Below are 55,222 nucleotides of genomic sequence, written 5' to 3'. Positions count from 1 at the left end.
GCCGGTGCTGCCGAGCCAGGAAGAGTTCCCGTACGCGATCCGTCAGGTGTCGGAGGCGCTCAGCTCCAACGGTTCCACCTCGATGGGTTCGGTCTGCGCCTCGACCCTGTCGCTGCTGAACGCCGGTGTGCCGCTCAAGGCTCCCGTCGCCGGCATCGCGATGGGACTCGTCTCCGACGAGGTCGACGGCGAGACCCGCTACGTCGCACTCACCGACATCCTCGGCGCCGAGGATGCCTTCGGCGACATGGACTTCAAGGTCGCGGGTACCAAGAACTTCGTCACGGCCCTGCAGCTCGACACGAAGCTCGACGGCATCCCGTCGCAGGTTCTGGCCGGTGCCCTGTCGCAGGCACACGATGCCCGCACCACGATCCTCGAGGTCATGGCCGAGGCCATCGACGCCCCGGACGAGATGAGCCCGTACGCGCCGCGGATCACCACCATCAAGGTCCCCGTGGACAAGATCGGCGAGGTCATCGGCCCCAAGGGCAAGATGATCAACTCGATCACCGAGGAGACCGGCGCCAACATCTCGATCGAGGATGACGGCACGGTGTACGTCGGTGCGGCGGACGGCCCGTCCGCGCAGGCGGCGATCGACAAGATCAACGCCATCGCCAACCCGCAGCTGCCCAAGGTGGGCGAGCGTTTCCTGGGCACGGTCGTCAAGACCACCGCCTTCGGTGCGTTCGTCTCGCTGCTCCCGGGCCGCGACGGACTGGTGCACATCTCCAAGCTGGGCAACGGCAAGCGGATCGCCAAGGTCGAGGACGTCGTCAACGTGGGCTCCAAGCTCCGCGTCGAGATCGCCGACATCGACAACCGCGGCAAGATCTCGCTGATCCCCGTCGAGGATGCTGCGGACGACTCCGCTGCGCCCGCCGAGGGTGACGCCGCCGCCGAGTAGGCCGCCACACGGCACTGCGCCTCGGCCCCGCACGGTTCGTCCGTGCGGGGCCGAGGTGTTTCACCCGCGGTGTATCGTGGATCGACGTTCACCACCCCTTCCGGCACCTGTCCGGACTGTCACAGACTCGCCCGCTGTCGCAGATGCTCCCGGCCTCGAGGAAACACGATTCGCCACATGGCTCAATCCCTTCGCGAGAAGCCCCGACGGGGCTCCGCACCGAAAAGTAGTCCGCAGACCGGCGTTCAGCGCACCGTCCTTCCCGGAGGTCTCCGGGTCGTCACCGAACACGTGCCGGGCGTCCGTTCCGCTTCCGTCGGTGTCTGGGTCGGAGTGGGGTCGCGCGACGAGCAGCCCACCGTCGCGGGCGCCGCGCACTTCCTCGAGCACCTGCTGTTCAAGTCCACCCCGACCCGCACGGCCCTCGACATCGCGCAGGTGATGGACGGCGTCGGCGGTGAACTCAACGCCTTCACGTCGAAGGAGCACACGTGCTTCTACGCACACGTGCTCGACGACGATCTCCCGCTCGCGGTGGACCTGGTGAGCGACGTGGTGCTGCGCGGCCGGTGCAGGTCGACCGATGTCGACGTCGAGCGCCAGGTGGTGCTCGAGGAGATCTCGATGCGCGACGACGACCCGGAGGACCTGCTCGGCGACGCTTTCCTGACCGCGCTGTTCGGCGACCATCCGGTGGGGCGACCGGTGATCGGCAGCGTCGACTCGATCGAGGCGATGACGCGGAGCCAGTTGCACTCGTTCCACGTGCGCCGCTACACCCCCGAGCGGATGGTCGTCGCGGTCGCCGGCAACGTCGAGCACGAGCACACGGTGGAACTGGTGCGGCGGGCGTTCGCGGGCCACCTCGACCGGGACGTCGATCCCGCGCCGAGGCGCGGCGGTGCGGTCCGGCTGCGGACGGCGCCCACGTTGAGCCTGACGAAGCGGGAGAGCGAGCAGGCCCATCTCGCGTTGGGCGTGCGGGCCTTCGGTCGGCACGAGGGCCATCGCTGGCCGCTGTCGGTCCTCAACGCCGCCGTCGGTGGTGGGCTGAGTTCCCGTCTGTTCCAGGAGATCCGGGAAGAACGAGGCCTCGCGTACTCCGTCTACTCGGGGGTCGACACGTTCGCCGACACCGGCGCGTTCTCCGTGTACGCGGGCTGTCAGCCCGAGAACCTCGGCGAGGTCGCGACACTGATCCGCGAGGTACTCGCGAACGTCGCATCCGAAGGCATCACCGACGCCGAGTGCGCCCGGGCCAAGGGATCGTTGCGCGGATCGCTGGTGCTCGGTCTCGAGGACTCGGGGTCGAGGATGACGCGGATCGGTCGCAGCGAACTGAATTACGGCAACCATCAGTCGGTGTCGGAGACCCTGGCGCGGATCGACGAGGTCACCACCGAGGAGGTGCGCGAGGTGGCTCGGGTACTGCTGCAGCGGCCGTTCGCGGCGGCCGTCGTCGGGCCGTACCGGCGCAAGCGGGACCTGCCGGCATCGGTGCGGGGGATCGTCGGGTAGCTCCGGCCGTCACTGCCGGAACAGCGCGACCCGCACGACGTCCGCGGGGTCGACGAGGTGGTCGTGGCCGTCCTCGCCGGCGTCGATCTGCACCCAGTCGATCCGGCCGGTGAATCCGTTGTCGCCGGCCGGGTACTCCGGGGTGACGGTGGACAGGCTGTCGCGCCCCACGTCGGTGTATTCGTAGCCGAAGCCGATCGGTTCGGTGCGCTCGATCCGTCCGGCCACGACCGGCGTGCCGTCGACGAACAGTGTCACGGTGGCGCCCTTGCCGAGTCCGCCGCCGTCGTAAGCGAACTCGCTGCGCACCTGGTGCACTCCAGCGGCGACCGGCGAGGGCGCGCGAATGTAGCTCCGCTCGATCCCGAAGAAGTTGTAGCAGAACGTCGGTCGGCCTTCCAGGAAGTAGAACGACCAACCGCCCGCATGGCCGCCCAGGTTGAGGACGACCCCGCTCGCCCCGCCGTCGGGCACGTCGACCTGCGCGGTCAGCGACCAGGATCGGTTGCGGCAGTTGACGATGTGCATCTCGAGCAGTGCCTGCATCCCGGGTAGCAGCACCTGACGGGTGCCGGGCACGAGCCGCGGTTTACCGGACAGCCCCGGCAGTACCCGTTCGTACGTCCGGTCGTCGAGCGGTAGCACGTTGTGACGGGTCGCCTCGATCAGGAACAGCCGCTGCAGCTCGTGCAGGCGATCGGGGTGCTCCCTCGCCACGTCGCGTGCCTGCGTCCAGTCGGCGGTGCCGTCGTAGAGCTCCCACACGTCGTCGTCGAACGCGACGGCCGGGCCGCCGAGGAACTGCCACGGCGTGCGGTGCTTGGTGACGGCGGACCAGCCGCAGTGGTAGATCCCGCGGTTGCCGAACATCTCGAAGTACTGCGTGACGTGGCGCTCCGGCGCCGAGGCGTCGTCGAAGCTGTACGTCATGTCGACCCCCTCGACGGGTGCCTGCCGGACGCCGTTCACCGTCGTCGGCGCCGGGATGCGCGCGGCCGCGAGCACGGTGGGAACGACGTCGACGACGTGATGGAACTGGTCCCGGATCTCGCCGCGCGCGGAGAAGCCGCGCGGCCAGTGCACCACGGTGCCGTTACGGGTGCCGCCCCAGTGCGACGCGACCTGCTTGGTCCACTGGTACGGGGTGTCCATCGCGTGCGCCCAGCCCACCGCATAGTGCGGTGACGAGTCGGGGCCACCGAGCTGGTCGAGCCGGCTCGCGAGGAACTCGGGCGTCTCGATCGCGGACAGGCCGTTGAGGCTGATCAGTTCGTTGAACGTGCCCTGCAGTGTGCCCTCGGCGGAGGCCCCGTTGTCGCCGATGATGTAGAACACCAACGTGTCGTCGAGGGCGCCGAGCTGTTCGATCGCGTCGACGACCCGGCCCACCTGATGGTCGGTGTGCTCGAGGAATCCGGCGTAGTTCTCCATCTGCCGGCGTAACACCGGCAGCAGCATCTCGTCCATGTCCTCCCACGCGGGAATCACGTCGTGGCGACGCGTGAGTTCGGCGTCCGGCGGCACCACACCGAGTTCCTTCTGGCGGGCGAACGTCCGCTCCCGCAGCGCGTCCCAGCCGTCGTCGAAGCGCCCCCGGTACCGGTCGGACCACTGCGGCGGAACCTGGTGTGGTGCGTGGGTGGCGCCCGGGGCGAAGTACAGGAAGAACGGCTTGTCGGGGGTGAGGACCTTCTGCTGCCGAACCCACGCGACGGCCTTGTCGGCCAGGTCCTCGGAGAGGTGGTACCCCTCCTCCGGGGTTCCCCACGGTTCCACCCGGGTGGTGCCCTCGCGCAGTGTGGGGTACCACTGATCGGTCTCTCCGCCCAGGAAGCCGTAGAAGTACTCGAAGCCGTTGCCGGGCGACGGCCAGCGGTCGAACGGACCCACCGGGCTGGTCTCCCAGATCGGCACCTCGTGGCACTTCCCGACCTGCGCGGTGGCGTAGCCGTTGAGTTTCAGCATCTCGGCGAGCGGCGCGCACGTGTCGGGGCGGACGGATGTGTAGCCTGGCGCGGCCGTCGCCATCTCGGTGATGCTGCCCATCCCCACGGTGTGATGGTTGCGGCCCGTGAGCAGTGCCGCCCGGGTGGGGGAGCACAGCGCGGTGGTGTGGAACCGGGTGTACCTCAGGCCGGTGTCGGCGAGGCGCTGCGCCGTAGGCGTCTGCGCCGGGCCGCCGAACGTGCTCGACGCCCCGAAGCCCACGTCGTCGAGCAGCACGATCAGCACGTTCGGCGCCCCGGCGGGTGGGCGCAGTTGCCGGAGCGGGATGTACCGCGCGTCCGGGTCCTTCGCGTCGTACAGGGCGGTGCCGGAGTACGTTTCGCGCGGTATGGGCAGGATCTGCCGGCCGATGTCGCCGGGATCGTGAGTTCCGCTCGTTGTGCCCATCGGGACGACCTCCCTGACGATTCGCGTGCCGTCGGCGCCCCCTCTCGACGGTACGGTCCGCTCGTGACGGTTCGCAGGGAAATCTCAGCCTCCGCAGCTGTCGACGGGGGTAGCCTCGAACTGCGTCGGTCGGTGGGATCGGACGCTCGTCCGATCCCGGTCGGTGCCGCTGTCGGCGCCCGAAACGGCTGTCCGGCATCGAATTCCGAGAATCGCAGCAACCGCAGGGACGAGGCTGGCGGGACAATGGACGAACTGGCGGAATGGGACATCGTCACCGGTGTCGGCATCACGGCGCTCGGGGTGGCGGCAGGCCGGGCGATGGAGACGCATCGGGACGGAGGCCTCGTCTCCGATCCGTACGCGGAGGCGTTCGTGGAGGCCGCGGCGCCACCGGCCCCGATGCCGACCCGACTCGAGGACACCGACGACCGCGAGGTGCCGTGGCGATCGATGTCCGACTACATGGGCGTGCGATCGCGCTACTTCGACGACTACCTCGGCGACACGAGCCGGGCGGGAATCGGGCAGGTGGTCCTGCTCGCCGCGGGACTGGACGTCCGCGCGTACCGCCTGGACTGGCCGGACGGCACCACGGTCTACGAACTGGACGCGCCCAAGGTGCTGTCCTTCAAGGACGACGTGCTGGCGGCTCAGGGTGCGCATCCTCGCGCGGATCGGCGGGTGGTCGCGGTCGATCTGCGGGAGGACTGGCCGAAGGTGCTGCAGGAGAGCGGCTTCGAACGATCGGTTCCGTCCGCGTGGCTGGCCGAGGGGTTGCTGCCGTTCCTCCCCAACGTCGCGAAGGAGAGGCTGTGCCGATTCGTCACCGACCTGTCGACGCCGGGTAGTCGCTTCGAGGTGGAGCACATCGACGACGTTCGCGGAATGATGCAGGAGGAGTCGTCGCAACGCGCCCGCGACCTCTTCGGCGTCGACATCGAGTCGCTGTGGCCCGACGACGGACCGTTCGACCCCGCGGCGTGGCTGGCGGACAATGGCTGGAACGTCGGCGTCGAGCGCTCGGCGGACGTCGCCGAGCGGTTCGGACGCACGCTCGAGAGCCCGAACGGGGATTCCGCGCGATCGAGCATGTTCATCACCGCCGTCCGCGTGTGATCGGCGAGCGTCGGGTGCGGGCGGCAGGCCCCCGCATCGTAGGCTTGTCTCGAACACATTCAGGGATTCAGGGATTTCGGGCGGAGCGTGTACGTGACTTCAGCAGCACCCATCAGGGTCGGTGTCCTCGGCGCCAAGGGCAAGGTCGGCCGCGCGATGTGCGACGCCGTCGAGCAGGCCGACGACCTCGAACTGGTGGCCGGCGTCGACCAGGGTGAGCGCATCGAGCATTTCGTCGATCAGCGCACGCAGGTCGTCATCGACTTCACCCATCCCGACGTCGTGATGGAAAATCTGCAGTTCCTGATCGCCAACGGCATCCACGCCGTCGTCGGCACCACCGGCTTCGACGACGCGCGCCTCGCGCAGGTGCAGTCGTGGCTCGACGACAACCCCGGTGTCGGCGTGCTGATCGCCCCCAACTTCGCGATCGGTGCGGTGCTGTCGATGCGTTTCGCGGCCGCGGCAGCGCGCTTCTTCGACTCCGTCGAGGTCATCGAACTGCACCACCCGAACAAGGCGGACGCGCCGTCGGGTACCGCCTACCGGACGGCCGCGCTCATCGCCGAGGCCCGCGACAAGGCCGGTCGCGGACCGAGCCCCGACGCCACCACGACAGAACTCGAGGGTGCACGCGGCGCCGACGTCAACGGTGTGCGGGTGCACTCGATCCGGCTCGCCGGGCTCGTCGCGCACCAGGAGGTGCTCCTCGGCACGCAGGGCGAGACGCTCACCATCCGGCACGACTCGATCGACCGGAACTCCTTCGCCCCCGGTGTGCTGCTGGGCGTGCGCGAGATCGGCACGCGCCCGGGCCTCACCGTCGGCATCGACCCCCTGCTGGACCTGTGAAGAACCAGTCGACGCGGGTCGTCGTCGCGATCGCGGCGATCGTCGTCGCGCTGTCGTTCTACTTCGTCCTGCTCGGCCAGCGCGGTATCGCGCTGATCCAGGACGGCCGCGCCGTCCCGGTCGTGTTGGGCATCGCCGTGCTGGTGCTGCCGTTCCTCGGCGTGTGGATGGTCGTCGCGACCATCCGGTCCGGGCTGGCGCACCAGCACCTCGCCCGGCGCATGCACGACGAGGGCCTCGAGCTCGACGTCGACGATCTGCCGCGGCGGCCGTCGGGCCGGATCGAGCGCGACGCCGCCGACGAGCTGTTCGCGCAGGTCAAGCAGGAGTGGGAGTCCGACCCCGACAACTGGCGCAACTCCTACCGGCTCGCACGAGCGTACGACTATGCCGGCGACCGCGGTCGGGCCCGCGAGACCATGCGCCGCGCCGTCGCGCTCGAGAAGCACGAGCGGGAGAACTGACCCATGGCTGACGGGTCGCCGGAGGACACGGACAAGGTGCTCCTCGTCGTGCACCACACGTCCTCCCCGGCGACCCGGGAACTGCTCGAGGCGGTGCTGGCCGGCGCCCACGACCCCGAGATCACCGGCGTCACGGTGCGGTCCGTCCCGGCGCTGCACGCGACGCCCGTCGACGTGCTGGGTGCCGACGGCTACGTGTTCGGGACGTCCGCGAACTTCGGCTACATGTCGGGCGCGCTCAAGCACTTCTTCGACACCGTCTACTACTCGTGCCTCGACGCGGTCGCCGGACGTCCGTTCGGGCTGTGGGTGCACGGCAACAACGACACCGCGGGCGCCGTGAAGTCCGTCCAGAAGATCGTCACCGGCCTCGAGTTGGTGCAGGCGGCGGGGATCGTCGAGATCACCGGACCGATCGACGCGGCCGTGCGTGAGAGCTGCTACGAACTGGGCGCAACCGTCGCGGTCACCGTCGCCGGCGACCTCTGAGATCAGTTCATCGGAACCGTGTTCGGATCGGACCGGTCCGGTGGACCTGCCTGGAAGGGCGGGGGATTGTCGACGTCGAAGACGTCGGGCAGCGCGGCGCACGTAGCCCCCGGCTCGGGGAAAGTGTTGCGGTTCAACCGGAGCGCGGCGACGAAGTGATCGATCCGGGTGTCCGACGGTCCGTCGACCACCAGTTGATGGCCCCACGACTGCAGCGAGATCGGCACGGACAGACCGGGATACGGCGACATCATGAGGTACGGCTGTCCCTCGACGCGGTCGACGAGTCCGTCGAGAGCGGCGCCGGTGACGAGGGTCGGGTCGTACGTGATCCACACCGCGCCGTGTTCGAGCGAGTGCACCGCGTTCTCGCTGCGGATCGGCTTGTCGTACACCGTGCCGGTGCACGCCGCCCACACCGCGTCGTGCGGGCCGCCGAACGGGGGAGTGCGGTCGTACGCCACCCGTTGGGTCGCGCGCACGTGCAGCCCGACCGGGTATTCGACGACGGTGATGCCCTCGATGCCGAGCGACGGATCGGGGTTGTCGTTCGACGGTGCGAACGGATCCGCGACGGCGGCACCCTCGACGGTGGTGCCGCAACCCGCGACGACGAGCACGAGGGCGCTCGCCGCCGCGGCCCGGAGGTAGGCCTGCACGGGCGTCGGCTCTACTTGCCGGCGAGGAACTTGGTGAGGCCCTGGCTGGCGGTCTCGAGAGCCATCTTCTGGGCCTTCTTCAGCAGGAATCCGGGCAGCGGGATCTTGGGATCGACGGTGAGAGCGAACTTGACCAGCGTGCCGTCACCCTTCGGGGTGAGCGTGTAGGAGCCGTCCTGGCTGTTCTGTTGCGTGCTCTCGACGAGCGTCCACGACATGCCCGAGTCGCCGTCCCACGTGTAGTCGACGACCTGTTCGTCGTTGATGCCCATGATCGAGACCGTCATCCGGACGCGATTCGCGCGGCCGTCCGGGTGGGTGCTCTCGACGATGACCTTCTTGTGAGCGGACGACCATTCGGGCAGGCGGTCGACAGCGGCGATCGCCGCCATCACGTCGGCCGGTGCGGCCTCGACCTGGAATTCCTTTGCCCCGGAAACAGCCATGCTCTCCACTCCTCAACGCTGTGAAAACAGTGAACGACGAGACGCAATTGAACCATTAGCGGCGCGGGGATTCCGGCAGGTCGCGATCGGAGGCGTCGGACGACCGCCGCGTCCTCACCGATCGTCGCCGGGGCGACTGCGCCGCATCTGATCACGCAGCGCGCCCTGAACGGCTTGCGAGACCCAGGAATTGAGCGACATCCCGTCCTGCAGGGCCGCTTCCTCCGCTCGGGACTTGATCTGGTCGACCAGTCGCAGCGTGACGCGGCTGATGTCGCCGGTGACATCCTCGAGCGTGCGGAAGGCGTCGGCGGGGTCACCTGTCCGCTCGCCGGGGTCGGTGTCCCGCTCGGGGCGGCGCCGCGAGGATTCGACCGTGGCCTCGGTGCCGTCGAACCGCACGTGCAGGGTGCGGTCGCCCATCTCCTCCGATGCCTCGCGAGCGAGATCGGACAGCGCTGAGACGAGCATGAGTTGGGCCGATCGCTCCGCCGCTCCCGCGAGGGCCTCGGCGATCCGCTGGGTGTCCGTGTCGCCGAGGGCTGCCGCGGCAGTCAGGTCGTCGCGCAGTCGGGCCGTGTACTCGGTGAGGTTCATGACGCCAGTGTGACGCCATCGTGGCGTCAGTTCAAGGTCTTGGTGACGTCATCGGTTGTTTCGCTGCGGCTCAGGGCAGGATCGAGTCCACGTAGCCGCCGTCGACGCGCACGGCGCCGCCGGTCGTGGCGGACGCGAACGGCGAGGCGAGATAGACGACCAGGTTGGCGATCTCCTCGGGCTCGATCAGCCTCTGTAGCAGGGACTGTGGGCGGTACTCGACCATGAACCGGTGCTGAGCCTCGTCCCACGGCAGCTCGCCGCCGACCAGTTCCCGGACGAACTGCTCGACTCCGCCGGTGTGCGTCGGACCGGCGATGACGGAATTGACGGTGACACCGCTGCCGGCCGCGTCCTTGGCGAATCCACGGCTCACGGCGAGCAGCGAGGTCTTCGTCATGCCGTAGTGGATCATCTCGGCGGGAATGGCCACCGCAGAGTCGCTGGCGAGGTTGAGGACACGTCCCCAGCCCCGCTCCTTCATCCCGGGCAGATAGGCGCGGATGAGCCGAACGGCGGAGAGCACGTTGACCTCGAAGTAGCGGCGCCACTCGGCGTCGTCGATCTCCAACGGGGGAGCGGACCCGAAGATGCCGAGGTTGTTGACGAGGATGTCGACGGTGGGCTCGGCATCGACCACAGCCGCGGTGCCGTCCTCCGTCGCCAGGTCGCCCACCGCCCCGACGACGGCGTCACTGCCGGATTCCGCGCGCGCCGTGCGGACCGCTGTGTCGACACGCTCCTCGCTGCGGCCGTTGACGACGACGCGTGCACCCGCGCGGGCGAGGCCGGTGGCGATGGCGTAGCCGATGCCCTGGGTGGAACCGGTGACCAGAGCCGTGCGATCGGACAGGTCGATCTGCATGAGAATTCCCCTCACCGAAGTTGTGGACCGCGGGGATGCGGGCTCGTCCCGTCCCGGCGGCCCGAGGAACATGGTCCCAGATTTCGGGTGCTGAGGTCGCGTGTTGTGTCGACGCGCCGCGCGCAACGTGCACGGCATAGGGTCGGGCAAAGGTGAAGGACGATCCCCGGAGGATGTGCAGTGCCCAACGCGGTGCCCCTGAAGGTCCAACTCGTCGCGAAGACGGAGTTCTTCCCGCCTGCCGACATCCCGTGGGAGACCGACGCCGACGGCGGTGAGGCCCTGGCGGAGTTCGCCGGACGGGCGTGCTACCAGAGCTGGTCCAAGCCGAACCCCCGCACCGCGACCAACGCCGGATACCTGCGGCATCTCCTCGAAGTAGGGCATCTCTCGGTGCTCGAGCACGGCAGCGTCAGCTTCTACATCAGCGGCATCTCACGCTCGTGCACCCACGAGCTGATCCGGCACCGGCACTTCTCCTACTCGCAGCTGTCGCAGCGCTTCGTCCGCGAGAACGACGCCAACGTCGTGATCCCGCCCGCGATCGCCGGAGACGAACGGCTCGAGGCACTGTTCGCGAAGGCGACCCAGGCCAGCCGCGGCGCGTACGCGGAACTCCTCGAAGCTCTCGAGGAGAAGCTCGCCGACGAGCCCAACGGGCCGGTCCGCAACAAGCAGGCCCGGCAGGCGGCCCGGTCGGTGCTGCCGAACGCCACCGAGACCCGCGTCGTGGTCAGCGGCAACTACCGCGCCTGGCGGCATTTCGTGGAAATGCGGGCCACCGAGCACGCCGACGTCGAGATCCGCCAGGTCGCCGTCGAGTGTCTGCGGCAACTGCAGGCGGCGGCTCCGAATGTGTTCGGCGACTTCGAAATCGTCACCCTGTCCGACGGTTCCGAGGTGGCGACGAGCGAGTTCGCTGCGGTCCTGTGAGCTGCCGGGGGTTCCGCGGTGCCGTCGCGTTCAAGTCTGCAACCGAGACCGGGTAGCCTTCTGACCATGACCTACGGTGATTCAGCTGCTTACGTCGAGCGTCCGTTCGGCACCGTCCTGACGGCAATGGTGACCCCGTTCACCAAGGACGGAAAGCTGGACGTAGACGCCGGCGTGCGGTTGGCCGCCCACCTCGTCGACAACGGGTGCGACGGACTCGTGCTCGCCGGCACCACCGGCGAATCGCCCACCACCACCGAGGACGAGAAGCTGGAACTGCTGCGCGCGGTCATCGCCGCCGTGGGCGACCGGGCCAAGATCGTCGCCGGTGCCGGCAGCAACGACACCGCGCACAGCGTCGAACTCGCGCGTGACGCCGCCCGCGCGGGGGCGCACGGTCTGCTCGTCGTCACGCCGTACTACTCGCGTCCGCCGCAGGCCGGGCTCTACGCCCACTTCACCGCGGTCGCCGACGCCACGGATCTGCCGGTCATGCTCTACGACATTCCACCCCGCTCCGTGGTACCCATCGAGACGGAGACGATCCGGCGTCTCGCCGACCACCCGCGCATTCTCGCGGTCAAGGACGCCAAGGGCGACCTCAATGCCGGCGCCGAATTGATCGGCACCACCGATCTCGACTTCTTCTCGGGTGACGACCCACTGAATCTGCCGTGGCTGTCCGTCGGCGCCGTCGGCTTCGTCAGCGTCATCGGCCACCTCGTCCCGCAGCGCCTGCGCGCGCTGCACACCGCGTTCGCCGAGGGCGACCTCGCCAAGGCGCGCGAGATCAATCTCAGCCTCGTCCCGGTGAACCGCTCCGTGGCGCGACTGGGCGGCGTCAGCGCCTCCAAGGCGGGACTACGGCTGATGGGCCTCGACGTCGGCGAGCCGCGCCTGCCGCAGGTCGCCCCGACGACCGAGCAGATCGACATCCTGGCAGCGGATCTGGCGGCAGCGGGGGTGCTGGCATGACTCGTCCCGCACGTCGTCGCAGCGCCTCCCGTCAGGCCGGCCCGCCGGCCCCCGCATCCGAGCGGGCCCAGCAGCCGGAGCCGGCCGTCGAGGCCGAGGCGACCGCCGGCAGCGCGCCGGCACAGCACGCCGACGCCCCCAAGCAGGCCCAGGCTCAGGCCCCCGCCGCGAAGTCGACCGGACGCCGCTCGGGGTCACGCAAGCCGTCGCGCAGTAAGGCGCCGGTACCGGTCGCCGCCGACCCCACCGACCGGCTCGGGCTGCCCCCGAAGGCGCCGAAGAACGGCCTGCGCGTCGTCGCGCTCGGCGGTATCGGCGAAATCGGCCGCAACATGACGGTTTTCGAACATCAGGGCAAGCTGCTCATCGTCGACTGCGGTGTGCTGTTCCCCGAGGACCAGCAGCCCGGCGTCGACCTGATCCTCCCGGACTTCCGGTACATCGAGGACCGGATGGACGACGTCGAGGCGATCATCCTCACGCACGGCCACGAGGACCACATCGGCGCCGTGCCGTTCCTGCTGCGCCTGCGGCAGGACATCCCGATCGTCGGTGCCAAGTTCACCCTCGCGCTGGTCGCCGCGAAGTGCCGCGAGCACCGTCTGCGGCCCAACCTCGTCGAGGTCGTCGAGGGCGACAAGACCACCCACGGTCCGTTCGAGTGCGAGTACTTCGCGGTCAACCACTCGATCCCCGACGCGATCGCCGTCGCGATCCGCACGACTGCCGGTGTCGTGCTGCACACCGGCGACATCAAGTTGGATCAGCTGCCGCTCGACGGCCGCCTCACCGACCTCGCCGGCTTCTCCCGTCTCGGTGACGAGGGCGTCGACCTGTTCCTCGTCGACTCCACCAATGCCGAGGTGCCGGGCTTCGTCACCCCCGAGCGTGAGATCGGTGGCGTCCTCGACAACGTCATCGGCAAGGCCACCCAGCGGGTGATCGTCGCGTCGTTCGCGAGCCACGTGCACCGCATCCAGCAGGTTGTCGACGTCGCCAAGCGGTACAACCGCCGGGTCGCCTTCGTGGGGCGGTCGATGGTCCGCAACATGCAGATCGCGCAGGACCTCGGATACCTGTCGGTGCCGGACGGCCTCGTCGTCGACATCGACACCGCCGCGAACCTGCCCGACGACAAGCTCGTGCTGATCTCCACCGGTTCGCAGGGCGAGCCGTTGTCCGCGCTGTCCCGGATGGCGCGCGGTGAGCACCGTCAGATCAACATCCGTGCCAACGACCTGGTCGTGCTCGCGTCGTCGCTGATCCCCGGCAACGAGAACTCGGTGTTCGCGGTCGTCAACGGTCTCGCCAAGCGCGGCGCCACCGTCGTCACGCAGCAGAACGCCAAGGTCCACGTCTCCGGGCACGCGTCCGCCGGTGAGCTGCTGTACCTGTACAACGCGGTGCGGCCCACCAACGCGATGCCGGTGCACGGCGAATGGCGCCACCTGCGCGCCAACGCCGCGCTGGCCGAGGCCACGGGTGTACCGAAGGACCGGATCGTCCTCGCGGAGGACGGCGTCGTGGTGGACATGGTCGACGGCCTCGCCGAGATCGTCGGACGCGTCCCCGTCGGCCACGTGTACGTCGACGGCAACTCGGTCGGTGACGTCGGGCACTCGACGCTCTCGGACCGCCTCGTCCTCGGCGAGGGCGGGTTCATCTCGATCTCCGTCGCCATCGACAACGAGACCGGCCGCGCCGTCAGCGAACCCGAGGTCAGTGGCCGCGGCTTCTCCGACGACCCGCAGGCACTGTCGGAGGCCGCGCGCCTCGTCGACAAGGTCCTCGGTGACCTCGCAGCCGAGGGCATCAACGACACCCACCGGATCGCACAGGCCGTGCGCCGGGTCGTGGGTCGCTGGGTGGCAGAGAAGTACCGTCGTCGACCGATGATCGTGCCGACCGTCATCGGGGTGCCCTGACCCGATCCGACGTGGGTCGCGCGCGGCGGGGTGAGGAGGTCGTCCCGTCATGGCCGAGCGGAAGCCGCTGCGCGCGACGTTCGAGTCGTGGGTCGAGACCCAGATTCGCGGCGCCTACGAGCGCGGCGAGTTCGAGAATCTCGAGGGGGCGGGCAAGCCCATCCCCGATCGTGACGGCGACGACTGGTGGGTGCGCGGCTACCTCGCACGGGAGGGTTTGTCCGCGGACGACCTGCTGCCCGAGCCGCTGCGACTACGCAAGGACATCGAACGGCTACCCGACTCGGTGCGCACCGCGCGCTCCGAGCGGGAGGTGCGCGACGAGGTCGCCCGGCTCAATCGCAGGATCGCGGCGTGGCTGCGCAACCCTTCCGGGCCGCGGGTCCCGATCCGGCGCGTGGACGCCGACGGGATCGTCGAGCGGTGGCGTGCCGATCGGCCCACACAACCGGTCGTCGACGTGGGTGCGATCGACGAGGAGCGGCGTCGAACTCGGCGAGCACAGGCCAGTGCGGCACTCGCGGAGGCCGGCTACACCGAGATCCGGCGAGGAAAGGTGCGCTCCGATCGACCGCAACGGAGCACCGGTCGCTTCGCGTGGGCGTTCCGGCGTCGCCGAAAGGTGAAATGAGCCTTGGGTGCTCAGCCCTCGAGCTTGCCGTAGTCGACGGTGAACCAGCGCTGCGGGTGCATCCGGATCAGCACTGCCCGATCGTTGAAGGACTCCGCGATGAATTTCTCCGCCTCGTCGTCCGGTAGGTACCGGCGCACGAGGGGGCGGACGTCCTCGGGCGTGACGGTCTCCTGGAACGTGGCCGGCCCCTCCACGCTCACGTAGCGGTACGGCGGCGCCTCCTGCTGCGCGCACAGACTGAACCGCCCGCTCGCGCGGATGAGTTGCTCCTTGACGGTGCCGCGCTCGGTCCACACCACCACTTCGCCGCCGGGCGAGTAGTGGTACCAGATCGGTACCGCGAGCGGGGCCCGGCCGTCGCGTTCGGCGGCAATCACCCCGACGTGCAGGTCGGCGAGGAACTCCTCGCGTTCGTGGGCGGACATGGTGGTCTTCGACATTCGTCGCTCCTCACCGCATACGTCGCTGAAGTGCTGTCGTCCTCCACGCTAGGGGTCGGGACCGACAAGCTCGCGCGTTCGGGTGGAGATCCGGTTACGGTGTGGTGTGCCCTACGCCCGTGACGAACGCCACTCCCTGGTCGAGACGATGCGTACCGTCGGCCCCGACGCGCCGACGCTGTGCGGGGACTGGACCGCCCGCGACCTCGCCGCGCATCTCGTGCTGCGCGAGCGCCGCCTCGACGCCGCACCCGGAATCATGGTCTCCGCCCTCGGGGGCTACACCGAGCGCGTCCAGCGCGGGATCGCGGAACGCGAGTGGAACATCCTGCTGGGCGACGTGGCGTCCGGCCCGCCGGTGTGGTCGCCGTTCCACTGGGTCGACGAGCAGGCGAACCTCGCCGAGATGTTCATCCACCACGAGGATGTGCGCCGGGCCCGTGACGGCTGGTCGGTGCGCACCCTGCCCGACGGAATGCAGGACAAGCTGTGGAAGGTCGCGACGGGGATCGGCCGCCGCAGCTACAGGCGGTCACCGGTCGGCGTCGTCCTCGAACGACCCGACGGCCGGCGGGCCACGGTCCGCAAGACCGACACCGGCATCGTGACGTTGCGCGGCGAGCCCGCCGAACTGCTGATGCACGCGTTCGGCCGCGATCAGGCGCGAGTGGAGCTCGTCGGGTCGGCCGAGGATGTGGCGGCTGTCACCGGACTCGATCGCAGTATGTGACTCCCAGGGCCGTCGGGGTGCATGTCAGGGCGGTTCGCGGGTGTGGCGGGTGTTGCGGATGGTCCCGATGGTGCCGGAGCGACTAACCTGACCTCTATGGCAGGTAAGACGAGCGCCCGCGGATCGAGTTCGACAGCATCCACCTCGCGGACCCGCGCGCGCTCGTCGGCTTCCACCGGGGCCGGCTCGAAGGGGTCCGGGCGCGGCACTGCGTCGTCCGGTGCCCGCAAGCCCGCCGCCGGCCGCCGGACGCCGGCGCAGCGCAAGCCCGCGGCCTCGCGAGGCGGTTCGAGCGGCCGTCGACCCGCGCCCAAGAAATCCTCGCGCGGAGGCGGCGCACTCGCGTCGATCGGCAAGGGCATCGGCTCCGGCTGGTCGATGGTCGCCAAGGGCGTCGGCGCCACCACCCGTACCGTCGGGAAGGCCACCGAGATCGAGCACGGCCACCGGCGGGACGGCATCGCGCTGGGCCTGATCGCCGTCAGCGTCGTCATCGCGGGCGGGATGTGGTTCTCGGCGGGCGGACCGGTGGGGGAGTGGATCGAGACCGCGGTCCGCGCGGTCGTCGGTGCGGTGGCCGCGGTCCTGCCCATCCTCGGCATCGGTATCGCGATTCTCCTGATGCGAACCGAGCCCAAGCCCGACATCCGCCCACGGCTGATCCTCGGATCGCTCCTCGTCGGCCTGCCGGCTGTCGGGTTGTGGCACATCGCTGCCGGATCACCCACCACTTCGGGCGGTTGGCCGTCCGCGGCCGGGGTGGTCGGCTACGTCGTGGCCGGCCCGCTCACCAGCGGCGTAACCGCCTGGCTGTCCGCGCCGCTGCTCCTGATGGCGATGTTCTTCGGCGTCCTGCTGCTCACCGGGACCACTGTCCGCGAGGTGCCCGAACGCTTCCGGGCGTACTTCGGCACGTCGTACCACGACGACGAGTACGACCACGCGGACGACCCGGACTTCGACGACGAGTACGAGCCCTACGAGCCGGACGACTACGACCCCGCGGGCTTCGACGCCGACGGGTACCCGGTCGACAACGGCCGCCCCGCGCGCCGCACGCCGCGGCGTCGCCGCAGCACCCCCGAACTGAACTACCCCACCGACGAGGTCCATCCCGAGGCAGCGACCGAGGTGCTCGGGCTGTGGGACCCGGGCGACCCCGTGCCCACCCCGCCCGAACCGGAACCGGTGCCGCCGCCGACGCGGCCGAAGCCGCGCGCCAAGGTGGCCCCCGCGCCGAAGCCGGAGCCCGAGCCCGCGGCGAAGATGGAGACACTGATCCCGGACCGTGTGGTCGAGGGCGACTACGCGCTCCCGCCGCTGTCACTCCTGGTCGAGGGCGATCCGCCCAAGCTGGGCAGCAAGGCCAACGATGCGATGATCGAGGCCATCACCGAGGTCCTGCAGCAGTTCAAGATCGATGCCGCTGTCACCGGCTACACACGCGGGCCGACGGTCACCCGCTACGAGGTGGAACTCGGCCCCGGCGTCAAGGTCGAGAAGATCACCGCGCTCGCCCGGAACATCGCGTACGCGGTCGCGACGGACAACGTGAGGCTGCTCGCGCCGATCCCCGGCAAGTCCGCCGTCGGCATCGAGGTGCCCAACTCGGACCGGGAGATGGTGCGGCTGTCGGACGTCCTCGGGGCGCCGTCCACACGAAAGGACCACCATCCGCTGGTGATCGGTCTCGGCAAGGACATCGAGGGCGACTTCGTGAGCGCGAACCTCGCGAAGATGCCGCACCTGCTCGTCGCCGGCTCCACCGGTTCCGGTAAGTCGAGCTTCGTCAACTCGATGCTGGTCTCGCTGCTCACCCGCGCGACCCCGGACGAGGTCCGGATGATCCTCATCGACCCCAAGATGGTCGAGCTCACGCCGTACGAGGGCATCCCGCATCTGATCACGCCGATCATCACGCAGCCCAAGAAGGCCGCCGCGGCACTCGCGTGGCTGGTCGAGGAGATGGAGCAGCGTTACCAGGACATGCAGGCCAGCCGGGTGCGCCACATCGACGACTTCAACGCCAAGGTCAAGTCCGGGGAGATCACCACTCCGCTCGGCAGCGAGCGTGTGTACAAGCCGTATCCGTACATCCTCGCGATCGTCGACGAGCTCGCCGACCTGATGATGACCGCGCCGCGCGACGTGGAGGAGGCCATCGTCCGCATCACGCAGAAGGCGCGCGCCGCCGGTATCCATCTGGTGCTCGCCACCCAGCGTCCGTCGGTCGACGTCGTCACCGGTCTGATCAAGACCAACGTGCCGTCACGTCTCGCGTTCGCGACGTCGTCGCTGACCGACTCGCGAGTCATCCTCGACCAGCCGGGCGCCGAGAAGCTCATCGGTATGGGTGACGGGCTGTTCCTGCCGATGGGGGCGGGCAAGCCGATCCGCATGCAGGGCGCGTTCATCACCGACGAAGAGATCGCGGGGGTCGTCGACTTCACGAAGAACCAGGCCGAACCGGAGTACACCGAGGGTGTGACCGCGGCCAAGGCGGGGGAGAAGAAGGATGTCGACCCCGACATCGGCGACGATATGGATGTGCTGCTCCAGGCCGTCGAGCTGGTGGTGTCGAGCCAGTTCGGGTCCACCTCGATGTTGCAGCGCAAGCTGCGTGTGGGCTTCGCGAAGGCCGGCCGCCTGATGGACCTCATGGAGACCCGCGGTGTCGTGGGGCCGAGCGAAGGATCGAAGGCGCGCGAGGTCCTGATCAAGCCGGACGAGCTGGAAGGTCTGCTGTGGTCGATCCGGGGCGGCGACCCGGAGTCGGCGCCCGGCGACGATGACTGACCGCTTTGTCGGAATTCAGCGACCGCGGCGCTGCTGTGGTTGAATAGGAAGCACTGTGGAGGGGAGTATCCCCGTTTCTGCGGCAGACTCGTCAACACGATCGGCACCGTTGCCGGTCCGGGTCTGTCGGTCGATCGAATCCGGCACCGCCGGCCGATCGGTGGGAGAGACCTCCGGTGGTGAAACGTACCTACCGGAGGGCAATTAGCTGATGCACGTCTCCCCGCTCGTCTGGATCATCACCTGTCTGGTGATCCTCGGACTGTTCGTCTTCGACTTCTTCGCGCACGTGCGCACCCCGCACGCTCCGACGTTCCGCGAGTCGGCATTCTGGTCGGCGGTCTACATCGGACTGGCGATCGTGTTCGGCCTGATCGTGATGTCGATCTGGGGCACCACGTTCGGTGGCGAATACTTCGCCGGATACGTCACGGAGAAAGCGTTGTCGGTCGACAACCTGTTCGTCTTCGTGATCATCATGTCCACCTTCGCGGTGCCTCGTGAGTACCAGCAGAAGGTGCTGCTCATCGGCATCGTGATGGCGCTGGTCATGCGCGGCATCTTCATCGCGGTCGGTGCCGCCGCGATCAACACCTACAGCTGGGTCTTCTACCTGTTCGGCGCCTTCCTGATCTTCACCGCAGTGAAGCTCGTCAAGGACTCCGGCCACGAGGCCGAGGTGGAGGGGAAGCGCGACAGCCGGATCATCAGGCTCACGAAGCGGTTCCTGCCGACGACCGAGGAGTACGACGGCGACAAGCTCGTCACGAAGATCGACGGCAAGCGCGTCGTGACTCCGCTGCTGCTGGCGCTGGTCGTCATCGGCTTCACCGACGTCCTGTTCGCGCTCGACTCGATCCCCGCGATCTACGGCCTCACGCAGGAGCCGTACCTGGTGTTCACCGCGAACGCGTTCGCGCTCATGGGTCTGCGGCAGCTGTACTTCCTCATCGGCGGACTGCTCGAGCGCCTGGTGTACCTGTCCTACGGTCTGTCGATCATCCTGGCCTTCATCGGCGTCAAGCTGGTTCTGCACGCGCTGCACGAGAACACGCTGCCGTTCATCAACGGCGGCGAGCACATCGCGGTCCCCGAGATCTCCACCGTGATGTCGCTGAGCGTCATCATCGGTGTGCTGGTGGTGACGACGGTGGCGAGCCTGATCAAGACCCGCAACGACAAGTCGGACAACACGCCGGTCCACAGCTAGGCGGAAAACCGGCGGTCGACGCCGACCGGGCCCGAGGCTCGGTCGGCGTCGCCGCTCACTTCACGAAGACGCCGAAAACCGGGATCCATTCCCGGACGACCCGATTCTCCACCAGGCTGCGTTTCGCGAACGGATCCTGGTCGAACAGTGCCTCGACGTCGGCGGCGGTTGGGGCCTCGACCATCATGAGCGCGCCGCCGCCGTCGGCGAACGGTCCCGACGAGTGGACGATGCCCCGGCGGACGAGATCTGCGAGCCACGCGCGGTGGTCCGTGCGATGGTCGTCGCGTTCCGCGGACTTCTCGTGTGCGTATGTGTACTGGACGGCGAACAGCGGCATGTTTCCTCGATCCCGAAGTCCGGTAGTGCTCAGAGCGTGAGCAGCATCCGGGTATTACCCAGCGTATTCGGCTTGACGTAACTCAGGTCCAGGAACTCGGCGACGCCGGTGTCGTAGGAGCGGCACATCTCGGCGTACACCTCGGCGGTGACCGGTGTGCCCTCGATTTCGGCGAAGCCGTGCTTGGCGAAGAAGTTCACCTCGAAGGTGAGGACGAACAGCCGCTCGAGGTCGAGCTCGCGAGCGACTTCGATCAGCTTCGCCACCACGAGATGGCCGGCGCCACGTCCCTTGACCGACGGATCCACCGCGACGGTGCGGACCTCGCCGAGATCGGACCACAGAACGTGCATCGCGCCGCACCCGACGACGGAGCCGGCGTCCTCCACGACCCAGAACTCCTGCACGGCCTCGTACAGCGTCACAAGATTCTTCTCGAGCAGGATCTTTCCGGCGTAAATGTCGATGAGTCGTTTGATTTCCGGTACATCAGAGGTGCGCGCGCGTCGCACCTTCATCCCTTCAGCCTCGTTCGTTCCAGCTGTCGGAGTCCCAGAAGTCATGTGGTGCACAGTAGTCATCCTTCGAACCGATATTGTGAGCAGTGTGCCGCCCCGATCCGTCGCCCCACCTCACGTCCCGTTCGTCTCGGGTGTGCCTGGGCTGACCCTCGGATCGGAGCGGCCATGAGTACCCCGCACCGTGACACGGCCGCCGCGCCGGACGCCCAGCCGGCGGCCGGCGTCGCACCGCACACCCCGGTGCCGCTGCTGAACATTGCGAACATCCTCACGATCCTGCGCATCGTGCTGGTCCCGGTCTTCCTCGTGGCGCTGTTCGTGGACGACGGAGAGTCGACGGGTTGGCGTCTCGCGGCCGCGTCGATCTTCGCGATCGCGGCCGTCACCGATCGGATCGACGGCCAACTGGCCCGCAAGCACGGGTTGGTGACCGACTTCGGGAAGATGGCGGATCCGATCGCGGACAAGGCGCTGATCGGTGCCGCCCTGGTCGGCCTGTCGGTGCTCGGTGACCTGTCGTGGTGGGTGACCGGCATCATCGCGGCACGCGAGCTGGGAATCACCCTGATGCGCTTCGCGGTGCTGCGCCACGGCGTCATCCCGGCCGGGCGCGGCGGCAAACTCAAGACGCTGGTGCAGTCCGTCGCCATCGGCCTGTACCTCGTCCCGCTGCCGGAGGCGTTCGCGCCGGTGAGTGCCACGTTGATGGGGATCGCGGTCGTGCTGACGGTCGTGACGGGACTCGACTACGTGATCCAGGCAGTGCGGCTGCGCGCCGGTGTGCGGCAAGTCGGCGCATGACGGATCCGCTGACGGCGGAGACACCCGCCCGCGAACTGGTCGAAGCGCTGGCTCGTCGGGGTCAGACCCTGGCCACAGCAGAGTCGCTCACCGCGGGTCTGCTCGCGGCGACGGTGGCCGGAGTGCCCGGCGCGAGCGCGGTGCTGCGGGGCGGACTGATCGTCTACGCAACCGATCTCAAGGGCACTCTGGCGGGCGTCGACCCGGGGGTGCTCGCATCGGACGGCCCGGTCGCGCCCACCACGGCTGCGCAGCTGGCGGAGGGGGCACGGGATCGCTGCGCGGCCGACTGGGGTCTCGGACTGACGGGAGTGGCCGGCCCGGATCCACAGGACGGGCACGCGCCCGGGACGGTGTTCCTCGGTGTGAGCGGGCCGGACGGTACCGAGGTCACGGCCCTGCAGCTGGCCGGTGGGCGATGGGAAATACGATTCGGCAGTGTGGGAGTGGCGGTGTCGAGTTTGCTCGATCGCCTGGCGCGATAGGGTTTCGGGAACCAATCGCTCACGTTCGTGCGTTTGTATTCACGAGTGGGGTGTCGGAAGAAGGAGGAGCGAGATGGCGCTGCTTTTGCGTGAGGCAATCGGTGACAGTCTTCGGCGCACACGCGTGTCGCAGAGCCGGACGCTGCGTGAGGTGTCGAACAGTGCGCGCGTCAGTCTCGGCTACCTCTCCGAGGTCGAGCGGGGTCGGAAGGAGGCGTCGAGTGAACTGCTCGCCGCCATCTGCGATGCCCTCGAGGTTCCGCTGTCCGAGGTGCTGGTCGATGTCAGCGAGTCGCTGGCGGTCAAGCCTCCGGAGACCGTCGATGCGGCCACCGGGGCGCAGCAGGTCAGCGGGCGCATCGCACAGGACACCAGGGTCGTGATCCCGGCACCGACTGCGCGCGCTCTGGCGGCCGCCTGAGCCGTGCGCCCGGTGCGCACGAACCGATAGATTCACAGCTAGACGATCGGACGCCGCGAGCCAGGCGGCTCTCGGCAGCCGGTCGAAGGGGTAGAACTCGAGTTCGATGTGCGACGGTCGCGCATCGGGTCGCGCATGGCGCGGCGCACCAGATGGAGGCAGGATCAACCCATGGCTAATCCTTTCGTCAAGGGATGGAAGTACCTGATGGCGCTCTTCAATTCCAAGATTGATGAGAAGGCCGACCCCAAGGTTCAGATTCAGCAGGCGATCGAGGACGCGCAGCGTCAGCATCAGGCACTGTCCCAGCAGGCGGCGTCTGTCATCGGCAACCAGCGCCAGTTGGAGATGAAGCTCAGCCGTCAGCTCGACGAGGTCGAGAAGCTGAATGCGAACGCTCGTCAGGCCGTCACGCTCGCTGATCAGGCCGCCGGCGCCGGCGACAACGAGAAGGCGATCCAGTACACCAACGCCGCCGAGGCGTTCGCGGCGCAGCTCGTCACGGCGGAGCAGTCCGTCGAGGATCTCAAGGTGCTGCACGATCAGGCGCTGCAGGCGGCCGCGCAGGCGAAGAAGGCCGTCGAGCAGAACGCCATGACGCTGCAGTCGAAGGTGGCCGAGCGCACCAAGCTGCTCAGCCAGCTCGAGCAGGCCAAGATGCAGGAGCGTGTCTCGGATTCGCTGCGGTCGATGGATCAGACCCTCTCCGCGCCGGGCAACACCCCCAGCCTCGACGCGGTCCGCGAGAAGATCGAGCAGCGGTACGCCAACGCGCTCGGCGCTGCGGAGCTGGCCCAGAACTCCGTGCAGGGCCGCATGATGGAGGTTCAGCAGGCGAGCGTCCAGATGGCCGGCCACAGCCGTCTCGAGCAGATCCGCGCATCCATGAAGGGCGACGCCCTTCCGTCCGGCGGCGCCACGGCGACTCCGGCGCAGCCCGCGGCCGCCCCCGAGCCTCCGGCGGCGTCCGCCAACGGTGAAACCTCCGCGCAGTAGCAACGCTTCGCGGCGAACACGAAGACGGGTTCGATGAGCAACGCACGAGACGGCCGGTCCGGGAGACGATCCCGGCCGGCCGGCTCTGTATCCGGAGATGCTTCGACGCTTGCCGACAGCGCGGCGTCGGCTGTGGTGAGCGCCCAGAGCGTGCTGCGGGAGGTGGGCGGCAACGTCGCCGACAAGGTCCGGCGGTGGTCGGATCCGCGCGAACGGATGCTGCGCAAGCGGCGTCGGGCCCGCAAACGCGCCACCCGATTCGGTATCGCGTCGGGCGCCGGTGCCGTCGGCACGGCCTCGCTCGCAGTGGCGTCGGCGCCGGACTGGACCGTTGTCGCCACCGGGGGAGTGTCGGCGCTGTTCGTGATTCCCGCGGTGGTCGCGGTGGGAACGTACCGCCGCCTGACCGCCACACCCCTGCCCCCGGCCTCGGTCACCCGCCAACCGCTGCCGCCCCCGGCTTCCGCCGCGCGGGCGCCGATGGAGCGTCTGACAGCGGCCGAGACCAGCCTGAACCAGATCCTCGGCGTACTGGGCCGCTCGGCGGTCGTGGACGTCGACGAGCTCGATCACACAGGCGAGACCGCGAGAGCGGCGTCCGCGGCGTTGCGCGCGGTCGCGTCCGACGTCGTCGCGATGGAGGAGGCGGGGCGGGGCACCGCCGCGGCCGCCCCGCATCTCGACCGGGCGGTCCGCAGCGCCGAGCAGCAACTCGACGTCGGCGTCGCCCAATACGAGGGGCTCGTCACCGCGGCCGCGCGGATGACGGCGCCCGTGCAGTCGTCCTCGTACTCGCTGCTCGACCAGCAGCGTGAGGAACTGCTGTCCGCGTCGGATCGACTCGAGGGCTGGGCCGACGCACTCGGCGAGGTCGACGAGATCGAGCGCCGCTTCCGGCGCTGACGCTCGGCTGGGTCAGTCGTCGACGCCGCGCGCGGCGAGCGCATCGCCCATCGCCTCAGCGGTCATCAGCGCCGACACGACGGCGGGAACGGCCAGCGCGCGTAGCGAGAATCCGAGTCCGCGTGCCTTCCGGGCGTCGGAGACCTGCTGCACGATTCCGGTGAGCAGCGGAATACAGCGCAGCGTCATCGCGAGGACCAGCCCGGCACGCTCCGGATTCACCCCGACACGGCGCAGCGGGCGCAGGGCTCGGCTGACGGTGTCGAGCATGTCGGTCACCCGGGTCGTGAGCGTGACCAGTGCGGCCAGTGCCACGGCGAGCACGATGGTGCCGCACACCACGGTCGCGCGCGCCCAGCCGGTGAAGATCACCTGGAAGGCGCCGATGAAGATCAGCGCCCACAGCAGCGGGCGGAGTTGAGCCAGCGCCACCCGCACACGGATGCGCGCGACGGCGTAGAGCGCCGCGACGACGGCGATGGCGGGCACCAGTTGCCACGGCTGCCGCACGAGAACCGTGACGGCGGTGATCGCCAGCACCATCGCGACCAGCTTGACGCCAGGCGACAGTCGGTGCAGGAGCGACGATCCGGGGGTGTACAGGCCGAGCGTGGTCATCCGATCAGCCGATCAGCCCGCGATAGTGGGCGATCGCCTCCGCGGGTGCGCCGTCGGCGGCGACCCGGCCGCCGTCGATCACGATCACCCGGTCGAAGTCGTCGAGGAGATCGAGATGGTGCGTGACGACGACGAGTTGCTGCGGCAACGCCGCGAGGGTCGATCGCATCAGCCGTGCATTGCGCAGGTCCAGCAGGGTCGTCGGCTCGTCGGCGACCAGCACGTCGGGTTCGGTCACCATCACCGCGGCGAGGGCCAGCAGCTGCTTCTGGCCGCCGGAGAGCAAGTGCGTGGGATGGTCCGCGTGGCCGTCGAGCCCGAAGTCGGTGAGGACCTGCGTGACCCGGTCGGTGCGCTCGGCCTTGCTCAGCGCACTGCGGCGCAGCGAGAACGCGATGTCCTCCGACACGGTCGGCATGACGATCTGGTGGTCGGGGTCGGTGAACACGAACCCGACCTTCTTGCGCACCTGACGGCCCTTCCGGGCGGCGTCGAGACCGTCCACCGACACCGTCCCGGACGTCGGTGTCACGAGCCCGTTGATCATCCTGGCCAACGTCGACTTGCCGCTGCCGTTCGCGCCGACGACACCGATCCGGCGCTCGGTGAGGGTGAGGTCGATACCGGCGAGAACCGTGCGCTCACCGTAGGAGTGGTGGACAGCCTCGAACCGGATCTCACTCATGACGCAGGTACGGCCCTATACGGCGTCGACTCGTACCGGGGCCGTGGGCAGGCTCCGGGCGGCGAGGGCCGGGTACGCGCGGTGGACCTGTGCGGCCACGACTGCGGCGACGACCGCCTTGATCACGTCACCGGGCAGGTACGTCAGATTGGCGGCGAAGGCGGCCGACACCGTCAGATCCGTCTTCAGAAGCATGCCGGGGATACCGAACGCGTAGAGGACCACGATGCCGCCGAGGAGGTTGATCGCGACGCCGCCGAAGACGTTGTACCTGGGCAGCATCCGGTAACTCAGCCAGCCGATCACGGCGGCCGCGGGCAGCCACCCGATGAGGAAGCCCGCGGTGGGGCTCGACAGCGACACGAGCGACGTGCGGCCGCCGGCGAGCACGGGCAGGGCCAGGCCGAGGACGATCACGGTGAGCACGGCCAAGGTGCCCTTGCGGGGGCCGAGCAGTGCGCCGGCGAGCATGACTCCGAGGGTCTGCAGCGTGATCGGCACGGCCGAACCGCCGACGTTGATCGTTCCGGGCAGGCCCAGAGCGATGATCAGCGCGGCGAAGACGGCGATCTGCGCGAGATCGCGAGCGGTGTTCCGGGGAGTGCCCGTGGTGGAAGTCGACGACACGGCTACCTAGTGCTCCTCGTGGTGTGCGCGAACGGGACGGATCGAGTCCAACCCGGCGAGCTTATGTCAAGGGGGGCGTCGAGACGCATTCCCTCCCGCTCGGTGGTCTCAGGGTCTTCCCCCATCTTTCCCCGATCTTGGCGTTGAGCTGCTGCTTTCCGACGTGCACCGTGACAGCATCTAGGTGCGGCGGTCGGAGGATCGCCCGTGAGGAACCAAGCGGGAGGCACATCGTGTTCTGGAAGATCGTCGGCGCCGTGGCAGTGGTGTGGATCGCGTTCGCGCTGATCGGAGCCCTGGTCAAGGGGCTGTTCGGGATCCTCGTGGTGAGCGCGATCGTCTTCGGGCTCTACATGTTGTTCAAGGCGATGGCGGGGTCGTCCGAGCGTTCCGACAACTCCCGGCTCTAGCCGCCGGCGAGGTGCTGTTCGACCAGGTCGGCGAACGCGCGGCCCGGCGGCGTCACGAGGGTCGGTTTGCTGATCATGTGCACCGTCCGGATCGGAGCGTCGGCGATGCGGAGTGTGTGGAGACCCGGTCGGGCGACCGCGTCGGACTCGGGGAGGAAGCCGACGCCGACGCCGGCCTCGGTGAGGGCGGCGACGAGCGTTGCCGACCCGGCCTGGGCGACGACGCGGCGCGGGAGACCGGCCATGGCGAACGCATCGTCGCTCTGCCGCCGGGCTCCGGTGCCCCCCGGGAAGTCGACGGTCGGCACGCCCGCCAGGTCGAGGAGGGTGACGGTGGTGCGCGCCGCCCAGGGGTGATCGCGTGCGACGACGGCGACCAGTTGTTCGGTGCCGAGCACGCGGGCGGTGAGGCCGGCGCGCGGCCGGGTGTGCCACAGGCCGATGAACCCGAGGTCGAGTTCACCGGCCTCGACCTGCGCGACGATCGATTCGCTCATCGACGACACGACGTGGACCTCGACCCCGGGATGAGCGTCGAGGAAGGCGCGGAGGTGTGCGGCCAGGTCGATCTGGGTGAGCGTCGTGATGGTGCCGATCCGCAGGGTGCCGGTCACCGCCTCCGCGGTTGCGGCGACGTCGCCGCGTAACCGTTCGGTGGCGGCGAGCACCTCGCGCGCCCGCAGGACGAATGCCTCGCCGGCGTCGGTCAGTTCCACTCGTCGGCTCGTGCGCGTGAACAGCCTGGTGCCGAGTTCGGCCTCGAGTTGCTGCACCTGATGGCTGAGAGCCGACTGGGCCACGTGCAGGCGGGACGAGGCGCGGGTGAAGTGGCGTTCCTCCGCCACCGCGATCGCGTAGCGCAGTTGTCGCAATTCCATCCGACCCCCACCAATCTTTCCGAACGATCGATTCGATCTGATTCAGATGTTAGACAGATGATTACCCGGGGTAAAGAATTGTTCCGGTGAGCGTCACCGAAACTCGAACCACCCGCCCCGCACTGTCGCCGGCGCTGCTGCTCGTCATGGCCGTCGCGTGCGGCCTGTGCGTCGGTGGCAACTACTTCAACCAACCCCTGCTCGATTCGATCGCGAGCGCTCTCGGCGTCGAGCAGTCGACCGCCGCCGTGACGGTCACGCTGTCGCAGGTGTTCTACGGCCTCGGCCTTCTCTTCCTCGTTCCCCTGGGCGACCTGATCGACCGCCGGTCTCTCAGTGTCGGGTTGATGGTCCTTGCCGCCGTCGGCCAGGCGGTGTGCGGGTTCGCGCCGTCGATCGGGTGGCTGATGGTCGGGACCGCGGTGGCGGGGCTGTTCTCGGTGGCGGCGCAGGTGCTGGTGCCGTTCGCGGCGGCGCTCGCCGAACCCGGCCGTGCCGCGACCGCGGTCGGCACCGTCATGAGCGGCCTCATGGTCGGAATTCTGTTGGCCCGCAGCGTCGCAGGCCTGCTCACCCCGCTCGGCGGTTGGCAGACGGTGTACCGAGTCAGCGCGGTCGCGATGATCCTGATCGCCGTCGCGCTGTGGCGCGCGTTGCCGACGTCCCGCGACGACCACGGGCTGGGGTACGGCGCGATCCTCGCGTCGATGGGTACCTTGCTGCGGCAGCATCCGCGGCTGCGTACCGCCACCGCGATGAGCGCGCTCAGCTTCGCCGCCGCGAGCACGGTCTTTGCCGCGATGGCCTTCGTGCTCGCCGCCGAACCGTTCGGCCTCGACGACGTCGCGATCGGCTTCGTCGGACTCGCCGGCGTGGCGGGTGCGGTCATGGCGAACGTCGCCGGGCGGCTCGCCGACCGCGGCTTCGCGCAGGCCACGGCGGGCGTCGGTGCGGCGGTGCTGGTCGCGTCGTGGGCGCTGTTCGGGCTCGGCGCGAGCAGCCTGATCGCGTTCGTGCTTGCCGTGCTGATCTCCGATGTCGCCCTCAAGTGCGTGCACGTGAGCAATCAGGGCGTCATCTACGCCCTTGCGCCGCAGGCGCGTTCCCGCGTCACGGCGGTGTACATGACCGGATACTTCGTCGGCGGCGCGGCCGGATCGGCACTCGGCTCGCTGCTGTGGGCCACCCACGGCTGGGCCGGCGTGTGCTGGGCGGGCGTCGGGCTGTCCGTCGCGGTCCTGATGGTGTGGTGGGTCGATCTGCGGATTTCGGCGCGCACGAGCGCCCCGGCCGGGGCATGCTGACCTCATGGAGCCGATTCCCGAGGACTGGCAGCGTGGGTTGGTGATCGTCGCCCACCCCGACGACATCGAGTACGGCGCCGCGGCGGCGGTGGCGCGGTGGACCGACCAGGGCAAGGACATCCGGTACGTCCTGGTGACGAGCGGTGAGGCCGGGATCGCGGGCCTGAACCCGCAGCAGTGCGGGCCGCTGCGCGAGGACGAGGAGCGAGCGTCGGCCGCGGTGGTGGGCGTGACCGAGGTCGAGTTCCTCGGCTATCCCGACGGCAGGATCGAGTACGGCCCGCAGCTGCGCATGGACCTCGCGCGGGTGATCCGGCGGCATCGGCCCGAGATGGTCGTCACGGCGAACTTCCGCGAGACGTGGGGTCCCGGCTTCCTCAACAGCGCCGACCACCGAGCCGTCGGCCTCGCGGTGCTCGACGCCGTCGCCGACGCTGCCAACGAGTGGATCTTCCCGGAGCTCGTGGAACCGCCGTGGACGGGTGCGCGCTGGGCCGCCGTCAACGCGATGGTCGGGATCACCCATGCGGTGGACGTCACCGCCAACGTCGAGCAGGCGGTGCGGTCGCTGTGCGAGCACCGCGCGTACCTCGCGGCGCTCAGCGGCGAGCCCGTCCTGGAGCAGGCGGCCCGGCAGATCGAGATGGCCACGGGAGCCAAGGCGGGCTTCGACGCCGAGCGCGCGGTCGGATTCGAGTTGTACGTCTTCGGGGGCTGACGCCTAGTTCAGCGGCGCTCCGGCGATCACCCGTCCGGCACCCGGCACTGCCTCGATGTCGATCGGCAGGCGGCCGACGAACTCGCCGTCGGCGTACGAGGTGACAGGGGTGCCGGTTTCGAGTCGCAGCTTCCGGGTGCGGTACGTCTCGACCTCGTCGAGGTCGACGTGGGTGCCCTTGTAGACCGTCGGGAACAGGCGGACCAGCCTGAACCGCCCACCCGACTTGACGACCGTGACGTCGAGCAGTCCGTCGTCGAGCTTCGCGTGCGGGGTGATGAGCATGCCGCCGCCGTACGACGTCCCGTTCCCGACGGACACCATCGTCGCGTCGAGTTCGATCGTGCGGTCGTCGAGGACGATCCGGTACGGGATCGGCTTCAGCTGCGCCAGTTCGACGATCATCGCGAGGTTGTACCGCATCGGGCCCTTGGGCCACCGCATCTGATTGGCGCGGTCGGTGACGAGCGCGTCGAACCCGCTCGACAGCACGGTGCCGAACCAGCGTTCGCCGGCCCGGGCGAGGTCGACGGCGGCGACCTCGCCGGACGCGATGATGTCCGCGGCCTTCACCGGATCGTCGACCGGGATGTGGAAGAGCCGGGCATGGTCGTTGCCGGTGCCGCCGGGGATGATCCCGAGCGGGGTTCCGGTCTGCGCCAGCGCCTGCCACGCGATGTTGACCAGCCCGTCGCCGCCGGCCGCGACGAGCGCGTCGGTGCCCTCGGCGACGGCCTTGCGCGCCAGTCCGAGGGCCTCCTCCACGGAGCTGCCCTCGATCTCGGTGACGGTGACACCGCGCTCGCGTAGTCGCGTGACCGCCGCCGCGGACGCCCACGGGGCGTGGCCGCTACCGGCGGCGGGGTTGGTCAGGACGGTGACCGATCGCGTCATGGGATCAGCTTGCCAGGGTTGAGGATTCCCGCGGGGTCGATTGCATCCTTGACCGCCCGGAGGATCCGGCCGCCGAGCTCGCCGACCTCGCTGCCCATCCACGGACGGTGGTCGACGCCGACGGCGTGGTGGTGGGTGATGGTGCCGCCGGCGGCGACGATCGCGTCGCCCGCCGCGCGCTTCGCAGCGGCCCACTGAGTCAGCGGATCGGCGGCCTGGCCACAGACCACCGTGAAGTACAGGGATGCGCCGGTCGGGTAGGTGTGCGAGATATGGCACATCACGATTCCCGGGGTGCCCTGCGCGGCAAGTGATTCCGTCAGGGCGGTCGTGACCGCCGAACGCAGGTTCGTGAGATTGGACCAGCGCGTGGCGGTTTCGAGGGTCTCGGCGATCGCCCCGGCATTGAGCAGTGCGTCGCGCAGGTACGGGGCGTTGAAGCGGCCGTGCTCCCACGCCTGTGCCGGCGCCTCCCCGAGGGCGGTTCCGCCGGCGGCGGCCAGCAGTGCCGTGGCCTCGGCGTAGCGGGCGTCGACGTGCGCGTCGGTTCCTTCGAACGTCGTGATCGCGAGGCAGCCCGACGTCGGGCTGTCGCCGCCGACGTCGCCGGACAGGGCCAGATTGATCCCGGTCTCGGCCTCGTCGGACAGGCGCATCACGGTCGGCGCGGAACCCGACTGCGCGACGGCCCGCAGCGCGGCCGCGCCGGTCTCGAAGTCGGGGAACGACCACGCCTGGTAGGCGGTGCGTTCCGGGACCGGATGCACTCGCAGGCCCACCTCGGTGATGATGCCGAGCGTGCCCTCCGAGCCGACGAACAGCTCGCGCAGGTCGGGGCCGGCCGCGGAGGCGGGCCCGCGGCCCAGGTCGACGGTTCCCGACGGTGTCGCGACCCGCATCCACTCGACCATGTCGTCGAAGCGGCCGTAGCCGGCGGACGCCTGCCCCGACGATCGGGTGGCGGCAAACCCGCCGATGGTCGCGAACTGGAAGCTCTGCGGGAAGTGGCCGAGCGAGAAGCCGTGCTCGCCGAGCAGCTGCTCGGCCTGCGGGCCCGTCACGCCGGCCTGCAAGGTGGCCACCCCGGAGACGGGATCGAGATCGACGAGGGCATCGAGGCGGCGCAGGTCGAGTGCGACGACGGACCCGAAGCGCCCACGGACCGGATCCACGCCCCCGACGACGCTGGTGCCGCCACCGAACGGCACCACGGCGATGCCCTCGGCCGCACAGAAGCGCAGCAGTGCGAGCACCTCGTCGTGCGTGCCGGGCAGCAGCACCGCGTCGGGCGCGTCCTGCGCGCCGGTGGACTTGCGGCGCAACAGGTCCGGGGTGCTCTTGCCACCGGCGTGCCGCAGACGGGTGGGTCCGTCGGTGCGGACGTTGTCGACGCCGAGGAGATCCTCGAGGGCGTGGACGAGAGGGGCGCCGAGTGCGCTGTCGCGCACGATCGCGTCGGCCTCCTCCGGCGGTGGGGCCTGCTCGGCCGGCACACCGAGCGCCTGCTGGAGGAGCGCGATGACCTGCGGCGAGAGGTGGCGGCGGAATTCTGCGACACCCCAGGCGTCCCACTCCATGTCGGGGGCGGGAGTGGTGGGGAACTCGGGGACGAAGGCGTCGGACATGCGTTACAGTGTTACACACGATGTCTATCTGTAACGACCTTTCGGACGCTCTCAGCGTCGACGACCAGATTCTGGATGCGGCGCGCTCGTGTGTGCTCGACTTCGGCCTTCGGCGCACGACGCTCGCCGAGGTGGCGCGCCGCGCAGGCGTGAGCCGACCCACCGTCTACCGGCGCTGGCCCGACACCCGCGCCGTCGTCGCGGATCTGCTGACCCGCGAGATCCGGGTCGTCATCCCCGACATGGACGGCGACGAGCCAGCCCGGATCCAGCTCGTGTCCGCCGTGGTCGACGTCGCGACCGGGATGAGCGAGCATCCGCTGTTCGTGAAGATCCTGCGCTCGGACCCGGACCTGCTGATGACCTACATCGTCGATCGGCTCGGCGCGAGTCAGCGTGCGATCGTCGAACGGGTGTCGCAGGCGGTCGCTGCCGGTCAGATCGACGGGTCGATCCGTGCGGGCGATCCCGTGCACATCGCGACCATGGTGCTGCTGATCGCGCAGTCGGCCGTGCAGTCGGCGGGCATGGTGGCCGAGGTGCTGCCCGCGGACGCCCTCACCGCCGAACTGCAGCTCGCGGTCGACAACTATCTCGCGCCGCGCTGACGCGGCATCCAGCATCACAATCAGGAGGAATCCGTGCAGGACAACGCGAAGTCCGCGCTCAGTGCCGACCGGCGTCGGCGTGACCTCGCCGATCTGGGCGACGGCGGCGATGTCGACGTCCTCGTGATCGGTGCCGGCATCACCGGCGTCGGCACGGCGCTGGATGCGGCGTCGCGCGGCTTGCGTGTGGTCCTGGTGGACAAGCAGGACCTCGCGTTCGGCACCAGCCGCTGGAGTTCCAAGCTCGCGCACGGCGGGCTGCGCTACCTGGCGTCCGGCAACGTCGGGATCGCCCGGGAGAGCGCCGTCGAACGCGGGATCCTCATGACCCGGACCGCCCCCCACCTGGTGCGCGCGCTGCCGCAGTTGGTGCCGCTGCTGCCGTCGGTGAGCCTGTTCGAGCAATCGCTCGTCCGTGTCGGATTCCTGGCCGGCGACGCGCTGCGCGCCACGGCCCGGACGCCGTCGGCGGTGCTGCCGCGGTCCCGCCGGATCGCCGCCGACCGAGCCGCGCAGCTCGCTCCGGCGGTGCGTCGCGACGGACTGCGCGGCGGCCTGCTCGCCTACGACGGGCAGCTCGTGGACGACGCCCGACTCGTCGTCGCGCTCGCCCGAACGGCCGCGGCGCACGGCGCCACGGTCCTCACGCGCGTCGGTGCGTACGACGTGACGGGCGACTCGGCTCGGCTGCGCGACGAGCTGACCGGGGAGGAGTTGACGATCCGTGCCCGCGCCGTCGTGAACGCGGCCGGGGTGTGGGCCGGGCAGGTCGACCCCGACATCCGCCTCAAGCCCAGCCGCGGCACCCACCTGGTGCTGCCCGCGGAACTGTTGGGCAATCCGACCGCGGCGCTCACGGTGCCGATCCCGGGGGAGACCAACCGCTTCGTGTTCGCGCTGCCCGCCCAGTTGGGGCGCGTCTACCTGGGGCTCACCGACGAAGCCGTCGACGGCGCCATCCCCGACGTCCCGGTCGCCTCGGACGGCGAGATCGACTTCCTGCTCGGCACCGTCAACACCGCGCTCGCGACCCCGCTCACCCGATCCGACGTCCTCGGCACGTTCGCGGGCCTGCGGCCCCTGCTCGACACCGGTGAGGGGGAGACGGCCGACCTGTCGCGCAACCACGCGGTGCTGCGGTCGTCGAACGGCGTCGTCAGCGTGGTGGGCGGCAAGCTCACCACCTACCGCAAGATGGCGCAGGATGCGGTCGACGCCGCGATCGCGGCCGGCGGGCTGACCGCCCGCGCGTGCGTGACGACGGCGCTGCCCGCGGTCGGGGCGGACCGGACGGTGCCGCGGAATCTGCCGTCGTCGCTCGTCGCGCGCTACGGCAGCGAGGCCGGGGCCGTCGCGGACTGCGGTGAGCTCACACCGATCGCCGACGGCCTCGACGTCACCCACGCGGAACTCGCGTTCGCGGTCAGTCACGAGGGCGCGCTCGACGTCGACGACCTCCTCGACCGGCGCACCCGGATCGGTCTCGTCGGAGCCGACCGGGAGCGGGCACTGCCGGCGGCGGAGCGGGCGCTCAGCGGCCGCTGAGCGTTCGCCTCACCGGCGGCTGCGGACGTCCTCGGCCCAGCCGAGCACGTCGTCGACCCGCAAACGAGCGGCCGCTCACGCATGACGCGACGATAACGGCATTCGCGACACGGTAGGCCGGAATTCGGCTGGCTGATAAGGGATTCGAAGTGCCGATTCGGCGAATCGGCGTAGCGTCGATCCACATGAGTATTCGACTGGGCTACCAGATTCCGAATTTCAGCTACTCGACTCCCGTGCGCGACCTGTTTCCAACTGTCATCGCCCAAGCTCGCGAGGCGGAAGCGGCCGGGTTCGACGCGGTCTTCGTGATGGACCACTTCTACCAGCTGCCGGGCATCGGGGAGCCCGACGAGCCGATGCTCGAGGCGTACACCTCGCTCGCCGGAATCGCCACGGCCACCGACTCGATCCAGCTGTCCGCCCTCGTCACCGGCAACACCTACCGGAACCCGGCGATGCTGGCGAAGACGGTGTCGACGCTCGACGTCGTCAGCGGCGGCCGCGCCGTCCTGGGTATCGGGGCGGGGTGGTTCGAGCTCGAGCATCAACAGCTCGGATTCGAGTTCGGCACGTTCACCGACCGGTTCGAGCGACTCGACGAGGCACTGCAGATCATCGCCCCGATGCTGCACGGCGAGCGGCCCACGTTCGAAGGCAAGTGGTACCGCGCCGAGAACGCGATCAACGAGCCCCGGATCCGGGACGACCTCCCGATCATGCTCGGCGGTGGCGGCGAGAAGAAGACCTTCGGGCTCGCCGCGCGGTACGCCGACCACCTCAACGTCATCGCCAACGCCGTCGAACTGCCACGCAAGCTCGACGCGCTCGCGCAGCGCTGCGAGGAGGCCGGCCGGGACCGTTCGACGCTCGAGACGAGTTTCCTGGCGTTCGTGATGATCGACGAGGACGGCGACAAGGCCCGCGCGATGCAGCGTGAGTTCCTGCTGTCTCGGGGCGTCGACCTGTCTGCACTGTCCGTCGCCGAACGCGCGGTGGCGACCGACCGTCAGTTCGTCGGCAGCCCCGACGAGGTCGCCGAGCAGATCAAGACACGCGTGCTCGACACCGGGATCGACGGCGTCATCGTCAATCTCGTCGCCAACGGGCACCAGCCGGGGATCGTCGAACTGGCCGGACGCACCCTCGGGCCGCTCGTGCGCGGCTGACCGTGCACCGGGCGGCGGGTGTGGCACGCTGTCCGGATGCGTGTAGCAGTCGTCGCCGGTCCCGAGGCCGGACATGCCGTCCCGGCTCTGGCGTTGTGTCGGAAACTCCTTGCCGCGGGCGACGATCCGGTGTTCTTCTCGGACGGGCGCTGGCTCGACGTCGCCCGCGACAGCGGGATCGAGGCCCGCAAGCTCGGTGGTCTCGCACCCCGTGAGTTCGACGACGACACCGATTCGGGGTCGAAGATCCACGGCCGGGCCGCGCATGTCTCCACCGCGCTGCTGCCCGACCTCGAGGCCGTCGCCCCGGATCTGGTGGTCTCCGACGTCATCACCGTCGGAGGCGGCATGGCGGCCGAACGTCTGGGCGTGCCGTGGGTGGAACTGTCGCCGCATCCGCTGTACCTGCCGTCGAAGGGATTGCCGCCCATCGGTTCCGGACTCGCCCCCGGGACGGGGATGCGTGGCCGGGTCCGCGATGCGGTGTTCCGGGCGATGACGGCGCCGGCGATCCGGAAGGGGAGGGTCCAGCGCGGTGAGGCGCGGGTCAGCGTCGGCCTCCCGTTCGACGACCCCGGTCCGGCCGCGCGCATGATCGCGACCCTGCCCGCGCTCGAGGTGCCCCGACCCGACTGGCCGGCGAATGCGCACGTCGTCGGTCCGCTCGTGTGGGAGCCCGCCGACAACGTCCTCGAGCCGCCGCCTGGAGACGGTCCGCTGATCGTGCTCGCCCCGTCCACGGCGTCCACCGGTGCCGGCGGCATGCTCGATACCGCGGTCCGCGCGCTGGACGGTCTCGGAGTACGCATGCTCGTCACCGTGTTCGAGAAGCCCGACGTCGACCTGCCCCACTGGGTGCGCGCCGGCTACGGGCGCCAGGACGAGATGCTGCGGAACGCGTCCGCACTGGTGTGCGGCGCCGGACACGGTGTGCTCGCGAAGGGACTGTTGGCCGGGGTCCCCCTCGTGACCGTGCCCGGTGGCGGCGACCAGTGGGAGGTGGCCAATCGCGTCGCCCGGCAGGGCAGTGGGGTCCTGATCCGGCCGCTGACGGTCGACGCACTCCGCGACGGCGTACGACGCGTGCTCGACGACCCCACCTTCGCCGCGGCCGCCCGACGAGCCGCCGCCGGCATCGCCGACGTCGCCGACCCCGTCGAGGTGTGCCGCTCAGCCCTCGGGTGACCGGCGGAAGCGATCGCCCGGTTTCGACTACGGTGGCACGTGTGCGACTGACCGAATTCCATGATCTCGTCCGGGAAGAGTTCGGGCAGGTCCGTGGCGACTCCCTGCTGGTCGACCACGTGATCCTCAGCCTGGGCGGGAAGACCGCCGCCGATGCCATCGAAGCCGGGTACGACCCCAAGGCCGTGTGGCGCGCGCTGTGCGACGAATTCGACGTCCCACCGCAGCGTCGATAGTGCGGCGCCGCCCCGCGAACAGACCAACTCCGGTGATTGACTCGAACACGTGTTCGCCTATGCTGGAGGTATCCGATGTCGTCCGCGAGTTGCGGCTGACCGAGACGGCGCGGATCGTTCGCGCCGGCGAAGTTGTCGGTACCGGGCTCTAACCTGACCTCAGATCGCTGGACGAGACTTCGAAAAGGGGACCACGATGGCACCACAGGCACACGACCGCGACAAGGCACTCGAACTGGCGCTGGCTCAGATCGACAAGAGCTTCGGCAAGGGTTCGGTGATGCGTCTGGGTGAAGAGGCCCGTCAGCCCATTGCCGTGATCCCCACCGGTTCTATCGCGCTGGACGTCGCGCTCGGCATCGGCGGTCTGCCCCGCGGTCGCGTCGTCGAGATCTACGGCCCGGAGTCCTCGGGTAAGACGACGGTTGCGCTTCACGCGGTGGCGAACGCGCAGGCCGCGGGCGGCGTTGCGGCGTTCATCGACGCCGAGCACGCGCTCGATCCCGAGTACGCCCGCAAGCTGGGCGTCGACACCGATGCGCTACTGGTCTCGCAGCCCGACACCGGTGAGCAGGCTCTCGAGATCGCGGACATGCTGATCCGTTCCGGCGCTCTCGACATCATCGTGATCGACTCGGTCGCCGCGCTCGTGCCGCGGGCCGAGATCGAGGGCGAGATGGGCGACAGTCACGTCGGTCTGCAGGCCCGACTCATGAGCCAGGCGCTGCGCAAGATGACCGGTGCGCTCAACAACTCGGGCACCACCGCGATCTTCATCAACCAGCTGCGCGAGAAGATCGGCGTGATGTTCGGCTCGCCCGAGACCACGACCGGTGGCAAGGCGCTCAAGTTCTACTCCTCGGTCCGCCTCGACGTCCGTCGCATCGAGACCCTCAAGGACGGCACGGACGCGGTCGGTAACCGCACTCGCGTCAAGGTCGTCAAGAACAAGGTGTCGCCGCCGTTCAAGCAGGCCGAGTTCGACATCCTCTACGGCCAGGGCATCAGCAAGGAGGGCTCGCTGATCGACATGGGTGTCGAGCACGGGTTCATCCGCAAGTCGGGCTCCTGGTACACGTACGAGGGCGATCAGCTGGGTCAGGGCAAGGAGAACGCCCGTAAGTTCCTGCTCGAGAACGTCGACATCCGCGACGAGATCGAGAAGAAGATCAAGGAAAAGCTCGGCATCGGTGCGGTTCTGACCGCCGACGAGACCGACGAGTCGGCCGACTTCTAGGCCCGTGACGATCGGCCCCGGCCCGGGCGGTTCCAGCGACCGGGCCGAGGCTCGAACCATCAGCCATGAGCGACGACTTCAGTCACGACGACAACAGTCACTACGACCGATACGGCAGTGACGACGTCACCGCCGGACGGCGCCGCGCCTCGAACCGCAAGCGTGGACGACCCGTCGGGGAGAACGGTGAGCCCTTCGAGCTGAAGGGGAGTCCGGAGACGCTGGCGGTCCGCGCGAAAGACGTGTGCCTGCGACTGCTCACCGAACGCGCCCGCAGTCGCGCCGAACTCGACCAGAAGCTCGCGCAGAAGGGTTACCCGCGGGCGGTGATCGACACGGTCCTCGACCGGCTCGCCGAGGTCAGGCTCGTCGACGACGCTGCCTTCGCCGAGCAGTGGGTTCACTCCCGCCACACCTACTCCGGCAAGGGTCGTCGGGCGCTCGCAACCGAACTGCGCCGCAAAGGAATCGACGACAGCACGTCCACGGAGGCGCTGTCGCAGATCAGCGCCGACGACGAGCGTGAACGGGCAGCCGAACTGGTCCGCAAGAAGCTCCTGCGGACAACGTCGGCGGACATCGCCGACCGCGACGATCGGGAACGGCTGATGCGGCGACTCGTCGGCATGCTAGCGCGCAGAGGATATCCGGCGGGCCTGTCGTTCGCGGTCGTCAAAGCTGAGCTGACCGACCTGGGGGCGGACACCGACCAGCTCCCGGAGGGCTGAGATCTCGACGGGCAATCTCGACGGGGAATCTCGACGGGGAATCTCGACGCGGATCGTGCCGGTCAGTGTCGACGAGGCATCTTTCTCGCGTACCGACTGTTCAGCCAGGCGCTCCTGAGTGTCATCAGGACACCGAGGCCGATGCCCCATCCCAACACCGAGAACCCCAGCCCCACTCCTTCCTGGCTGGTGATCGTCCGGCTCGCGTCGACGGCGAATGCGGTCGTGAATCCCGCTGTCGTGCCCATTGCGGCGGCGAGGCCTCCCGCCTTCGTCCAACGCGACAGGTGCGCGGCGACGAAACACGCCAGCACCACTGTGATGCCGCACGCCACTACCTGCCACGTCGGGAACTTGTTCGGCGCGGGCAGCCCCGGTCCGCGGAACTCGCCGGCGGAGTCGGCCGACCAGCTGAGCCAGCCTGCGCAGGCCAGGAATCCCAGTGCCGACGCGACCAGTCCGGTCGCCCACAGCCCCAGTCGGCCGCCGCCCGTGTGCCCGGGGATCGCGCCACCGAGATCGGCCCGCTCCGATTGCCAGACAGCTCGGACGACGCGAGCACCGAACAGGCCGGGCACACCCACGAAAATGAAGACGTTCCACAGGAACTGCGTCCAGGAGAAGTCGAAACCGGCGGCCATGCCTCGAGTATGCGACAGTTCGGGAGCGGAAACCGAAGGGCTCGCGGAGGATCGGAATCCTCGGCGAGCCCTTCGCGTGTGTCCGTCGATCAGCGCGGCGGCCGCGACTGCACGGTATCGCTGAAATCGTCGATGCCGGGGGCGCCGTCGAGTTCGTTGGTGTCGATCGGGACGACGGCCGTGCGGCCACCCTTCTTGCCGCCGGTGCGCAGGCGCTTCTCGAGCCACGTCGCGAACGAGGTCAACGCGAAGTTGATGATCACCATGATCACGCCGACGACGATCAGCGCCGCGAAGAAGTTGCGGTAGTAGGACGCCGCCTGCTGGCCACTGCGAATCAGTTCGATGTAGCCGATCTGGTAGCCGAGCGCCGAATCCTTCAGCGCGACAACCATCTGTGACACCAGCGCCGGGAGCATCGTCGTGATGGCCTGCGGCAGGAGGATCAGTCGCATCATCTGGCTCTTGCGCATGCCGAGCGCGGACGCGGCCTCCGTCTGCCCCTTCGGGAGCGAGAGGATGCCGGCCCGCAGGATCTCGGCGATGACGGAGCCGTTGTAGAGCGTCAGACCCACCACGACGGCGGCGAGAGCCAACTGGCTCGACGGGAAGATGCCGTACTGCGCGAACGCCTGGTAGGCGAAGATCATCAGAATCAGCACCGGGATGGCGCGGAAGAACTCGACGAACGCGCCGCTGAGCCAGCGGATCCAGCGGTGATCGGACAGCCGGCCGATCCCGAGGATCGCGCCGAGGATCAGCGCGAACACGATCGACAGGGCTGCCGCCAGCAGAGTGCCCTTGAGGCCCGGCAGCAGATACGTGGTCCAGGTGAAGTGGTCCAGGAACGGCGACCACTTGTCGGCCTCGAGCTGCCCGTTGTCGGCCAGCACGTTGATCACGTACAGCGCGACCGCGACCAGCACGATCCCGAAGACGATCGCGATCAGCCGGTTGCGGATCCGGGCACGGGGGCCCGGGATGTCGAAGAGAACGCTCGACTGCTGGGTCATCGCTTCACCGCCAGACGCTTGCCGAGGTAACCGAACAGGAACCCGACCGGCAGCGTCAGGATCATGAAGCCGATGGCGAAGATGCCGAAGACCAGGAACAACTTGTCCGCCTCGTTCTCGATCATCGTCTTCATCAGCAGCGACGCCTCGGCCACGCCGATCGCCGACGCGATCGTGGTGTTCTTCGTCAGGGCGATCAGCACACTGCCCAGCGGCGCGATGACCGCGCGGAAGGCCTGCGGCAGCACGATCATCCGGATGCCCTGGGTGAACGTCAGACCCAGGGACCGGGCGGCCTCCGCCTGACCGATCGGCACCGTGTTGATGCCCGAGCGCAGCGACTCGCAGACGAACGCCGAGGTGTAGACGACGAAACCGAGCACCGCGAGCCGGAAGTTGTTCTGGTCGATGAACGTCGACGAATCCTCGGGGGCGAAGTGCACACCCAGGTTCTGGTACAGGCCCACCGAGCAGAAGACGATGATCAGCGTCAGCGGTGTGTTGCGGAAGATGTTGACGTACCAGGTCGCGAAGACCCTCAGGATCGGAACGGGGGAGACCCGCATCGCGGCGAGGATCGTGCCCCAGATCAGGGCGCCCAGCGCCGACCAGAAGGTGAGCTGCACCGTCGTCCAGAATGCACTGACGAGCTGGTCACCGTAAGTATCGATCAGTCCCATGTCACCTCCTCCGCATCAGTACCGGTCGACGGCCGGCGGCGCGGGCAGCGCGTAGCCGGAGTCGCCCATGGTCTCTTCGAGCGCGCGCTGCCAGGCACCGGTCGCGATCATGTCTTCGATGGCGTCGTTGATCTTCATCCGCGCCTCGGTGTCGCCCTTCGGAAGTCCGACGCCGTACAACTCGGTGGTGAACGGTTGGCCGGCGAGCTTGAACTCGCCCGGGTACTGCGCGGAATAGCCCGCCAGAATGATGTCGTCGGTGGTCAGCGCGTCCACCTTGCCGCGGTGCAGTGCCTCGACACACGAGGAGTAGCTGTCGAACTGCTGCAGCTGGACGCCCGGGTACGACTTCTTGATCTTCTGGGCCGGCGTCGAGCCCGACACCGAGCACAGCTTCTTGCCGCCCTCGAGGGACTCCGCGCCGGTGATCGAGTCGTCGTCGGCGCGCACCAGCAGCGACTGACCCGCGACGTAGTACGGCCCGGCGAAGTCGATGACCTTCTTGCGGTTGTCGGTGATCGAGTAGGTGCCCACGACGAAGTCGACCTCGCCGTTCTTGATCAGGTTCTCGCGCTGCGCCGACGGGGCCTCACGCCAGGTGATGCCGCTCTCGGGCACTCCGAGGTAGTTGGCGATGTTCTTCGCGACCTCGACGTCGAAGCCGGTCATCGTCTTGTCGGGCTCGCGCAGGGCGAGACCCGGCTGGTCGTACTTGGTGCCGATGGTCAGGTGGCCGTCGGCGGCGTCGGCGAGCACGTCCCGTGGTTCGCTGCTGCCGCAGGCGGAGGCGGTCAGGACGACCGCGGTCAGGGCGGCGACGACCGCCAGCGCGCGAGGCGCTCGGATGCGTATGCGTCTCATGTTGTGTGTTCCGTCCCCGTCAGTGGCCGAGGATCTTGCCGAGGAAGTCCTTGGCGCGGTCCGACTCGGGCGCAGTGAAGAACGTGTCCGGGTCGGTGTCCTCGATGATCGAGCCGTCGGCCATGAAGATGATCCGGTCGGCGGCCTTGCGGGCGAAACCCATCTCGTGGGTCACGACGATCATCGTCATGCCCTCCTTCGCGAGATTCACCATGACGTCGAGGACCTCGTTGACCATCTCGGGGTCGAGGGCGGAGGTCGGCTCGTCGAAGAGCATCACCTTGGGATCCATCGCCAGCGAACGGGCGATGGCCACGCGCTGCTGCTGTCCACCGGACAGCTGCGCCGGATACTTGTCGGCCTGGGAGTCGATCCCGACCCGCTCGAGGAGGGCGTGCGCGCGCTCCTTCGCCTTGACCTTGTCGATCCCGCGCACCTTCATCGGCGCCAGCATCACGTTCTCGAGCACCGTCTTGTGTGAGAAGAGGTTGAAGCTCTGGAACACCATCCCGACGTCCGAGCGGAGCCGGGCGAGGGCGCGGCCCTCTGCGGGGACGGGCACGCCGTCGATCGTGATGGCGCCCCGGTCGATGGGCTCGAGCCGGTTGATCGTGCGGCACAGTGTCGACTTGCCCGACCCGGACGGGCCCAGCATGACGACCACTTGGCCGGTGGGGATCTCGAGCTCGATGTCCTTCAGGACGTGCAGGTCACCGTAGTGCTTGTTGACCCCCGTCATGGAGATCATCGACGGGGTTCCGGGAGCCGCTCCGGTGGTCTCAGGCTGCGTCATAACGCGTAACCCTATATGCACCGATTGCGTACCCGCTGGTCTAGCGCCCATCGATCTTGAACGATCCAGTCCCGGTCCGACCGTGCCGATCGACAATGTGGCCGCGACGGGCGGTTTTGCCGGGGGCCGTACCCTTGGATGCGTGGAGACGATCGACCAGAACGCCGGGCGCAGCTACGAGGTACGCACCTACGGCTGTCAGATGAACGTGCACGACTCCGAGCGGCTGTCGGGCCTGCTCGAGGACGCCGGCTACACCAGGGCCGTGCCGGGGGAGCAGGCCGACCTGGTCGTCTTCAACACGTGCGCGGTGCGTGAGAACGCGGACAACAAGCTGTACGGCAATCTCAGCCACCTCGCACCGGTGAAGGAGGAGCGCCCCGGCATGCAGATCGCGGTCGGCGGCTGCCTCGCGCAGAAGGATCGCGACACGGTCGTGAAGAAGGCGCCCTGGGTCGACGTCGTGTTCGGCACCCACAACATCGGTTCGTTGCCCGCGCTGCTCGAGCGCGCCCGGCACAACGAGGAGGCGCAGGTCGAGATCCTCGAGTCGCTGGAGGCGTTCCCGTCGACCTTGCCGGCCAAGCGCGAGTCCGCCTACGCGGGCTGGGTGTCGATCTCCGTTGGCTGCAACAACACCTGCACGTTCTGCATCGTGCCGTCGCTGCGCGGCAAGGAGGTCGATCGCCGCCCGGGCGACATCCTCGCCGAGGTCCAGGCGCTCGTGAACGAGGGCGTGCTCGAGGTGACGTTGCTCGGTCAGAACGTCAATTCGTACGGCGTGTCGTTCGCCGATCCCGCACTTCCCCGCGACCGCGGTGCCTTCGCGAAGCTGCTGAGCGCGTGCGGGCAGATCGAGGGTCTCGAGCGCGTCCGGTTCACGTCGCCGCATCCGGCCGAGTTCACCGACGACGTCATCGAGGCGATGGCCACCACGCCGAACGTGTGCCCGCAGCTGCACATGCCGCTGCAGTCCGGGTCGGACCGCGTCCTCAAGGCGATGCGCCGCTCGTACCGCAGCGCCAAGTTCCTCGGGATCATCGAGAAGGTGCGCGCCGCGATGCCGCACGCCGCGATCACGACCGACATCATCGTCGGGTTCCCGGGCGAGACCGAGGAGGACTTCCAGGCCACACTCGACGTGGTCCGGCAGGCCCGCTTCACGAGCGCCTTCACGTTCCAGTACTCCAAGCGCCCCGGCACGCCGGCCGCGGAGATGGACGGTCAGCTTCCCAAAGCCGTTGTGCAGGAACGCTACAACCGTCTCATCGCGCTCCAGGAGGAGATCACGCTCGACGAGAACCGCAAGCTCGTCGGCACCGAGGTCGAACTGCTGGTGACCGCAGGCGACGGCCGCAAGAACGCCGAGACCGCGCGGATGAGCGGCCGGGCACGGGACGGCCGACTGGTCCACTTCAAGCCCGAGGGCAATCTCGACGGCGATCTGCGTCCCGGCGACGTCATCACGGTCGTCGTCACGTCGGCGGCGCCGCACCACCTCGTCGCCGACGACACCGTCCTCACACACCGGCGCACCCGCGCCGGTGACTCTTTCGAACGCGGAGTCACCCCGAAGACTCCGCCGATCGGTGTCGGGCTGGGACTTCCCCAGGTGGGCGTCCCCGCACCGCTGCCAGCACAGATGGGATGCAACGCATGAGCGCCAGCGGCGACGCGGCCGACCACGAGAAGCGCTCGGGCGGGAATACTCCCGACCCGATCGCGGAGTACCAGAAGGACTTCGAGGCCGCCGAGAAGAAGATCGCCGGTGAGATCGATCCCGGCATGCGCGCCGTCGTCGTGGCGGTGTGCGTCCTGGTGCTGCTGCTGTCGTTCACGTTGCCGCACACCGGCGCCGCGAACGGTTGGGACGTGCTGATCTACGCGCAGCCGGCGGTCGACGAGCACGTCAAGCTGCCGTCGCGGATCTTCGTGTGGCTCGCGCTCGTGTTCGGCGGTGTGTTCTCGATCCTCGCGCTCGTCACCCGGCGCTGGGTACTCGCGTGGATCGCCCTCGCCGGCACCGCGGTGTCCACGGTTTTCGGCATGCTCGCCATCTGGTCGCGGCAGACGCTCCCGGTGGCGGACGCGTCCGGCGCGGGCCCCGGGATCGGCCTCGTGCTGGGCTGGATCACCGTCATCGTCCTCACCTTCCACTGGCTGAAGGTGGTGTGGACCCGCACCTCGATGCAGCTCGCCGCCGAGGAGGCCCGCCGCAACGCCGCCGACGAGGATCCGCACAACGACTGGACCGTCTGACGCCGCGGTTCCGTTGCGGAGACGGATGAGGGGTGCGACGCCGACCGGCGTCGCACCCCTCGTGCGTTCGTCACTCAGCGCTCGTTGACCGCGCCCTCGGCCGCCTCGGCCCACTCACGCCACTGCTGCGCCTGAGCGAGTGCCTTCTGGGCGTCCTTGGTCTTGCCGGCCGCCGTCGCCTTCGCGGCCTGCTCCTCGAACTGCGCGACGCGCTCGCGGAACTGAGCGGCGCGGGCGAGTGCCTCCGGGTCGGTGCGACGCCACTCGGAATCGGCGGCCTCGCGGACCCGCTTCTCGATCGCGCGGAGCTTGCCCTCGAGATCGTGCATGCGCTCACGAGGAACCTTGCCGATGGCGTCCCACTTCTCCTGCAGGTCGCGCAGGGCGGCGCGGGCGGCCTCGACATCCTTGTCCGGGTCGATGTGCCCAGCGCTCGCGAGCAGGGCCTCCTTCGCGGCCGCGTTCTGGGCGAATTCGGCATCGCGCTCGGAGGCTGCCTCGTTGCGGGCGGCGAAGAAGACGTCCTGCGCCTCCTTGAAGCGGCGCCACAGCGCGTCGTCCGCCTCCCGGGGTGCGCGGCCGGCGGCCTTCCACTCGGCGAGCAGGTCACGGAACTCGCCGGCAGTGGGGCCCCACTCGGTGGAGGTGGACAGGGCTTCGGCGCGCACCACCAACTCTTCCTTGCGGGTCTTCGCGGTTGCGCGCTCGCGATCGAGTTCGGCGAAGTGGGTCCCGCGTCGACGGTTGAAGGCCTCGCGGGCCTTCGAGAACCGCTTCCACAGCGCGTCGTCGGTCTTGCGGTCGAGTCCGCGCAGCGTCTTCCACTCGTCGAGGATCTCGCGCAGGCGGTCGCCGGCCGCCTTCCACTGCGTCGACTCGGTCCCGAGCTGTTCGGCCTCGGCGGCCAGCGCCTCCTTGCGGGCCGTCTGCTCCTGCCGGGACTGGTCCTTCTCCTGCTTCGCCTGCGTCGCCGCCTGTTCGGAGCCCTCCACGATCGCGGTCAGGCGCGTGCTCAGCGCGTCGATGTCGCCGATGACCGCAGCCGTGGGCAGCGTCTCGGCGAGGGCCTCGGCGGCCGACCGGGTCTTCTTGGGATCGCCCGCGCCGGACGCGAGGCGGGCCTCGAGCAGTCCGACCTCGGTCGCGAGATCGTCGTAACGGCGGCCGAAGTGCGCGAGGCCCTCGGCGGCGTCACCCGCCTGCCACGAACCGATCTGTCGTTCGCCGTCCGCGGTCTTCACCCACGCGGTGCCGTCGTCGTCGACGCGGCCGAACAGACTCGGATCGCTGGGCGCCGCGGCGTGAGGGGTGTGGGCCGAGGCCGGACCGGGCCGGGGGGTGCTGGTCTTCGCGCCACCGGGCTTGGCCGCGCCCGGCTTCGGGGAACCCGGCTTGGGGGTACCCGGCTTGGGGGCGTTGCTCTCGGTCATAGCTCCTCGTCTCTGCCGCGCGTCACGGCTGCCTCATCACACTGTCGCCTCTGCACCGCGCCCTCTGGGTCGGGGCCGGTGAGAGCGTGCAGCGACTGTCCACGACTATTGAAACAGGTGCGACCCTCCGAGGGCGTCACCTCGGGGTCGACTACCGTGGCGCAGTGTGTTGACAGCCGCTGCCTTCGTGCCCTCGCCGCCACTGTTGGTTCCCCAATTGGCCGGTGCCGCAGCGTCCGAAACCGACCGGTTGCGCCGAGCCGCCTGCGATGTGGCGGGCCGGTTGGCGGACTCGTGCACCGAATGGACGGCGATCGGTGTGGCCGAGGCCGGTGGCGCTGCTGTCGAGCTGCCGGCCGAATCGCTCGGCACCTTCCGCGGATTCGGAGTCGACGTCCGGGTGGGGCTGTCCGAAGGGGCGGCCGGTGATCCCGATCCGGAGATGCCACTCGCGGCGCTCGTCGCCGGCTGGTTGCGGGGCCGGTCCGCGCCCGCGGCGTCGGCACGGGTGCGGGTCCTGGCAGCCGACACCCCGGCTCGGGACTGCGTGCGTCTCGGCGCGCAGTTGCGCGCCGAGTTCGACGCATCACCTGTGCCGCAGGGGCTGCTCGTGGTCGCCGACGGTGCGAACACGTTGACGGACAAGGCCCCGGGCGCATTCGACGAGCGGTCCGCCGACCTCCAGACCACACTCGATCGGGCACTGGCCGGCGGTGATCCCGCGGCGTTGACCGCGCTCGACCCGGAGCTGTGCGCCGCGGTGGGGCTCACCGGACGCGCTGCCTGGCAGGTGCTTTCGGGCGTCTTCGGCGGGGAGGCGGGAGCCGGACAGCCACGCAAGGCCGAGTCCCTGTACAGCGGTGCGCCGTACGGCGTCGGCTACCACGTCGGCATGTGGCTGCCGTGAAATCCGATCCGGCCCACGGCCCCACCCCGATCGCAGTCGTCGGACCCACCGCGACCGGCAAGTCCGATCTCGGGCTCGACCTCGCGCAGCGCCTCGGCGGCGAGATCGTCAACATCGACGCGATGCAGCTGTACCGCGGCATGGACGTCGGCACGGCGAAGCTCACGATCGCCGAGCGGCGCGGCATCCCGCACCATCAGCTCGACGTCCTGGACGTCACGGAGACCGCGACCGTGGCGCGGTACCAGGAATCCGCGGTGCGGGACGTCGAGGACATCCGCGCCCGCGGCGCGGTGCCGATCATCGTGGGCGGCTCGATGATGTACGTGCAGTCGCTGCTCGACGAATGGTCCTTCCCCGCGACGGATCCGCAGATCCGCGCACACTGGGAGTCGGTGCTGGCCGAGGGTGGGGTGTCCGCGGTACGGGCCGAGTTGGAGCGGGTCGATCCCGACGCGGCCGCGTCCATCCTGCCGACCGACGGGCGGCGCATGGTGCGCGCGCTCGAGGTCGTGCAGCTGACCGGCAAGCCGTTCGCGGCGTCCGCCCCGACGATCGGCGAACCCCGCTGGGGCGCAGTCATCGTCGGTGTCGACCGGGAGACCACGACGCTCGACGCACGGATCCGGCTGCGGACCGAGCTGATGTTCGAGCGGGGTCTGGTCGATGAGGTCGAGCACCTCGTCGGGGTGGGCCTGCGGGACGGAGTCACGGCGCAGCGAGCGATCGGCTACGCACAGGTGCTCGCGATGTTCGACGGCGAATACGATCGCGCAGAGGCGTTGGAGCGCACCTTCATCGGCACCCGCCGCTACGTGCGCCGGCAGCGGTCCTGGTTCCGTCGCGATCCCCGGGTGCACTGGGTGGACGGCGCAGATCCCGCGATGCTGGACGGCGTGCTGCGCGTGGTCGAGGGGAACTGACGCCCCGCTAGAGTTGGCGGCATGGAATTCAGCAAGGGCCACGGTACCGAGAACGACTTCGTGATCCTCCCGGATCCGGACGTCGCGCTCGCACTGCCGGCGCACCGCATCGCCGCGTTGTGCGACCGTCGCCGCGGACTCGGTGCGGACGGACTCCTGCGTGTCGCACGCGCCGGCGCCCTCGCCGCCGTGGGCGTGCTGCCGGAGCTGCCCGAGGGCGTCGCCGCCGACGACTGGTTCATGGACTACCGCAACGGCGACGGATCGATCGCCGAGATGTGCGGCAACGGGGTACGGGTGTTCGCTCACTACCTGCGCGCGACCGGGCTCGAGCTGCGCGACGAGTTCGTCGTGGGCAGCCGGGCCGGCGCCCGCCCGGTCCGCGTGCACGCGGCCGATCACGTGCACGGCGACGTCACCGTCGACATGGGGCGGGTGCGCGAGCTCGGTGCGTCCACCGCGACGGTCGGGGGGCGCGTTCTCGAGGGGATCGGGATCGACGTCGGCAATCCGCACCTCGCGTGCGTCGATCCCGATCTCACGCCTGCCTCGCTCGCCGCACTCGACCTCACCGCCGCGCCCGGATTCGATCCCGGCTTCTTCCCCGAAGGCGTCAACATCGAGATCCTGACGGCGCTGGCGGACGGCGCGGTGCAGATGCGCGTCCACGAGCGTGGTGTGGGGGAGACCCGCTCCTGCGGCACCGGGACGGTGGCGGCCGCGGTGGCCGCGCTGCGTGCACACGGCGACTCCGACGGCAAGGTCGAGGTGCGGGTGCCCGGCGGTCGGGTCGAGGTGTCCGTGGACGGTGGCCGTGCGGCACTGCGTGGTCCATCGGTACTGGTCGCCGGCGGTCAGATCGACGACCGCTGGTGGACCGAGCTGGGCTGATCGGCGGCGGGCCCCGAGCGTGGGGGCCGGGCCGAAATCGGCGTGCACCGTGCTGCGGCTTCGTGGGACCATGAAGGTGTATGACGAAATCACATCACACCCATTTCCCGTCCGCGGCGGACGGAGCCACCGAACACGCGGCCTCCGACGAGGCCGAGTACTACGACGACCGCTCGGCGCCGTCCGTCGGCGAGATGCAACTCGACGAGCGCAGTGCGCTGCGTCGCGTGCAGGGTCTGTCCACCGAGCTCACCGACGTCACCGAGGTCGAGTACCGGCAGCTGCGTCTCGAGCGTGTCGTGCTGGTCGGCGTCTGGACCTCCGGCACCGCCGCGCAGGCCGACGCCAGCATGGCCGAACTCGCGGCGCTCGCCGAAACCGCGGGTTCCGAAGTGCTCGAGGGTCTGGTGCAGCGGCGCGACAAGCCCGACGCCGCCACCTACATCGGGTCCGGTAAGGCCGACGAGTTGCGGCAGGTGGTCCTCGCCACCGGCGCCGACACCGTGATCTGCGACGGCGAGCTCACACCCGCCCAGCTCACTGCGCTGGAGAAGGTCGTCAAGGTCAAGGTGATCGACCGGACCGCGCTGATCCTCGACATCTTCGCCCAGCACGCCACCTCCCGTGAGGGCAAGGCCCAGGTGGCCCTCGCGCAGATGGAGTACATGCTGCCCCGGCTGCGCGGCTGGGGTGAATCGATGTCCCGGCAGGCCGGTGGCCGGGCCGGCAGCAACGGCGGCGTCGGCCTGCGTGGTCCCGGTGAGACGAAGATCGAGACCGACCGCCGGCGCATCCGCGAGCGGATGGCGAAGCTGCGGCGCGAGATCAAGGGCATGAAGGCGGCCCGCGACACCAAGCGGAGCCACCGTCTGCGCAGCGAGATCCCGTCCGTCGCGATCGTCGGCTACACCAACGCCGGTAAGTCGAGCCTGCTCAACGCTCTGACCGGGTCGGGTGTGCTGGTGCAGAACGCGCTGTTCGCAACGCTGGATCCGACGACGCGGCAGGCGTCGTTCGAGGACGGCCGCGAGTACGTGCTCACCGACACCGTCGGATTCGTGCGGCATCTGCCGACCCAGCTCGTCGAGGCTTTCCGGTCCACGCTGGAGGAGGTCGCCGACGCCGACCTGCTGCTGCACGTCGTCGACGGGTCGGATCCGCTGCCCACCGACCAGATCAAGGCCGTCCGTGAGGTCATCACCGAGGTGATCCGCGAGAACGATACGACCGCTCCGCCCGAGTTGATCGTGGTAAACAAGATCGACGCTGCGGACCCGGTGGTTCTCACCCAGCTGCGCGGGCTGCTGCCCGGTGCGGTGTTCGTGTCCGCCCGAACCGGGGAGGGCATCGATGAGCTTCGTGAGCGGCTGGGTGAGATCGTTCGACGACCGGAGGTCGAGGTCGACGTGCTCGTGCCCTACTCGCGAGGCGATCTCGTCGCACGCATCCACTCGGACGGACAGATCCTCGACACCACCCACGAGGAGGACGGCACCCGCATGCGGGTGCGGGTCCCCGAAGCCCTCGCCTCGGCGCTGGTCGAGTTCGCGGGGCGTGGCTAGCCGACGCGGCACCGCCCGGCTCACGCTCGCCGGTGCCGCACTGGCGCTCCTTCCGGCGTTGTTCCTGGCCGGTCCGGCAACGGCGCAGAGCACCGGCTCCGGAATACTGCTGCCGGGTGCCGGGTTCGAGCCCGTCTGCACGCCCGACGATCCCGCGCTCGCGGAGTTGTCGGGGTTGGCGATGGTGGGCGGGAAGACGTACGGCATCGGCGACAGCGGTACCGACGACTCCGTCGTCGTGCTGGACGGCGACTGCGCCGTCACCGGCACCGTCCCGGTGCCCGTCGACCCGTACGACATCGAGGACATGGGGGTGGGCGCGGACGGACGCCTGTGGCTGGCCGACACCGGCGACAACCAGCGCATCCGGACGACGGTGGCGCTGATCGACCTCGACCCGACATCGGGCGACGGGGAGCTGCACCGGTTGACGTATCCGGACGGCCCGCACGATGCCGAGGCGCTACTGGTCCAGCGCGACGGCGTGCCGCTGATCGTGACGAAGGAAGTGCTGGTCGCCAACGGCATCTACCGCCCGGCCGGTGGCGCGTCGCTCGACGGCCTGGCCTCGCCCGGCCCCACTGCCCTCGAACGGGTAGGTGAGCTGCGCCTCGGGCCCACCACCACACCCGGTGGTCCCGTCCCGGTCGGTGGATCCACGCTGGTGACCGGTGGCGCGGTCAGCGCCGACGGCACCGTGGCCGCCCTGCGCACGTACACCGACGTCTATCTGTTCTCTGCCCCGGACGGTGACCTCGCTCGGGCGCTGACCACGACCACCCCGGTGCGGGTGGCGTTGCCGAACCAGCCGCAGGGCGAGGCCATCGCGTTCACGCCCGACGGCGACCTCCTCGCCGGATCGGAATCCGCCGGCGGTCCGCTGCCGCCGCTGCAGGTCCTGCCCGGCGCGGTCGACCTGGCCCGCGACGAATCCTGGTCCGGTGGATCGGTGTCGTTGTCGGCGTCGGTGGGGGAGTCGGCCGCGTCCGACCCGTCGGAGGCATCCGACCAGGCCGCCGCGGACGACGCTGCCGCACAGTGGTCCACATCGGTCCTCCTCGGCGGTGCGCTCGTGGCCGGCCTCGCGACGTTCGGCCTGGTCCTGCGCCGCTCGCGGTCGCGTAGGCACTGAGCGCGCCTGCTCTCATTCGCGGCGCTCGACGTGCCCCGACTGGATGAACCGGATGATCACCTGAAGTCGGGCATGGATCCGCCGCCGTCTGGTGGTACTGGAATCGATTGTCCAACACCGGAAATGGCATAGGGCAGATATGACGAGTCGGGGCTAACTGGTCGGTGGCGGCGGAGGGCGCCAGCCTCCGTGTCCTGCCCGGCAGCACTCTGTCGGTCGAGCGCGAGACGGACGGCGACTACGTGTACGCCCTCGACGGCATCGGGCTCCCGGGGTCGCCGACCCTCGACGTCCGGCACCGGGACGCCGTTCGCGATCGGAACGTGACCACCGGCGACCCGGTGAGCATCCCGGTCAATTCGTCAGCCGCCCGTCGCCGAACCGGGCACTCGGTACGGATGTGATCCGGGTGGCGAGTTCCGGTGCGGTGGTGTATCGCCGCAGGCGGTGGCCCTAGTATTGGCCAACTGTGACGAGTACAGAGGACCGCGCGGGAAGCGCGCCCGAACGGGAAGCCGGCACCGGGATGTTCGGATGGGCGCTGCACGGCGACGGCAGACGGATCAGCGACGGAGCGGTGGTGGCACCGCACGAGCGGCTGTCGTGGCCGCGCACCATCGGCATCGGGATGCAGCACGTGATCGCGATGTTCGGTGCCACGCTGCTCGTGCCGACGATCACCGGATTCCCGGTGACGACGACGCTGCTGTTCTCGGGCATCGGCACCGCACTGTTCCTCCTCATCACCCGCGGCCGGATTCCCAGCTACCTCGGGTCGTCGTTCGCGTTCATCGCACCACTCACCGCGGCCGCGGGCGACGGGCCCGCCGCACAGCTCGGTGGGGTGGTCGCGGCCGGTGTCGTGCTGATGCTCGTCGGCCTCGCGGTCAAGCTGATCGGTGCCCGAGTGATCGACGCCGTCATGCCGCCCGTGGTCACCGGCGCGGTGGTGGCGCTGATCGGCCTCAACCTCGCACCCACCGCGGCCGGCTCGTTCCAGGCGCAGCCGCTGATCGCCGCCGTGACGCTCCTCGGCATCCTCCTGGCCACCGTGATCGGCCCCGGCATCATGGGGCGTCTCGGCATCCTCATCGGTGTCGTGATCGGCTGGGTCTTCGCCGCGATCACCGGCGGCCTCGCCGACGAGCGTGTCGATGCGCTTCGTGAGGCCGCGTGGTTCGGCGTCCCGCACCTGCGCGGTCCGTCGTTCGACCTGTCCGTGATCCTGCTCGCGCTACCGGTCGTCATCGTGCTGATCGCCGAGAACGTCGGTCACGTCAAGGCCGTCTCCGCCATGACCGGAAAGTCGCTCGACGACCTCGCGGGCAACGCGCTGTTCGCCGACGGCCTGGCGACCACCCTCGCGGGCGCCGGAGGCGGATCCGGTACCACGACGTACGCGGAGAACATCGGCGTGATGGCGGCCACGCGCGTGTACTCGACCGCCGCATACTGGGTGGCGGCCGTGACCGCCGTCGTCCTGTCGTTCTCGCCGAAGTTCGGCGCGCTGGTCTTCACGGTGCCCGACGGCGTCATCGGCGGCGCGACGATGGTGCTGTACGGCCTGATCGGCGTGCTCGGGGTCCGGATCTGGATGGACGCCGAGGTGGACTTCACCGACCCGGTCAACCTCACCGTCGTCGCGACCGCGCTCGTGGCCGGCATCGGCAATCTGACGCTGTCGATCGGATCGGTCGAACTCGGCGGCATCGCATGGGGTTCGGTCGGCATCCTGGTGGCCTACCCGGTGATGCGCAAGCTCAACTCACTGCGCCGCGCATAGGCTTTCGCGCGTTCCGTCGAGCACGATTCGTGACCCGAACCACACGGTCACGAATCGTGCTCGTCTCGGTCATGGATCGCCACCGATCCTCGCTTTACGGTCGTGTCGAGGAAGCACGTCCGCCGCTGCGTGCCCGCACGCCGGCGAAGTCGACACGAGGAGACGCAGTGGAACGCACCCTGTTCGAACCCGAGCACGACCTCTTCCGGGAGTCCTACCGCAAGTTCCTCGACCAGCACGTCGCGCCGTTCCACGATCAGTGGGAAGAGCAGAACATCGTCGACCGGTCGGTGTGGGTCGAGGCCGGTAAGCAGGGATTCCTGGGCATGGCAGTGCCCGAGGAGTACGGCGGCGGGGGAGTCGAGGACTTCCGCTACAACGCGGTGGTCACCGAGGAGACCACGCGCGGAGGCTACAGCGGGGTCGGCTTCATGCTGCACAACGACGTCGTCGCCCCGTACCTGATCAAGTTGGCGAACGAGGAGCAGAAGCAGCGGTGGCTGCCCGGCTTCTGTTCGGGCGAGCTGATCACGGCGATCGCGATGACGGAACCCGGCACCGGCAGCGATCTGCAGAACATCAAGACCCGCGCCGTCAGGGACGGCGACCACTGGATTCTCAACGGCGCCAAGACGTTCATCACCAACGGCATCAACGCCGACCTGGTGATCGTGGTCGCGTGCACCGACCCCGACAAGGGCGCGCAAGGATTCTCGCTGCTCGTCGTCGAACGTGGGATGGAAGGCTTCGAGCGGGGTCGCAACCTGGACAAGATCGGTCTCAAGGCGCAGGACACCGCGGAGCTGAGCTTCACCGACGTCCGGGTCCCCGCCGAGAACCTCCTCGGCGAGGAGGGCATGGGCTTCATCTACCTGATGCAGAACCTGCCGCAGGAGCGCCTGTCGATCGCCGTCGTCGCAGCCGCGGCGATGGAGTCGTGCCTGGACATGACCATCCAGTACTGCCGCGATCGCAAGGCGTTCGGCAAGTCGATCGGCAGCTTCCAGAACACCCGCTTCGTGCTTGCCGAACTGGCCACCGAGACCACCGCCGTCCGGGTTCTGGTCGACAAGTTCATCGAGCAGCTCAACGACGGGAAGCTGACGGTGCAGGAGGCCGCGATGGCCAAGTGGTGGACCACCGAGGCCCAGGTCAAGCTCATCGACCGATGCCTGCAGCTGCACGGTGGCTACGGCTACATGCGTGAGTACCCGATCGCGAAGGCCTACATGGATTCGCGAGTCCAGACGATCTACGGCGGTACCACCGAAATCATGAAGGAGATCATCGGGCGCGGCTTGAACCTGAGCTGACCGGATCGAGCGAGAACGGCGAAGGGACCGCGGCAGGCCGCGGTCCCTTCGCCGTACATGTCGTCGTCAGAGCTTGCGCATCACGGTGACGACCTTGCCGAGGATTGCGGCGTCGTTTCCGGGGATGGGCTCGAACAGCGGATT

59 protein-coding genes (2 of these 59 running past the window's edge) are annotated in these 55,222 nt (G+C 69.2%); 38 read left to right on the top strand and 21 right to left on the bottom strand.

What is annotated here, in order from left to right:
• Nucleotides 1–910, top strand: the 3' end of a protein-coding gene (locus ABEU20_RS20735; RefSeq protein ID WP_420166248.1) for a polyribonucleotide nucleotidyltransferase. Its footprint begins 1,349 nt before the window's first position; the window shows 910 of its 2,259 coding nt (coding positions 1,350–2,259); its start codon lies off the left edge, out of view; it ends in the stop codon at nt 908–910.
• Between the two features lie 177 nt (nt 911–1,087).
• Nucleotides 1,088–2,428, top strand: a complete 1,341-nt coding sequence (locus tag ABEU20_RS20730) for a M16 family metallopeptidase (protein ID WP_420166247.1) — start codon at nt 1,088–1,090, stop codon at nt 2,426–2,428.
• 9 nt (nt 2,429–2,437) lie between these two features.
• On the opposite strand, the gene ABEU20_RS20725 is transcribed toward ABEU20_RS20730, so the two are convergent.
• A complete protein-coding gene (locus tag ABEU20_RS20725; protein ID WP_420166246.1) occupies nt 2,438–4,822 on the bottom strand; it encodes an arylsulfatase in 2,385 nt (794 codons plus the stop codon).
• Nucleotides 4,823–5,068: 246 nt separating this feature from the next.
• On the opposite strand from ABEU20_RS20725, the gene ABEU20_RS20720 reads away from it, so the two are divergent.
• The 4 genes from ABEU20_RS20720 to ABEU20_RS20705 all read left to right on the top strand — a co-directional run bounded on the left by ABEU20_RS20720 (nt 5,069) and on the right by ABEU20_RS20705 (nt 7,746).
• On the top strand, nt 5,069–5,941 hold the full coding sequence (locus tag ABEU20_RS20720; protein WP_420166245.1) for an SAM-dependent methyltransferase: 873 nt from the start codon (nt 5,069–5,071) through the stop codon (nt 5,939–5,941).
• Between the two features lie 93 nt (nt 5,942–6,034).
• Entirely contained in the window at nt 6,035–6,793 is a 759-nt protein-coding gene (gene dapB / locus ABEU20_RS20715) for a 4-hydroxy-tetrahydrodipicolinate reductase (RefSeq protein WP_420166244.1), read from the top strand.
• Nucleotides 6,790–7,257 (top strand): hypothetical protein, encoded by a 468-nt coding sequence (locus ABEU20_RS20710; RefSeq protein ID WP_420166243.1) that lies wholly within the window; start codon nt 6,790–6,792, stop codon nt 7,255–7,257. Before dapB ends, ABEU20_RS20710 begins: the two co-directional genes overlap by 4 nt.
• A gap of 3 nt (nt 7,258–7,260) precedes the next feature.
• The gene (locus ABEU20_RS20705) at nt 7,261–7,746 is read left to right on the top strand and encodes a flavodoxin family protein (RefSeq protein ID WP_420166242.1); all 486 of its coding nucleotides are present in this window, start codon (nt 7,261–7,263) and stop codon (nt 7,744–7,746) included.
• A 2-nt stretch (nt 7,747–7,748) separates the two neighbouring features.
• Here the strand turns inward: ABEU20_RS20705 and ABEU20_RS20700 are convergent, their stop codons facing one another.
• The 4 genes from ABEU20_RS20700 to ABEU20_RS20685 form a co-directional block, all read right to left on the bottom strand.
• Complete coding sequence (locus ABEU20_RS20700) at nt 7,749–8,405, bottom strand: DUF3105 domain-containing protein (protein ID WP_420166241.1); 657 nt, start codon at nt 8,403–8,405, stop codon at nt 7,749–7,751.
• A gap of 11 nt (nt 8,406–8,416) precedes the next feature.
• The gene (locus tag ABEU20_RS20695) at nt 8,417–8,851 is read right to left on the bottom strand and encodes an SRPBCC family protein (protein ID WP_420166240.1); all 435 of its coding nucleotides are present in this window, start codon (nt 8,849–8,851) and stop codon (nt 8,417–8,419) included.
• Between the two features lie 114 nt (nt 8,852–8,965).
• A complete protein-coding gene (locus ABEU20_RS20690; RefSeq protein WP_420166239.1) occupies nt 8,966–9,448 on the bottom strand; it encodes a hypothetical protein in 483 nt (160 codons plus the stop codon).
• A gap of 70 nt (nt 9,449–9,518) precedes the next feature.
• Nucleotides 9,519–10,313 carry an SDR family NAD(P)-dependent oxidoreductase gene (locus tag ABEU20_RS20685; RefSeq protein ID WP_420166238.1) on the bottom strand — a complete coding sequence of 265 codons (795 nt, stop codon included), beginning with the start codon at nt 10,311–10,313 and terminating at the stop codon, nt 9,519–9,521.
• A 180-nt stretch (nt 10,314–10,493) separates the two neighbouring features.
• On the opposite strand from ABEU20_RS20685, the gene thyX reads away from it, so the two are divergent.
• The 4 genes from thyX (at nt 10,494) to ABEU20_RS20665 (ending at nt 14,777) form a co-directional block, all read left to right on the top strand.
• On the top strand, nt 10,494–11,246 hold the full coding sequence (thyX, locus tag ABEU20_RS20680) for an FAD-dependent thymidylate synthase (protein WP_420166237.1): 753 nt from the start codon (nt 10,494–10,496) through the stop codon (nt 11,244–11,246).
• 66 nt (nt 11,247–11,312) lie between these two features.
• A complete protein-coding gene (gene dapA, locus ABEU20_RS20675) occupies nt 11,313–12,221 on the top strand; it encodes a 4-hydroxy-tetrahydrodipicolinate synthase (RefSeq protein WP_420166236.1) in 909 nt (302 codons plus the stop codon).
• Nucleotides 12,218–14,146 carry a ribonuclease J gene (locus ABEU20_RS20670; protein WP_420166235.1) on the top strand — a complete coding sequence of 643 codons (1,929 nt, stop codon included), beginning with the start codon at nt 12,218–12,220 and terminating at the stop codon, nt 14,144–14,146. The genes dapA and ABEU20_RS20670 overlap by 4 nt, the downstream gene beginning before the upstream one ends.
• A 49-nt stretch (nt 14,147–14,195) precedes the next feature.
• Nucleotides 14,196–14,777: a DnaJ family domain-containing protein gene (locus ABEU20_RS20665; RefSeq protein ID WP_420166234.1), complete on the top strand. Its 582-nt coding sequence runs from the start codon at nt 14,196–14,198 to the stop codon at nt 14,775–14,777.
• An 11-nt stretch (nt 14,778–14,788) separates the two neighbouring features.
• On the opposite strand, the gene ABEU20_RS20660 is transcribed toward ABEU20_RS20665, so the two are convergent.
• Nucleotides 14,789–15,220, bottom strand: a complete 432-nt coding sequence (locus tag ABEU20_RS20660; RefSeq protein ID WP_420166233.1) for a pyridoxamine 5'-phosphate oxidase family protein — start codon at nt 15,218–15,220, stop codon at nt 14,789–14,791.
• A 106-nt stretch (nt 15,221–15,326) separates the two neighbouring features.
• On the opposite strand from ABEU20_RS20660, the gene ABEU20_RS20655 reads away from it, so the two are divergent.
• From ABEU20_RS20655 to ABEU20_RS20645, 3 genes are all read left to right on the top strand, one after another.
• Complete coding sequence (locus tag ABEU20_RS20655; protein ID WP_420166232.1) at nt 15,327–15,950, top strand: TIGR03085 family metal-binding protein; 624 nt, start codon at nt 15,327–15,329, stop codon at nt 15,948–15,950.
• Between the two features lie 96 nt (nt 15,951–16,046).
• Nucleotides 16,047–18,746 (top strand): FtsK/SpoIIIE family DNA translocase, encoded by a 2,700-nt coding sequence (locus tag ABEU20_RS20650; RefSeq protein WP_420166231.1) that lies wholly within the window; start codon nt 16,047–16,049, stop codon nt 18,744–18,746.
• A 211-nt stretch (nt 18,747–18,957) separates the two neighbouring features.
• Entirely contained in the window at nt 18,958–19,956 is a 999-nt protein-coding gene (locus tag ABEU20_RS20645) for a TerC family protein (protein ID WP_420166230.1), read from the top strand.
• Nucleotides 19,957–20,011: 55 nt separating this feature from the next.
• Here the strand turns inward: ABEU20_RS20645 and ABEU20_RS20640 are convergent, their stop codons facing one another.
• Together ABEU20_RS20640 and ABEU20_RS20635 are read right to left on the bottom strand one after the other, a co-directional pair.
• Nucleotides 20,012–20,296 carry a YciI family protein gene (locus ABEU20_RS20640; RefSeq protein ID WP_420166229.1) on the bottom strand — a complete coding sequence of 95 codons (285 nt, stop codon included), beginning with the start codon at nt 20,294–20,296 and terminating at the stop codon, nt 20,012–20,014.
• Between the two features lie 29 nt (nt 20,297–20,325).
• On the bottom strand, nt 20,326–20,814 hold the full coding sequence (locus tag ABEU20_RS20635; protein ID WP_420166228.1) for an amino-acid N-acetyltransferase: 489 nt from the start codon (nt 20,812–20,814) through the stop codon (nt 20,326–20,328).
• A gap of 168 nt (nt 20,815–20,982) precedes the next feature.
• Here ABEU20_RS20635 and pgsA point away from each other — a divergent pair, with 168 nt between their 5' ends.
• The 5 genes from pgsA to pspM all read left to right on the top strand — a co-directional run bounded on the left by pgsA (nt 20,983) and on the right by pspM (nt 24,423).
• The gene (gene pgsA, locus ABEU20_RS20630) at nt 20,983–21,618 is read left to right on the top strand and encodes a CDP-diacylglycerol--glycerol-3-phosphate 3-phosphatidyltransferase (protein WP_420166227.1); all 636 of its coding nucleotides are present in this window, start codon (nt 20,983–20,985) and stop codon (nt 21,616–21,618) included.
• Nucleotides 21,615–22,103 carry a CinA family protein gene (locus tag ABEU20_RS20625; protein ID WP_420166226.1) on the top strand — a complete coding sequence of 163 codons (489 nt, stop codon included), beginning with the start codon at nt 21,615–21,617 and terminating at the stop codon, nt 22,101–22,103. Before pgsA ends, ABEU20_RS20625 begins: the two co-directional genes overlap by 4 nt.
• 73 nt (nt 22,104–22,176) lie before the next feature.
• On the top strand, nt 22,177–22,524 hold the full coding sequence (locus ABEU20_RS20620) for a helix-turn-helix domain-containing protein (protein ID WP_420166225.1): 348 nt from the start codon (nt 22,177–22,179) through the stop codon (nt 22,522–22,524).
• A 171-nt stretch (nt 22,525–22,695) separates the two neighbouring features.
• Nucleotides 22,696–23,520, top strand: coding sequence for a phage shock protein PspA (gene pspA, locus ABEU20_RS20615; protein ID WP_420166224.1), 825 nt, complete (start codon nt 22,696–22,698; stop codon nt 23,518–23,520).
• A gap of 132 nt (nt 23,521–23,652) precedes the next feature.
• On the top strand, nt 23,653–24,423 hold the full coding sequence (pspM, locus tag ABEU20_RS20610; protein WP_420166283.1) for a phage shock envelope stress response protein PspM: 771 nt from the start codon (nt 23,653–23,655) through the stop codon (nt 24,421–24,423).
• Between the two features lie 12 nt (nt 24,424–24,435).
• Here the strand turns inward: pspM and ABEU20_RS20605 are convergent, their stop codons facing one another.
• From ABEU20_RS20605 to ABEU20_RS20595, 3 genes are read right to left on the bottom strand one after another with little or no spacing between them, the layout of a single operon-like run.
• Nucleotides 24,436–25,041, bottom strand: a complete 606-nt coding sequence (locus ABEU20_RS20605) for an energy-coupling factor transporter transmembrane component T family protein (RefSeq protein ID WP_420166223.1) — start codon at nt 25,039–25,041, stop codon at nt 24,436–24,438.
• A 4-nt stretch (nt 25,042–25,045) separates the two neighbouring features.
• Nucleotides 25,046–25,726 (bottom strand): energy-coupling factor ABC transporter ATP-binding protein, encoded by a 681-nt coding sequence (locus ABEU20_RS20600; protein WP_420166222.1) that lies wholly within the window; start codon nt 25,724–25,726, stop codon nt 25,046–25,048.
• Between the two features lie 15 nt (nt 25,727–25,741).
• Nucleotides 25,742–26,353, bottom strand: coding sequence for a biotin transporter BioY (locus ABEU20_RS20595; RefSeq protein WP_005513735.1), 612 nt, complete (start codon nt 26,351–26,353; stop codon nt 25,742–25,744).
• 233 nt (nt 26,354–26,586) lie between these two features.
• Here ABEU20_RS20595 and ABEU20_RS20590 point away from each other — a divergent pair, with 233 nt between their 5' ends.
• Complete coding sequence (locus ABEU20_RS20590) at nt 26,587–26,763, top strand: hypothetical protein (protein WP_420166221.1); 177 nt, start codon at nt 26,587–26,589, stop codon at nt 26,761–26,763.
• On the opposite strand, the gene ABEU20_RS20585 is transcribed toward ABEU20_RS20590, so the two are convergent.
• The gene (locus tag ABEU20_RS20585) at nt 26,760–27,641 is read right to left on the bottom strand and encodes a LysR family transcriptional regulator (protein WP_420166220.1); all 882 of its coding nucleotides are present in this window, start codon (nt 27,639–27,641) and stop codon (nt 26,760–26,762) included. The genes ABEU20_RS20590 and ABEU20_RS20585 overlap by 4 nt on opposite strands.
• An 86-nt stretch (nt 27,642–27,727) precedes the next feature.
• Between ABEU20_RS20585 and ABEU20_RS20580 the strand changes: the two genes are divergently transcribed.
• Complete coding sequence (locus ABEU20_RS20580) at nt 27,728–28,945, top strand: MFS transporter (RefSeq protein ID WP_420166219.1); 1,218 nt, start codon at nt 27,728–27,730, stop codon at nt 28,943–28,945.
• Between the two features lie 4 nt (nt 28,946–28,949).
• Nucleotides 28,950–29,663 (top strand): PIG-L deacetylase family protein, encoded by a 714-nt coding sequence (locus tag ABEU20_RS20575; protein WP_420166218.1) that lies wholly within the window; start codon nt 28,950–28,952, stop codon nt 29,661–29,663.
• Nucleotides 29,664–29,666: 3 nt separating this feature from the next.
• Here ABEU20_RS20575 and ABEU20_RS20570 read toward each other — a convergent pair whose 3' ends face one another.
• Nucleotides 29,667–30,557, bottom strand: a complete 891-nt coding sequence (locus ABEU20_RS20570; protein ID WP_420166217.1) for a diacylglycerol kinase — start codon at nt 30,555–30,557, stop codon at nt 29,667–29,669.
• Nucleotides 30,554–32,182, bottom strand: coding sequence for an FAD-binding oxidoreductase (locus ABEU20_RS20565; RefSeq protein ID WP_420166216.1), 1,629 nt, complete (start codon nt 32,180–32,182; stop codon nt 30,554–30,556). Before ABEU20_RS20565 ends, ABEU20_RS20570 begins: the two co-directional genes overlap by 4 nt.
• Nucleotides 32,183–32,202: 20 nt before the next feature.
• On the opposite strand from ABEU20_RS20565, the gene ABEU20_RS20560 reads away from it, so the two are divergent.
• From ABEU20_RS20560 to recX, 7 genes are all read left to right on the top strand, one after another.
• On the top strand, nt 32,203–32,790 hold the full coding sequence (locus ABEU20_RS20560; protein WP_420166215.1) for a TetR/AcrR family transcriptional regulator: 588 nt from the start codon (nt 32,203–32,205) through the stop codon (nt 32,788–32,790).
• Between the two features lie 33 nt (nt 32,791–32,823).
• Complete coding sequence (locus ABEU20_RS20555) at nt 32,824–34,335, top strand: glycerol-3-phosphate dehydrogenase/oxidase (protein ID WP_420166214.1); 1,512 nt, start codon at nt 32,824–32,826, stop codon at nt 34,333–34,335.
• Nucleotides 34,336–34,520: 185 nt separating this feature from the next.
• Nucleotides 34,521–35,504, top strand: coding sequence for an LLM class F420-dependent oxidoreductase (locus ABEU20_RS20550; protein ID WP_420166213.1), 984 nt, complete (start codon nt 34,521–34,523; stop codon nt 35,502–35,504).
• A 36-nt stretch (nt 35,505–35,540) separates the two neighbouring features.
• Nucleotides 35,541–36,689, top strand: coding sequence for a glycosyltransferase (locus ABEU20_RS20545; protein WP_420166212.1), 1,149 nt, complete (start codon nt 35,541–35,543; stop codon nt 36,687–36,689).
• Nucleotides 36,690–36,730: 41 nt separating this feature from the next.
• Nucleotides 36,731–36,925 (top strand): DUF3046 domain-containing protein, encoded by a 195-nt coding sequence (locus ABEU20_RS20540; protein ID WP_420166211.1) that lies wholly within the window; start codon nt 36,731–36,733, stop codon nt 36,923–36,925.
• Between the two features lie 196 nt (nt 36,926–37,121).
• Nucleotides 37,122–38,162 (top strand): recombinase RecA, encoded by a 1,041-nt coding sequence (recA, locus tag ABEU20_RS20535; RefSeq protein WP_420166210.1) that lies wholly within the window; start codon nt 37,122–37,124, stop codon nt 38,160–38,162.
• Between the two features lie 65 nt (nt 38,163–38,227).
• Entirely contained in the window at nt 38,228–38,890 is a 663-nt protein-coding gene (recX, locus tag ABEU20_RS20530) for a recombination regulator RecX (protein ID WP_420166209.1), read from the top strand.
• Nucleotides 38,891–38,952: 62 nt separating this feature from the next.
• On the opposite strand, the gene ABEU20_RS20525 is transcribed toward recX, so the two are convergent.
• The 5 genes from ABEU20_RS20525 to ABEU20_RS20505 form a co-directional block, all read right to left on the bottom strand.
• On the bottom strand, nt 38,953–39,531 hold the full coding sequence (locus ABEU20_RS20525) for a hypothetical protein (RefSeq protein ID WP_420166208.1): 579 nt from the start codon (nt 39,529–39,531) through the stop codon (nt 38,953–38,955).
• Nucleotides 39,532–39,620: 89 nt separating this feature from the next.
• Complete coding sequence (locus ABEU20_RS20520) at nt 39,621–40,544, bottom strand: amino acid ABC transporter permease (protein WP_420166207.1); 924 nt, start codon at nt 40,542–40,544, stop codon at nt 39,621–39,623.
• Nucleotides 40,541–41,224, bottom strand: coding sequence for an amino acid ABC transporter permease (locus ABEU20_RS20515; protein WP_420166206.1), 684 nt, complete (start codon nt 41,222–41,224; stop codon nt 40,541–40,543). Before ABEU20_RS20515 ends, ABEU20_RS20520 begins: the two co-directional genes overlap by 4 nt.
• A gap of 15 nt (nt 41,225–41,239) precedes the next feature.
• A complete protein-coding gene (locus ABEU20_RS20510) occupies nt 41,240–42,085 on the bottom strand; it encodes a glutamate ABC transporter substrate-binding protein (protein ID WP_420166205.1) in 846 nt (281 codons plus the stop codon).
• Between the two features lie 19 nt (nt 42,086–42,104).
• Entirely contained in the window at nt 42,105–42,833 is a 729-nt protein-coding gene (locus ABEU20_RS20505) for an amino acid ABC transporter ATP-binding protein (protein WP_420166282.1), read from the bottom strand.
• 187 nt (nt 42,834–43,020) lie between these two features.
• Between ABEU20_RS20505 and miaB the strand changes: the two genes are divergently transcribed.
• Nucleotides 43,021–44,538 (top strand): tRNA (N6-isopentenyl adenosine(37)-C2)-methylthiotransferase MiaB, encoded by a 1,518-nt coding sequence (gene miaB / locus ABEU20_RS20500; RefSeq protein ID WP_420166204.1) that lies wholly within the window; start codon nt 43,021–43,023, stop codon nt 44,536–44,538.
• A complete protein-coding gene (locus ABEU20_RS20495; RefSeq protein ID WP_420166203.1) occupies nt 44,535–45,137 on the top strand; it encodes an Rv2732c family membrane protein in 603 nt (200 codons plus the stop codon). The genes miaB and ABEU20_RS20495 overlap by 4 nt, the downstream gene beginning before the upstream one ends.
• Before the next feature lie 74 nt (nt 45,138–45,211).
• On the opposite strand, the gene ABEU20_RS20490 is transcribed toward ABEU20_RS20495, so the two are convergent.
• Complete coding sequence (locus ABEU20_RS20490; RefSeq protein WP_420166202.1) at nt 45,212–46,567, bottom strand: DUF349 domain-containing protein; 1,356 nt, start codon at nt 46,565–46,567, stop codon at nt 45,212–45,214.
• A gap of 166 nt (nt 46,568–46,733) precedes the next feature.
• On the opposite strand from ABEU20_RS20490, the gene ABEU20_RS20485 reads away from it, so the two are divergent.
• The 8 genes from ABEU20_RS20485 to ABEU20_RS20450 all read left to right on the top strand — a co-directional run bounded on the left by ABEU20_RS20485 (nt 46,734) and on the right by ABEU20_RS20450 (nt 55,078).
• Nucleotides 46,734–47,474, top strand: coding sequence for a class III extradiol ring-cleavage dioxygenase family protein (locus ABEU20_RS20485; RefSeq protein ID WP_420166201.1), 741 nt, complete (start codon nt 46,734–46,736; stop codon nt 47,472–47,474).
• Entirely contained in the window at nt 47,462–48,397 is a 936-nt protein-coding gene (miaA, locus tag ABEU20_RS20480; protein WP_420166200.1) for a tRNA (adenosine(37)-N6)-dimethylallyltransferase MiaA, read from the top strand. The genes ABEU20_RS20485 and miaA overlap by 13 nt, the downstream gene beginning before the upstream one ends.
• Before the next feature lie 21 nt (nt 48,398–48,418).
• Nucleotides 48,419–49,288 carry a diaminopimelate epimerase gene (gene dapF, locus ABEU20_RS20475; RefSeq protein WP_420166199.1) on the top strand — a complete coding sequence of 290 codons (870 nt, stop codon included), beginning with the start codon at nt 48,419–48,421 and terminating at the stop codon, nt 49,286–49,288.
• A gap of 80 nt (nt 49,289–49,368) precedes the next feature.
• Entirely contained in the window at nt 49,369–50,850 is a 1,482-nt protein-coding gene (hflX, locus tag ABEU20_RS20470; protein ID WP_420166198.1) for a GTPase HflX, read from the top strand.
• Nucleotides 50,843–51,982, top strand: a complete 1,140-nt coding sequence (locus ABEU20_RS20465; protein WP_420166197.1) for a hypothetical protein — start codon at nt 50,843–50,845, stop codon at nt 51,980–51,982. Before hflX ends, ABEU20_RS20465 begins: the two co-directional genes overlap by 8 nt.
• 164 nt (nt 51,983–52,146) lie before the next feature.
• Nucleotides 52,147–52,386, top strand: a complete 240-nt coding sequence (locus ABEU20_RS20460; protein ID WP_420166196.1) for a hypothetical protein — start codon at nt 52,147–52,149, stop codon at nt 52,384–52,386.
• A gap of 122 nt (nt 52,387–52,508) precedes the next feature.
• Nucleotides 52,509–53,765: a uracil-xanthine permease family protein gene (locus ABEU20_RS20455; RefSeq protein WP_420166281.1), complete on the top strand. Its 1,257-nt coding sequence runs from the start codon at nt 52,509–52,511 to the stop codon at nt 53,763–53,765.
• 167 nt (nt 53,766–53,932) lie between these two features.
• The gene (locus ABEU20_RS20450) at nt 53,933–55,078 is read left to right on the top strand and encodes an acyl-CoA dehydrogenase family protein (RefSeq protein WP_420166195.1); all 1,146 of its coding nucleotides are present in this window, start codon (nt 53,933–53,935) and stop codon (nt 55,076–55,078) included.
• Between the two features lie 66 nt (nt 55,079–55,144).
• On the opposite strand, the gene lexA is transcribed toward ABEU20_RS20450, so the two are convergent.
• Nucleotides 55,145–55,222, bottom strand: partial view of a transcriptional repressor LexA gene (lexA, locus tag ABEU20_RS20445; RefSeq protein ID WP_420166194.1) — the final stretch only. 651 nt of this gene lie beyond the right edge of the window; the window shows 78 of its 729 coding nt (coding positions 652–729); the start codon falls outside the window, past its right edge; it ends in the stop codon at nt 55,145–55,147.

The organism is Rhodococcus parequi (assembly GCF_046042785.1).
GTDB lineage: Bacteria > Actinomycetota > Actinomycetes > Mycobacteriales > Mycobacteriaceae > Prescottella > Prescottella parequi.
Note: the sequence above shows the minus strand (reverse complement) of the source record. Positions and strands in the feature narration are given on the sequence as shown.

What these genes read in the sequence shown, in the direction of transcription:
- ABEU20_RS20635 (WP_420166228.1), bottom strand. Translation starts at nt 20,814, where the DNA reads ATGAAGGTGCGACGCGCGCGCACCTCTGATGTACCGGAAATCAAACGA.
- ABEU20_RS20695 (WP_420166240.1), bottom strand. Translation starts at nt 8,851, where the DNA reads ATGGCTGTTTCCGGGGCAAAGGAATTCCAGGTCGAGGCCGCACCGGCC.
- recA (WP_420166210.1), top strand. Translation starts at nt 37,122, where the DNA reads ATGGCACCACAGGCACACGACCGCGACAAGGCACTCGAACTGGCGCTG.
- ABEU20_RS20720 (WP_420166245.1), top strand. Translation starts at nt 5,069, where the DNA reads ATGGACGAACTGGCGGAATGGGACATCGTCACCGGTGTCGGCATCACG.
- ABEU20_RS20545 (WP_420166212.1), top strand. Translation starts at nt 35,541, where the DNA reads ATGCGTGTAGCAGTCGTCGCCGGTCCCGAGGCCGGACATGCCGTCCCG.
- pgsA (WP_420166227.1), top strand. Translation starts at nt 20,983, where the DNA reads ATGAGTACCCCGCACCGTGACACGGCCGCCGCGCCGGACGCCCAGCCG.
- ABEU20_RS20525 (WP_420166208.1), bottom strand. Translation starts at nt 39,531, where the DNA reads ATGGCCGCCGGTTTCGACTTCTCCTGGACGCAGTTCCTGTGGAACGTC.
- ABEU20_RS20605 (WP_420166223.1), bottom strand. Translation starts at nt 25,041, where the DNA reads ATGACCACGCTCGGCCTGTACACCCCCGGATCGTCGCTCCTGCACCGA.
- ABEU20_RS20625 (WP_420166226.1), top strand. Translation starts at nt 21,615, where the DNA reads ATGACGGATCCGCTGACGGCGGAGACACCCGCCCGCGAACTGGTCGAA.
- ABEU20_RS20690 (WP_420166239.1), bottom strand. Translation starts at nt 9,448, where the DNA reads ATGAACCTCACCGAGTACACGGCCCGACTGCGCGACGACCTGACTGCC.
- ABEU20_RS20515 (WP_420166206.1), bottom strand. Translation starts at nt 41,224, where the DNA reads ATGGGACTGATCGATACTTACGGTGACCAGCTCGTCAGTGCATTCTGG.
- ABEU20_RS20600 (WP_420166222.1), bottom strand. Translation starts at nt 25,726, where the DNA reads ATGAGTGAGATCCGGTTCGAGGCTGTCCACCACTCCTACGGTGAGCGC.
- ABEU20_RS20520 (WP_420166207.1), bottom strand. Translation starts at nt 40,544, where the DNA reads ATGACCCAGCAGTCGAGCGTTCTCTTCGACATCCCGGGCCCCCGTGCC.
- ABEU20_RS20455 (WP_420166281.1), top strand. Translation starts at nt 52,509, where the DNA reads ATGTTCGGATGGGCGCTGCACGGCGACGGCAGACGGATCAGCGACGGA.
- hflX (WP_420166198.1), top strand. Translation starts at nt 49,369, where the DNA reads ATGACGAAATCACATCACACCCATTTCCCGTCCGCGGCGGACGGAGCC.
- ABEU20_RS20645 (WP_420166230.1), top strand. Translation starts at nt 18,958, where the DNA reads ATGCACGTCTCCCCGCTCGTCTGGATCATCACCTGTCTGGTGATCCTC.
- ABEU20_RS20725 (WP_420166246.1), bottom strand. Translation starts at nt 4,822, where the DNA reads ATGGGCACAACGAGCGGAACTCACGATCCCGGCGACATCGGCCGGCAG.
- ABEU20_RS20650 (WP_420166231.1), top strand. Translation starts at nt 16,047, where the DNA reads ATGGCAGGTAAGACGAGCGCCCGCGGATCGAGTTCGACAGCATCCACC.
- ABEU20_RS20560 (WP_420166215.1), top strand. Translation starts at nt 32,203, where the DNA reads ATGTCTATCTGTAACGACCTTTCGGACGCTCTCAGCGTCGACGACCAG.
- ABEU20_RS20670 (WP_420166235.1), top strand. Translation starts at nt 12,218, where the DNA reads ATGACTCGTCCCGCACGTCGTCGCAGCGCCTCCCGTCAGGCCGGCCCG.
- dapF (WP_420166199.1), top strand. Translation starts at nt 48,419, where the DNA reads ATGGAATTCAGCAAGGGCCACGGTACCGAGAACGACTTCGTGATCCTC.
- ABEU20_RS20575 (WP_420166218.1), top strand. Translation starts at nt 28,950, where the DNA reads ATGGAGCCGATTCCCGAGGACTGGCAGCGTGGGTTGGTGATCGTCGCC.
- ABEU20_RS20665 (WP_420166234.1), top strand. Translation starts at nt 14,196, where the DNA reads ATGGCCGAGCGGAAGCCGCTGCGCGCGACGTTCGAGTCGTGGGTCGAG.
- ABEU20_RS20640 (WP_420166229.1), bottom strand. Translation starts at nt 20,296, where the DNA reads ATGCCGCTGTTCGCCGTCCAGTACACATACGCACACGAGAAGTCCGCG.
- ABEU20_RS20685 (WP_420166238.1), bottom strand. Translation starts at nt 10,313, where the DNA reads ATGCAGATCGACCTGTCCGATCGCACGGCTCTGGTCACCGGTTCCACC.
- pspA (WP_420166224.1), top strand. Translation starts at nt 22,696, where the DNA reads ATGGCTAATCCTTTCGTCAAGGGATGGAAGTACCTGATGGCGCTCTTC.
- ABEU20_RS20505 (WP_420166282.1), bottom strand. Translation starts at nt 42,833, where the DNA reads ATGATCTCCATGACGGGGGTCAACAAGCACTACGGTGACCTGCACGTC.
- ABEU20_RS20570 (WP_420166217.1), bottom strand. Translation starts at nt 30,557, where the DNA reads ATGACGCGATCGGTCACCGTCCTGACCAACCCCGCCGCCGGTAGCGGC.
- ABEU20_RS20620 (WP_420166225.1), top strand. Translation starts at nt 22,177, where the DNA reads ATGGCGCTGCTTTTGCGTGAGGCAATCGGTGACAGTCTTCGGCGCACA.
- ABEU20_RS20730 (WP_420166247.1), top strand. Translation starts at nt 1,088, where the DNA reads ATGGCTCAATCCCTTCGCGAGAAGCCCCGACGGGGCTCCGCACCGAAA.
- recX (WP_420166209.1), top strand. Translation starts at nt 38,228, where the DNA reads ATGAGCGACGACTTCAGTCACGACGACAACAGTCACTACGACCGATAC.
- ABEU20_RS20510 (WP_420166205.1), bottom strand. Translation starts at nt 42,085, where the DNA reads ATGAGACGCATACGCATCCGAGCGCCTCGCGCGCTGGCGGTCGTCGCC.
- ABEU20_RS20660 (WP_420166233.1), bottom strand. Translation starts at nt 15,220, where the DNA reads ATGTCGAAGACCACCATGTCCGCCCACGAACGCGAGGAGTTCCTCGCC.
- ABEU20_RS20565 (WP_420166216.1), bottom strand. Translation starts at nt 32,182, where the DNA reads ATGTCCGACGCCTTCGTCCCCGAGTTCCCCACCACTCCCGCCCCCGAC.
- ABEU20_RS20550 (WP_420166213.1), top strand. Translation starts at nt 34,521, where the DNA reads ATGAGTATTCGACTGGGCTACCAGATTCCGAATTTCAGCTACTCGACT.
- ABEU20_RS20490 (WP_420166202.1), bottom strand. Translation starts at nt 46,567, where the DNA reads ATGACCGAGAGCAACGCCCCCAAGCCGGGTACCCCCAAGCCGGGTTCC.
- ABEU20_RS20495 (WP_420166203.1), top strand. Translation starts at nt 44,535, where the DNA reads ATGAGCGCCAGCGGCGACGCGGCCGACCACGAGAAGCGCTCGGGCGGG.
- ABEU20_RS20705 (WP_420166242.1), top strand. Translation starts at nt 7,261, where the DNA reads ATGGCTGACGGGTCGCCGGAGGACACGGACAAGGTGCTCCTCGTCGTG.
- ABEU20_RS20585 (WP_420166220.1), bottom strand. Translation starts at nt 27,641, where the DNA reads ATGGAATTGCGACAACTGCGCTACGCGATCGCGGTGGCGGAGGAACGC.
- dapA (WP_420166236.1), top strand. Translation starts at nt 11,313, where the DNA reads ATGACCTACGGTGATTCAGCTGCTTACGTCGAGCGTCCGTTCGGCACC.